Genomic DNA, 56,724 nt, shown 5'->3' with positions numbered 1-56,724 from the left:
CCGCGTTCGTCTCCGGCGCGGTCGCGCTCGTCCGTGCCGCCCACCCCGGCCTGCCGCCCGCCCAGATCAAGAAGCTCCTGATGGACACCGCGCGCAGCTCCCCTTCGGGCGGCCGGGACGATGCCCGGGGCTACGGCATCGTCGACCCGGCCGCGGCCATCAAGGCGGGCGGCGCGCTCCGCCCCGACGGGCTGCGCTCCGACTCCACGGACTCCAGCGCGGCCGGGTACCGCAAGCGGTACTTCGGACCCGGCCCCACCCCGCCCCGCAAGGACGACGGCCCCGCGGGCTGGCTCGCCCCGGCGGCGGGCGGCCTGGGCGCGGTCCTGCTCGCACTGGCCGTGGTGCTGTGGCGCGGCCGCAACGGCCGGCCGGTGTTCGCGCGCCGCTGACGGGCGCACCGCTCGGGCGGGCTCCCCGCCGCGGCAACAGGACACTCAGTCCGCGGCCCTCAGCACCCCGACCGCCGCCCTCGCCGCCGACTCGACGAGCGCGATCCCCGACTCCTTGGTCCGCTGGCCGCCGGAGAGCACCGCCACCAGATACGTGTGCCCGCCGGCCGTCACCCGTCCGATGCTGTTGATGTTCCACAGCCCGGTGGCGGTACGCGGCATCCAGCCGTTCTTGAGCGCCCAGCCGCTGCCCGCGGCCGACACCCCCCACTGCTGGTCGGCCTCGACCCGTTCCATCAGCCCTCGCAGATACGTACGGGAATCCGCGCTCAGCGCCGTGCCCGTATCCGTACCGAACACGGCCTCCAGCAGCGTCAGCTGATCGGCCGCGGTCGTCCGGGTCAGCCCCCAGGCGTGCGCGGCGGTCGTCGAGGTGAGCCCGAGCCGCTCATTGGCGGAGTCGAGTCCCGCCGCACCACCGACCGCCGCCAGCAGCGCGGTGGCGGCGTCGTTGTCGCTGTTCTCGATCATCGTCACCGCGTGGCCGCGTTCACCGGCGGTCAGTTCACGCTTCTCGTCCTGGGCCCGGAGCAGCAGCGCCGCCAGAATGTCGACTTTGACGATGCTCGCGGTGTCGTACGTCGCGTCCGCACCCCCGTACACCGCACGCGTCCCGCTCCCGCTGTCCACCACGGCCACCGACACGGCGGCCCCGTCCGCACCCGCCAGCAGCGGCTCGACGGCCCCGGCCAGTTCCGCGTCGAGATCCACCACAGGCTCCTCGCTCGTCCGCTCCGTGGCCGGCGCGGTCACGGCCGGGGACACGGACGATACGGAAGCCACGGCGGCGGGTGCGTGATCCGGTGACCGGCCGGCCAGATACGCGCCGCCGGCGGCCGAGCCGGCCAGCAGGACCGCGGCCGTCACGGACGCGGACAGGGCGGAGCGGCGGATTCTGTGTCGGGGCATGGTCCGCACGCTAGGAACCCGGGCTGGGAACCAGCTGAGACAGACCTGTCGGCCGGATGAGAATGACCAGGTACTACCCTCGCCCTGTGGCGCAGAAGAACATTCCGGACCCCGGATACTCCGACGACGACGGCACGGCCGACCCCGCCCTGACCGCGGCCCTGGCCGCCTGGGCCGAGAACCGCGAGGCCGTCGGCCCGGTGCTCGCGGCGCTCAGGGGGGCCCGGCTGCTGGTCCCCGTGGTGGCCGTCCTCGGCGAGGTGGAGGAGGACGTCGAGGTGAGCCGCCCGGCGTCCGGCAAGGGCGGTGGCGGGAGCCCGGTGGGCGGGCTGCGCCGGGAGAAGACGAGCGACATGGCCGTCCCCACCCTCCAGGCCGGCGACCGCCGCGCCCTGCCCGCCTTCACCTCCACCGCCTCGCTGGCCCGCTGGGACCCGCAGGCCCGCCCCGTCGCCGTACCCCTGCACCAGGCACTTCAGGCCGCCGTGCACGAGAAGGCGGACACGGTGGTCCTCGACCTCGCGGGTCCGGTGGCCTTCGAGGTGACCGGCTCCGCCCTGCTGGCCCTCGCGGAGGGCCGTACCAGCGCCGACCCGCTGGACGATCCCGCCGTCACCTCTGCGGTACGGGACGCCGTCGCCGCGGAACCCGCGGTGCTCCGCGCCCACCTCGGTCCGGGCCGCGCCGACGGCACCCTCGCCCTGGTACTGGCGGCGGACGCCGACCCGGCCCAGGCGGCGGGAAGGGTCGCGCGGTCGCTGGCGGCCAGCGAGGTGCTGCGGGCCCGGCTGGTACGCGGGCTCGACCTCGCGCTGCTCCCCGCCGACGCGAACGCACCGGGTGACGCCCTGTTCACCCGCTGATCACCAGACCGGCCCGACGCGCGCGACAGTGCGCGGCGTCGGAGAATTGCGGAGAAACCGGATGATCTTCGCGAGGTGGTCGTATGCAGACACGCATGGCAGCGTCGGAGTTCCTGGGCACGCTTCTGCTGGTCTTCTTCGCCGTCGGGTCGGCGGTGCTCGGTGTCCAGTACATCGGGACGGTCGGCATCGCGCTGGCCTTCGGATTCGTGCTCCTCGCCCTCGCCTACGCGCTCGGCCCGATCTCCGGCTGCCACCTCAATCCGGCGGTCACCCTGGGAATGCTGACGGCCCGGCGGATCGACGTGCGCACCGCGGTGACGTACTGGATCGCGCAGCTCCTGGGCGGCATCGCCGGCGCCGCGCTGCTGTTCCTGCTGGCCAAGCAGGTGCCCGGACTGAAGACGAGCGGCAAGTTCGGCAGTAATGGCTACGGGGACCGCTCCGAGGTGCACATCAACCTCGGCGGCGCCTTCCTCGCCGAGGTGGTGCTCACCTTCCTCCTGGTCTTCGTCGTGCTCGCGGTGACCCACAAGGTCGCCGTCATCGGTTTCGACGGGCTCCCCATCGGGCTCGCGCTCACGGTGATCCACCTGGTCGGCATCCCGCTCACCGGCACCTCGGTCAACCCGGCGCGGAGCCTGGGCCCGGCGCTGTTCGCGGGCGGTGCGGCGCTCTCCCAGCTCTGGCTGTTCCTGGTGGCGCCGCTCATCGGCGGAGTGATCGCGGCGCTCGCCCACCGGGTGACCCACCCCGTCCCCGGGCGGGGCGAGCAGCTCGCGGAGGTCTGAGCCGCGGTCCCGGACGCGGTGAGCCCCCGCCGTCAGGGCGGGGGCTCACCGTTGTGGAAGGGGTGCGGCTCAGCCGAAGACCGGGCCGGTGTACTTCTCGCCGGGGCCCTGGCCGGGCTCGTCCGGTACGAGGGAGGCCTCGCGGAACGCCAGCTGGAGCGACTTCAGGCCGTCGCGCAGCGGAGCCGCGTGGAAGGAGCTGATCTCGGTGGTGCTCGCGTCGAGCAGGCCGGCGAGCGCGTGGACCAGCTTGCGGGCCTCGTCGAGGTCCTTGTGCTCGTCGCCGTCCTCGGTCAGCCCGAGTTTGACGGCGGCGGCGCTCATCAGGTTGACCGCGACCGTCACGATCACCTCGACCGCCGGCACCTCCGCGATGTCGCGGGCCATTTCGTCGAAGCCGGGGGAATCAGTGGTGGGGGTCGTGTCGCTCATGCCCCATACGATAGGCCCACGCCCCGGTGCCCTCCTCCCCGGGAGCCGCACCCCTGACCTCAGGAGTCACGGCCTCGCACGCGAGGTCGCACCACCCCGGGGGAGCTGCTAACCTTGTGTAACGACCGGCTGGGCATCTATGTGCCCGGCCCACAAGTGGAGGCTCCGATCTCCCACCTGACCGTCCCCTGGACGGCGGGTCACCGGTCAGGTGGCGCCCATCGTTCCGTACGGACGATGGAGCCGCCCGATGCGCCCCGCGGTTGAACGCGGCGGTGTTCCGGTTTTTCCAGGAGCCCCGCCTGTGTCCCGTCCGGGGCATTTTTTCTGGCCTCTGCACGGTTGGTCTGTCGAAACAGACGTTACGTGGCTGTCCGCCAGGCGGCCGCGTGGTGCTACCGAGGAGGATCCATCAGCGCCGAGCCCCGCATCAACGACCGGATTCGCGTACCCGAGGTGCGACTTGTCGGTCCCAGTGGCGAGCAGGTCGGGATTGTCCCGCTTGCCAAGGCCCTGGAACTTGCACAGGAGTACGACCTCGACCTGGTCGAGGTGGCGGCTACCGCCCGTCCGCCCGTGTGCAAGCTCATGGACTACGGGAAGTTCAAGTACGAGTCGGCCATGAAGGCCCGTGAGGCGCGCAAGAACCAGGCGCACACGGTCATCAAGGAGATGAAGCTCCGGCCGAAGATCGACCCGCACGACTATGACACCAAGAAGGGTCACGTCGTCCGGTTCCTCAAGCAGGGCGACAAGGTCAAGATCACGATCATGTTCCGTGGTCGTGAGCAGTCCCGCCCGGAGCTGGGCTTCCGACTGCTCCAGCGTCTCGCTTCGGACGTGGAGGAACTCGGCTTCATCGAGTCCAACCCGAAGCAGGACGGCCGGAACATGATCATGGTTCTTGGCCCGCACAAGAAGAAGACCGAAGCCATGGCCGAGGCCCGCGAGGCCCAGGCCGCCCGCAAGGCGGAGCGTCAGGGGTACACCCCGGACGCCGAGGCTGCGGACGAGGACGAGGTTGCAGAGGCTCCGGCCGAAGCGTCCTCCGAGGCTCCGGCCGAGACACCCTCCGAGGCGTGACCTCCTGGGGCCGCCATCCAGGCGCCCCCGGGTCCCCCCGGAATCCCACCAAGATCTGACGCCCCTGTGGCCCGGTGCCCGCACCGGGAGGGGCGCCACTGACGAGGAGAGAACGGCGCGATGCCGAAGAACAAGACGCACAGCGGTGCCAGCAAGCGCTTCAAGATCACCGGCTCCGGCAAGGTGCTCCGCGAGAGGGCCGGCAAGCGCCACCTTCTCGAGCACAAGTCGTCCAAGAAGACCCGCTCGCTGTCCGGCACGGTCGTCGTGGCTCCGGCCGACGCCAAGAAGATCAAGAAGCTTCTCGGCAAGTGAGGCCGTCGCCCCCGGCGAAAGCCGGGAGCGCGCCCTCGATCCGACCGGGACCAATTCGTTTCCGGGCCGTGTGAGTACGACCACGGCCCCGCTACAAGGAGTTAACAAGTGGCACGCGTCAAGCGGGCAGTAAACGCCCACAAGAAGCGCCGGGCGACCCTCGAGGCCGCCAAGGGCTACCGCGGTCAGCGCTCGCGCCTGTACCGCAAGGCCAAGGAGCAGGTCACCCACTCCCTGGTCTACAACTACAACGACCGCAAGAAGCGCAAGGGCGACTTCCGTCGGCTGTGGATCCAGCGCATCAACGCCGCTGCCCGCCAGAACGGCATGACGTACAACCGCCTCATCCAGGGTCTGAACGCCGCCAACATCGAGGTGGACCGCAAGATCCTGGCCGAGCTGGCGGTCAACGACGCCAACGCGTTCGCCGCTCTCGTCGAGGTTGCCCAGAAGGCCCTCCCGAGCGACGTCAACGCCCCGAAGGCCGCCTGACCCAGGGCCGCACTTCCTGGTATTGAGCCGGACCCGCAGGCGCTCGCCGTCTGCGGGTCCGGTGCGTTGCACCACCCGCACCCTCGTCAGGTGCGCCGCACGACCGGACCTTCGTACCGCAGAGAGGCTCGCCGCCGACCATGGGCACCCCCGAACTGATCTCCCCGCGATCGCCACGGGTCGCCGCCGCCCGACGGCTGGCCAGGCGCAACTTCCGCGGCAAGGAGCGCAGGTTCATCGCCGAGGGGCCACAGGCCGTGCGCGAGGCCGCGGAGCACCGCGGCAGCGACGGCGAGGCGACCCTCGTCGAGCTCTTCGCCACCGTCGAGGCCGCCGAGCGGTACGAGTCCATCATCGACGCCGCCCTCGCGGCGGGCGCCCGGGTCCACCTCGCCGACAGCGAGGTGCTCGCCGACGTGTCGCAGACCGTGACCCCGCAGGGGCTGATCGGCGTCTGCCGCTTCCTCGACTCGCCCTTCGAGTCGATCCTCGCCGCGCGCCCCGCCCTGGTCGCCGTCCTGGCGAACGTCCGCGACCCCGGTAACGCCGGTACGGTGCTGCGCTGCGCCGACGCGGCGGGCGCCGACGCCGTCGTCCTCACCGACGCCTCCGTGGACCTCTACAACCCCAAGTCCGTGCGCGCGTCCGTCGGTTCGCTCTTCCACCTGCCGGTCGCCGTCGGGGTGCCGGTCGAACAGGCCGTGCGGGGGCTGCGGGACGCGGGGGTACGGATCCTCGCCGCTGACGGCGCGGGCGAGGACGACCTCGACGACGAACTCGACGCGGGCACCATGGGCGGCCCCACCGCCTGGGTCTTCGGCAACGAGGCCTGGGGCCTGCCGGAGGAGACCCGGGCCCTGGCCGACGCCGTCGTGCGGGTGCCGATCCACGGCAAGGCGGAGAGCCTCAACCTCGCCACCGCCGCCGCCGTCTGCCTGTACGCCTCCGCGCGCGCCCAGCGCCCGCGCCGCAGCGCCGGCTGACCCGCCCCGGACGGCCGCTCCCCGGCGGAGCGTCCCGCAGGGTGTCGCTCCGTCACCGACGCCTAGTAGGGTGACGAACTCGGGGGCCCACTGCACCGGTTCGAGAGGTGGGGTACGGGAATATGGCTGTCGGCATGAGCGGACCGCAGGCGACACACGCGGCCGGTGTGCGCGCCGCCGCGGACCCGGACGGGGTGTCCGTCCCGGACATCGGACCCGGTGACCGGCCGCTGGACCCCGACGACCTTCCCGACGGTCTCGTCGTCGCGGACGAGACCGGCCGGGTCATCTGCTTCAACGCCGCCGCCGCACGGATCACCGCCATGCCCAGGGCCGCCGCACTCGGCCGCCCGCTGGAGCACGCGCTGCCGCTGGAGGACCTCAAGGGCCGCCGCTGGTGGGAGCTGACCGACCCCTACGGCGGCCTGGCCACCCGGGTCGGCCAGCCCGAACGGAATCTCCTGCTGCCCGGCGGCCGCGAGGTCCTCGTCTCCGCACGCTACGTACGGGAGAGCCCGACCGGGCCCGTCCGCCGGCTGGTGATCAGCCTGCGCGGCACCGAGGCCCGCCGCCGCACCGAGCGCAGCCACGCCGAACTCATCGCCACCGTCGCCCACGAGCTGCGCTCGCCGCTGACCTCCGTCAAGGGCTTCACCGCCACGCTGCTCGCCAAGTGGGAGCGGTTCACGGACGACCAGAAGCGGCTGATGCTGGAGACCGTCTACGCCGACGCCAACCGGGTCACCCGGCTCATCACCGAACTGCTCGACATCTCCCGGATCGACTCGGGGCGCCTGGAGCTGCGCCGCCAGCCCGTCGACCTCTCGGCCGCGGTGGAGCGCCACATCCAGGCACTCACCGCGAACGGCCAGGAGCCGGACCGCTTCCTCGTCCGCACCTGCCAGCCACTGCCCGCCGTCTGGGCCGACCCGGACAAGGTCGACCAGGTACTCGGCAACCTGCTGGAAAACGCGGTGCGCCACGGCGAGGGAACCGTCACCATCGAGGTGGCACCCGCACCGGCCAAGAGCGACGAGAAGGGAACGGCGGTCACCGTGAGCGACGAAGGCACCGGCATTCCCGAGGAGTCGATGGGCCGCGTCTTCACCCGCTTCTGGCGGGGGAGCAAACGCGGTGGCACGGGCCTGGGCCTCTACATCGTGAAGGGCATCGTCGAGGCGCACGGCGGCACGATCACGGTCGGCCGCGGCCCCGGCGGCGGCGCCGAGTTCCGATTTATCCTGCCCGTGAGCACGCCGGCCTACATGAAGTAGAGGGGCCGGGGCGGACCACGGGCGGCCCACACATCCCGCGACCCTTAGACTCGACCCTTGGCACCTTTGTGTCCTCCGGGCGTCGAGCGGGGCCACGGAGGTCCGGGGTATACCCCGGTAACGGCCTGATCCGCTCTCCATCGCGCACCAGGTCGTCAGCGCAGTACCCGCCAATCGGAAGTACGGGAAGAGATGTCGGCACCGAACAAGTCGTACGACCCAGTCGAGGTCGAGGCACTGAAACCGGAAGAGATCGAGCGCATCCGGGACGAGGCGTTCGCCGCCTTCGCTGCCGCGGGCGACCTCGACGCGCTCGCCCAGGCGAAGACCGCGCACACCGGTGGTACCTCGCCCCTGTCGCTCGCCAACCGCGAGATCGGCGCACTGCCGCCGCAGGCCAAGGCCGAGGCGGGCAAGCGCGTGGGCCAGGCCCGCGCCGCCGTGGGCAGGGCGCTCGCCGCCCGCCAGGCGGAGCTGGAGGCCGAGCGGGACGCCCGGGTCCTGGTCGAGGAGGCGGTGGACGTCACACTGCCCTACGACCGCACCCCGGCCGGCGCCCGCCACCCGCTGACGACGATCATGGAGCGCGTCGCCGACGTCTTCGTGGCCATGGGCTACGAGGTCGCCGAGGGCCCCGAGGCCGAGGCCGAGTGGTTCAACTTCGACGCCCTGAACTTCGTGCCCGACCACCCGGCCCGGCAGATGCAGGACACCTTCTTCGTCGAGGGCGCCGACGGCGCGAAGAACGACGAGTCCGGTGTCGTCCTGCGCACCCACACCTCACCGGTCCAGGCCCGCACGCTGCTCGACCGCGAGCCCCCCGTCTACGTCGTCTGCCCCGGCCGGGTCTACCGGACCGACGAGCTGGACGCGACGCACACCCCGGTCTTCCACCAGATCGAGCTGCTCGCCGTCGACGAGGGCCTCACCATGGCCGATCTGAAGGGCACCCTCGACCACATGGTCCAGGCGCTCTTCGGCCCGGACATGAAGACCCGGCTGCGGCCGAACTTCTTCCCGTTCACCGAGCCGTCCGCCGAGATGGACATGGTCTGCTACGTCTGCCGCGGTGAGTCCGTCGGCAACCCCGACCGCCCCTGCCGCACCTGCGGCAGCGAGGGCTGGATCGAGCTCGGCGGCTGCGGCATGGTCAACCCCAAGGTGCTCATCGCCTGCGGCGTCGACCCCCAGAAGTACAGCGGATTCGCCTTCGGGTTCGGCATCGAGCGGATGCTCATGTTCCGCCACAACGTAGAAGACATGCGAGACATGGTCGAGGGTGACGTCCGGTTCACCCGGCCCTTCGGGATGGAGATCTGATGCGCGTCCCGCTTTCCTGGCTGCGGGAGTACGTCGACCTGCCTGCCACCGAGACCGGCCGTGAAGTACAGGCCAAGCTCGTCGCCGTCGGCCTGGAGGTCGAGACGGTCGAGCAGATCGGCGCCGGCCTCAAGGGCCCGCTGGTCGTCGGAAAGGTGCTGACCATCGAGGAGCTGGAGGGCTTCAAGAAGCCCATCCGCTTCTGCACGGTGGACGTCGGCACCGCCAACGGCACCGGCGAGCCGCAGGAGATCGTCTGCGGAGCCCGTAACTTCGCCGTCGGCGACAAGGTCGTCGTGGTCCTGCCCGGCGCCGTGCTGCCCGGTGACTTCGCGATCGCCGCGCGCAAGACGTACGGCAAGACCTCGCACGGCATGATCTGCTCCACCGACGAGCTCGGCATGGGCGACGACGGCACCCACGGCATCATCGTGCTGCCGCCGGAGCACGAGGTCGGCACCGACGCGATCGAGCTGCTCCAGCTCGTCGACGAGGTCCTCGACATCGCCGTCACGCCCGACCGCGGCTACTGCCTCTCGATGCGCGGCGTCGCCCGTGAGACCGCCATCGCCTACGGCCTGCCGCTGCGCGACCCGGCCCTCCTCGACGTGCCCGCGCCCAACGCGTACGGCTACCCGGTCGAGGTCGCGGACCCGGTCGGCTGCTCCCGCTTCACCGCGCGCACCGTGGTCGGCCTGCAGCCCGAGACCCGCTCCCCGATCTGGATGCAGCGCCGGCTCCAGAAGGCCGGGATGCGGCCGATCTCGCTCGCGGTCGACGTCACCAACTACGTGATGCTCGAACTCGGCCAGCCGCTGCACGCCTACGACCGGACCCGCGTCGACGGTCCGATCGGGGTGCGCCGCGCCCACCAGGGCGAGAAGCTCACCACCCTCGACGGCACCGTCCGCGTCCTGGACACGGCCGACCTCGTCATCACCGACAACCGCGGGCCGATCGGCCTGGCGGGCGTCATGGGCGGGGCCAACACGGAGATCGCGGACGCCGCGGAAGGCACCCGCACCACCGAGGTCGTCATCGAGGCCGCGCACTTCGACGCGATCTCGATCGCCCGCACCGCGCGCCGCCACAAGCTGTCCTCCGAGGCGTCCAAGCGCTTCGAGCGCGGCGTCGACCCCGAGGCCGCGGCCGCTGCCGCGCAGCGCACCGTCGACCTGCTGGTGCTGCTCGCCGGTGGCACCGCGGAGGCGGGCGTCACCGAGGTGACCGCCCCGTCCGGACCGCGCACCATCACGATGGCGGCCGACCACCCCGACAAGGTGGCCGGTGTCGCCTACGGCCGCGAGACCGTCGTACGCCGCCTCCAGGAGGTCGGCTGCGACGTCTACGGACAGGACGAGCTGCTCGTCACGGCACCGTCCTGGCGGCCCGACCTGGGCGAGCCGAACGACCTGGCGGAAGAGGTCATCCGGCTGGAGGGTTACGAGAACCTCCCGTCCACGCTCCCGACGCCGCCGTCCGGCCGCGGCCTCACCGACCGCCAGCGGCTGCACCGCAGGATCGGCCGGGCGCTCGCCGCCGCCGGCTACGTCGAGGCGCTGAACTACCCGTTCACCGGCGAGGCGGTCCTGGACCAGCTGGGCCTGGACGCCGACGACGACCGCCGCCGTACGGTCCGCCTCGTCAACCCGCTCTCCGACGAGGAGCCGTCGCTGCGCACCACGCTGCTGCCGGGCCTCCTCGGCGCACTGCGGCGCAACGACGGCCGCGGCAGCCACGACCTCGCGCTCTTCGAGACCGGTCTCGTCTTCCGGCCCACAGGGGAGGAGACCAAGCCCGTCCGGCTGCCCGTCGACCGGCGTCCCTCCGACGAGGAGATCGCCGCGCTCGACGCCGCGCTGCCGCGCCAGCCGCGCCACGCCGCCGTCGTCCTCGCGGGCGCCCGCGAGCAGGCCGGCTGGTGGGGCAAGGGCCGCCCGGCCGACTGGGCGGACTCCGTCGAGGCCGCCCGCACCATCGCCCGGGAGGCCGGTGTCGAGCTCACGGTCCGCGCCGGCCGGTACGCCCCGTGGCACCCCGGCCGCTGCGCCGCGCTGTACGTCACGGTCGACGGCGAGGAGACCCTGTTCGGGCACGCCGGTGAGCTGCACCCGCGGGTCATCAAGGAGCTCCACCTGCCCGAGCGCACCTGCGCCATGGAGGTCGAACTCGACGTCCTGGAGCAGGCCGTCGACGGCGCCCTCCAGGCACCCCGGATCTCCACCTTCCCGGTGGCGACCCAGGACGTCGCGCTGGTCGTCGGGCAGGACGTGCCGGCCGCGGAGGTGGAGCAGGCGCTCCGCGAGGGCGCGGGCGAACTCCTCGAATCGCTGCGGCTGTTCGACGTCTTCACGGGTGAGCAGATCGGCGGGGACCACAAGTCCCTGGCGTACGCGCTGCGGTTCCGTGCCACGGACCGCACGCTGACCGTCGAGGAGGCCACCGCCGCCCGGGACGCCGCGGTGGCACTGGCCGCCGAGCGCACGGGTGCGGCGCTGCGCGGCGCGTAACGCCGCACGCGGTCGCACGCGGTTCCACGCACGGTGAGGAGGGGCGTATCCGGCCACCGGATACGCCCCTCCTGTGTGCTCGCCCGGAGGCGGAGACCGCACGCGGGCCCGCACCGGGTCCGGGGGAACCCGGTGCCCGGCCGACCCCGCAGCCACCCTCCGATCCGTGGGCAGTGGGTCGTGCGATCCGGCGCCGTCCGCGCTGCCGCGGAGCGTCGGGCAGGTCGGCAGAGCGGACGGCGCGCGTGCGGGTCGTCGTGCTGTACGAGGGGGAGCAGACGACCCGGCCGCCTCTTGCGAGGGACTCAGTCAAGCGAGTCGCCGACCGGCGCAACAGAGTGCGCAGCGGGACGGTTCGGGCATTCCGTTCACACCCCGTGTGAATCGTGCTCCACTGGGGCCACACGTCCTGGCGTGCCGACCCACCGGAGGGGGCAATGGGGGCAATGGAGCCCAACACTCTGCTAGAGGCTCTGATCGACGAGGCGGGTGTCTCCCGGGCCGGGCTCGCCGCGCACGTCAACCAGGCCGGCCGCGGCCGGGGGCTGTGCCTGCGCTACGAGCACACCGCCGTCGCCCGCTGGCTGAAGGGCCAGCGGCCGCGCGGCCAGGTACCCGACCTGATCTGCGAAGTGCTCGGCAACCGCCTGCGCAGGGCCGTCTCGCTCGACGACATCGGCATGGCGGGCCACGGCGGCCGCCCGCCCGCGCAGGGCTGCTCGCTCACCGGGTTCGTGGAACGGGCCACCGCGTTGTGGCGCTCCGACGAACAGCAGCGCCCGCACGTCGTCGCCGCCCCGGCCGTCACCGGGACCACCGCGGTGATGCCCGTGTGGGAGTGGGAGAACCCGCCGGAGGACGCGGACGTGTCCCGCGCCGGTCCGACCCGGGTCAGCACGGCCGACATAGCGACACTGCGCGCCGCCCGCGCCCACTACGAACTGATGTACCGCAAGGCGGGCGGGATCGCGACGCGTTCGCGCATCGTCGGCTTCCTCAACGCCGAGACCGCTCCGCTGCTGCGCGGCGGCTACAGCTACGCGATGGGGCGCCAACTGCACCGTGCGACGGGCGGGCTGGTCGCCGTGGCGGGCATCTGCGCCTACGACTCCGACGCGCACGGGCTCGCCCAGCGCTACTTCCACCAGGCGCTGCGCCTGGCCAAGGCGAGCGGGGACCGGGGGCTCGGCGGCTATGTGATCGCGCTGCTGGTCAACCAGTCGCTGTTCCTGGCCGACTACCGGCAGTCCGTCGCGTTCGCAGAGGCGGCGCTGCGGGCCGCCGGACGCGACATCACCCCCGCGCTCGCGGCGGATCTGCACGCGATGCAGGCCAAGGCGTATGCCCATCTCGGCGACGGGAGCAGCGCCCTGAAGTCCATCCGGCGCGCCGAGTCGGAGGCCGAGCGCATCCGGCCGGGCCAGGAGCCGGACGAGACGGGGTACGTCCAGCCGGGCCTGGTCAACGTCCAGGTGGCGGAGGCGCTGCTCGGACTCGGGGACCTCCCCTCGGCCAGGGAGCACGCGGCGGCCGCGGTGCGCACGCCCGCGCACGACCGGGGCCGGGTCCACCGCCTGGCCATGCTGACCACGATCGAGCTGCGGCAGGGCGAGGCCGACCGGGCGGCGGTCACGGCCGCCGAGATGGCCGAACGGGCCAGGGGGATGGAGTCGCAGCGGCTGCGCGACCGGCTGAGGTCGGTGCGGGAGCGGCTGGTCGCGAGCGGCAGCGCCGACGCGGAACGGGCCGCGGAGCTCATCGACGGATCACTGCGCGTACCGCTGTGAGCGCAGGTCTGCTGCGATATGGCCACCTACTAGTCAGAAGGTGGCAGAACTGTGCAGTGGACGAACTTGAACGAACAAACTGTGTACGAGAATCGCTGGTTCCGGGTCAATCTGGCGGATGTCGTCCTTCCCGACGGTGACCACCTCGACCACTACGTCATCCGGCTCCGCCCGGTCGCCGCGGCCACCGTCGTCAACGAGGCGAACGAGGTCCTGCTGCTCTGGCGGCACCGGTTCATCACCGACAGCTGGGGCTGGGAACTCGCCGCGGGCGTGGTCGAGGACGGCGAGAGCATCGCCGAGGCGGCAGCCCGGGAGATGGAGGAGGAGACCGGCTGGCGCCCCGGAGCACTGCGCCCGCTGCTGACGGTGGAACCGTCGAACGGACTCACCGACGCCCGGCACCACTTCTACTGGGGCGAGCGGGCCGACTGGACCGGTGACCCCTGCGACGCCTTCGAGTCCTCGCGCCGCGAGTGGATACCGCTCAAGCTGGTGCCCGACATGATCGCCCGCGGCGAGGTGCCGGCCGCGGGCATGGCGGCCGGGCTCATGATGCTGCACCACTTACGGCTGGGCTGAACCGGCCCGTAAGGGTGCGAGGGGCCGTGGCCGGCCCCTCGCACCCGTGGACACGGATGGACTCGCCGGCCTGGCACAGTGCCCCTGCGGCTACGAGCGCGGGCTTCCAGCTGCGCTCGTTCCGCGTCCGGGGGTTGATCCGAAGCCCGTGTGAGGTGCTCAGCGCAAGCCGCACGGTGACCGGCTTGCGTGGGCGCTCCTCCAGCTCGGTCGTCGGCTTCTCGGGGTTCCGCCACGGCAGGGTGCACTCGACCGGTGGAAGGCGCTGGAAGTGGAGCCGAACGCGGCGGGCAAGGTCCGGCGTAAGGGGAACATCACGGGTCTTGCGGCCCTTGGCTACTGGCGAAGGGCGCTTGTTCTGCAGCTGTCGTATTCCCTGATGCCGAACAGCGAGTCGATCTGTCGCAGCCCGGCGTCCGGCCCCAATCCCGCCAGTACTGCTGCGGGATGACTCGTGACTGCGGCCCACGGATATCCAGTTGGGCACGTGACCGAGAAATGACAAGGTGAGGCTCATGCTGTCGCCCACCGTCGAAGAACTCCTCCGGGAACTGCACGCCTCGCTCACACTGCGCAGGCGTCCGGAGGATGTGGCCCGGCTCATCCAGGATCTCCATGCGGCACAGGGCACCGAACTCGACGAGGTCACCGAGGCGGCACTCGGCAAAGCCGCCGAACACTCGCTGCGCAACCTTTGGCACGGCTACACCTCCATGCGAGAGGACTTCGCCCGCCCGGTTGGCGCACAGCGCCAGCTCGCCCGTGCGGCAGGCCTGTTCACGGATGTGCCGGAGCTTCCGGACAGCGCCGGGGACGATCCGGACCGGATTGAGGCAGTGATCCGGTGTGCAGGCGAGTCCATAGGCCGCGTGTACGGCCAGAACGACTTCGGCGCGGACCGTCTCAACCGGGGTGAGCGAACGGCTGCCGGCCTCGGCGAGATCTCCAAGCGCCAGTACAACAAGCGCTTCCGTCTCCTGCGCCGCATGGAGGCCAAACTGGCGCGGCTGATGCACGAGCAACGCCGCCGCGAGGTGACGATGACGGGCAAGGGCGCACTCGCGCACGTTCTGCCGTACGGTCTCTTCGCCGGGGACCCGGACACGGCGGCCTTCATCGCGTACGTCACGGCGCGGGCCTACATGCGTAGCGTCTTCACGAACGGCCGCCAGCGCCAGGTCTACGACGAGGTCGCCGAGGCGCTGTTCCAGCGCTTGCGTGCGCGGCCCGAGCAGACCTGCTGGTCCGCGGTCGCGCATGTGCACCCCACATCGGAGGTGCTGGTCGCCGTGTCCGACGAGAACCTCACCCAACTGCTGGTCCGATGGAACGGTTTCCTGCGCCAGGTCGCGGACCTGTTGGAGGACGCCTGGGATCGGCACCCGCTGGAGCGCGAAACGATGATCGTGCGCCGCGGCGACGACTCATCGACGTGGAACCAGGCCGCGCAGGCGTGGAATACCGCCCGAGCGCACTGGTTCGCGATGCTGTCCGCACTGGGCCAGGAGGAGATCCTGGACCGGGTATGCCCGGGTAAGGTTCCCCGCCTGATGGCTGCCGATGTGGCGTATTGGCACCGCATGAGCGGCGGCGGGCTGCACCCTGACACCTACATCTGGGCAGAGCTGCCGTTGCCCTGGGAAGTGCTCCGGGGTGAGAAGGAATGCCCACGTTCGTTGGTCGACGCAGTCTGCGCCCGACATGGGAGGGATCCCGTCGCCGGTGCCTGGACCGCCCCCCGACCGCCGGTTGAGGCTGTCGCCTTCCACCGGACGCCGGAACTTGTACACGGTGTCGCCGTTGCGGACCCTCTCATGGCCAGTGCCCTGCGGTCGGCAGGAGTGTTCTCCGGCAACGGCAAGCGTGCGGCGGCGGGGGAGTGGCTGTGACCGCTTGTCGAGGGGCTTGGGGAAAACGGTTGCCCAAAACGGCAGCCCCAGCAATGATCGACGTGGCGACGAGGAAGCTCTGCGGAGGAGCGCCCGGCTCTGATCCCGGGTGGACGTAGGTTCGAATCCTGCCCTCGTCGCCACTTCACTTGCCATGGCTTTCGTCAGGCCGTTCTCGTTTCGCTTGGCCGGTGCGGCGGAAGGCATGACTGACGTGTGAAATCCGCTGGTCCGGTGCGAGGCCGTGCGCGATGCTGCACACGTGATCGATCGAGAAACCGCAGTCCAGATCGTTGAAGAACAGCTCGAACGCGGCTACGAGACGGACCGCTCGGTGTGCCCGGACCCGATGCGCATGGCCGTCGCGGAAGTGGAAGAGCACGCGCTGGTGTGGATCGTCTCCTGGACGTCCGAGGAGCACCTGCGCACCCGGAATCCGGACTTCGCGCTTGTCGGAAACGGGCCGTACCTGGTAGATCGACTCGACGGAAGCCTGCACCAGATCGGCGTCGTCTCGGCGGTAACCGATGGGTGGCAGGATGACTACAGGGCCCGCATCCGAGGCCAGGTCGTGCGGACAGCGGTGGATGATCTACACGATGAGGTTCGTGGTGTGGCAGCTGCTCGTGGGCGGATCCATGCCATGCACACCCTGCGTCAGCGACTGCCGGTGCTGTCTCTTGCCGAGGTCATCGAGTACGTGGGCGCCTTGAAGGACGGCACCGTTCCGGATCGCCTTGCGAGGGTCGCCACGAAGGAGCTGGTGCCTCCTGTCGATCCGGTGCTGACTGCTACGACCATCCGTGGGGCCACGCGGAGCGCCGACTGATCTGGGCCCGGGTGATGAAGGCTCGCGACGCCCGCCAGTTGACGGCGACCCGAGCGGTGACTTCGGTGCCACGACGGCGCTGCCGGTGCGCCGCTCGGCGTTACTCCGTCCGGGGGGAAAGTCCGTGACGGGTCGCAAGGCTTACTCCGGCGAGCTTCCGTCTGCCTACGTTTCGAGTAGGGGTGGGGGGTCATTTTCATCCACCAAGGAGAGCCGATGGCTGAACTGGTTGTGCGTCGACGCGGTTACCGGGAGGGCCTGGGCGGTGAAATGCTCGCCGAGTTCCTCGGCACTTTTGTGCTGATCATGTTCGGCCTCGGATCGGTGGCTGTCGCCGTCGTAGGGCTGTCGGGTTCGGGTCGTCAGGTTGTTCCCTTCGGGGCTCCGAACTGGCTCATCATCTCGTGGGGCTGGGGTCTGGCCGTCGTGTTCGGTGTGTACGTCGCCGGAGGCATCAGCGGCGCCCATCTCAATCCGGCGGTGACGCTCGGCTTCGCCGCCCGGCGGTCCTTCCCCTGGCGGAAGGTCATCCCCTACTGGTTCGCGCAGGTCCTCGGCGCCTTCACCGCGGCCGCGCTGGTCTACGCCACCTACCGCTGGGCGATCGACGCGTTCATCAAGAAGGCGGGTGGCGGGCGGAGCCAGTCGCTCGACACCTACTCCATTTTCGCCACCTTCCCCGCCAAGTACTTCGGGGATTCGTGGTGGGGGCCGCTGCTCGACCAGATCGTCGGGACCGGGCTCCTGCTGTTGCTGATCTGCGCGCTCGTCGACAAGCGCAACACGGCGCCGATCTCCAACCTAGGGCCGTTCCTCATCGGGCTCGTGGTCGTCGCGATCGGCTTGTGCTTCGGGACGAACGCCGGGTACGCGATCAACCCGGCCCGCGATCTGGGACCCCGCCTGCTCACCTTCTTCGAAGGGTGGGGGAGCATCGCCTTTCCCGGGAAGTTCCAGTGGTTCAGCAACTATTGGTGGATCCCCATCGTCGGGCCGCTCATCGGCGGACTCGTCGGTACCGGGATCTACGAGCTGCTGATCACTCCGGTGCTCAAGGCCCGCGGCGCCGAACCGGTCGAGGAGGGCCAGGCGCCGGAGGATCCTCACCCGCAGGTGTGAGCGGGGTCCCGCGACCGACGCTCCTTGCCCCGGATGGCCGTACACCGCAGGCGGCCGTACCATCCTTCGCCCGAAGGTAGGGTGCGGCGGCAGCATCGCCCGACCCGGACCGCGTCGCCTCGGGAACATCACGAACGCGTCGGCAGGCGCGCAAATCCCACGACCAGGAGAAGAGGCGGCAGCGATGCCCGAGTTCGTCGGCGCGGTGGACCAGGGGACCACCAGCACACGCTTCATGATCTTCGACCACGCAGGCAACGAGGTGGCCCGGCACCAGCTCGAACACGCTCAGGTCCTGCCGCGGCCGGGGTGGGTCGAGCACGACCCGGTGGAGATCTGGGAGCGCACCAACACGGTGATCCAGAACGCCCTCAGGGACGGCGGTCTCTCCGCATCGGACCTCAGGGCGATCGGCATCACGAACCAGCGTGAGACGACGGTGGTCTGGGATCCGCGCACCGGCCGCCCGTACTACAACGCCATCGTCTGGCAGGACACCCGGACCGACACCATCGCCTCGGCCCTGGAACGCGACGGACACGGCGAGGTCATCCGGCGCAAGGCCGGGCTGCCGCCGGCCACCTATTTCTCCGGCGGCAAGATCAAGTGGCTGCTGGAGAACGTCGACGGACTGCGTCAGGCCGCCGAGGCGGGTCACGCACTGTTCGGCAACACGGACGCCTGGGTGCTGTGGAACCTCACCGGCGGGCCCAACGGCGGCGTACACGCCACCGACGTCACCAACGCCAGCCGCACCATGCTGATGAACCTGGAGACGTTGGACTGGGACGACGAGCTGCTGGGCATCTTCGACATCCCGCGCGCCATGCTGCCGAGCATTCACCCCTCGTCCGACCCGGAGGCCTACGGCCGGACGCGCAGCTCACGGCCGCTGGGCGCCGCCGTCCCCATCACCGGTGTGCTCGGCGACCAGCAGGCGGCGACCGTCGGGCAGGTCTGCTTCGCCCCCGGTGAGGCCAAGAACACCTACGGCACCGGCAACTTCCTGGTACTCAACACCGGTACGGAGCTGGTGCGTTCACAGCACGGGCTGCTCACCACGGTGGCGTACCAGTTCGCCGGCAGCCCGGCGGTCTACGCGCTGGAGGGGTCCATCGCGGTCACCGGCGCGGCCGTGCAGTGGCTGCGTGACCAGCTGAAGATCATCACCAATGCCGCGGAGAGCGAGCAGCTGGCGCGTTCGGTCGACGACAACGGCGGGATGTACTTCGTTCCGGCCTTCTCCGGGCTGTTCGCACCGTACTGGCGCTCCGACGCCCGCGGCGCGATCGTGGGCCTGGCCCGTTACAACACGAACGCCCACGTGGCGCGGGCCACGCTGGAGGCCATCTGCTACCAGAGCCGCGACGTGGTCGACGCGATGGAGAAGGACTCCGGCGTGCACCTGGAGGTACTCAAGGTCGACGGCGGGGTGACCGCCAACGACCTGTGCATGCAGATCCAGGCGGATGTGCTGGGCGTGCCGGTCAGCCGACCGGTGGTCGCGGAGACCACCGCGCTGGGCGCCGCCTACGCGGCGGGACTCGCCACCGGCTTCTGGCGTGACACCGACGAACTGCGTTCCCACTGGCAGGAGTCGAAGCGGTGGAGCCCGCGGTGGAGTGAGGAACAGCGCGAGGAGGGATACGACGGGTGGAAGCGGGCCGTGGAGCGCACCCTCGACTGGGTGAAGGTGACGTGAACGTCCGGGCAGAACGAGCTCTCCGGTCAGGACGTGTCTGTTGACTCTGGCGTCTTGGTCAGCGGTCCATCCAGTCCGGCACCCACACGTCGTCCGGGGTGCGCGGCCCTGAGGTGCGCAGACGGTCGCGTAGCGCGGTCAGCACGGGGTGCTGGTCCCCGGTCCGGGACAACAGCACGTGCGTGTACACCGGGGTCGGTTCGCGCAACGGGATGCTGCAGGTCGTGGGTCCGGGGCCACAGGTACCGGTCCCCGCCGCCGACCAGGGTGGCGCGAGGGCGGCGACGCTCGTGTGATCGAGCGGTCCCGGGACGAGCAGACCTCGGGCGACGGCAAGAACCTGAAGAGGTACACCCACCCCTCGATTGACATGGACAGGTCTTGACCACTGACCGTACGGCTCCCTAATGTGAGCGGGCATCAGACGTCTGCTGTCCGTTTTCGAAAAGTGGAGTTGTTCCATGACCGGAAGACGAACCCTGCTTCTCTCAGCCCTGTCGCTACCACTGGCATCCCTTCTGGCCGCAGCCTCCACCCCCGCGGCACTGGCCGCCTCGCCGGCCGCCTCGCAGTCCTTCTACGTCGACTGCGGAGCCACCGCCGCGGGTAACGGAACCCAGACCGCGCCCTGGAACACCCTGGCCCCGGTGAACTCCCACACCTTCCAGCCGGGTGACTCGATCCTCCTCAAGCGTGGCTCGACCTGTACCGGTCAGACGCTCTTCCCCAAGGGCTCGGGCGCCGCCGAAGCGCCGATCGTGGTCGACGCGTACGGCACGGGCGCCAAGCCCGCGCTCGTCGGCGCCGGGCAGGTCACCGACGTCGTCCGGCTCGCGGACCAGCAGTACTGGGAGATCCGTAACCTGGACATCTCCAACAAGGGTGCGGCCGCGGCGACCCGGCGCGGTGTCCACGTCACCAGGACCGACTCGGGCACCGGCACCTACTACCGGCTCACGGGTCTCGACGTCCACGACGTCAACGGGAACCAGACCAAGAAGGACGACGACGCCAGCGCCGGAATCTTCTTCGAGGTCCTGGGGTACACGACGCCCACGAAGTTCGACGACGTCGTCCTGTCCGGCAACACGGTGCGGGCCGTGGACCGTTACGGAATCCACTTCTGGACCCGGTGGATGCAGCGCCCCGAGCTCGCCAACGCCAACTGCGGTACGACGTGCGGAGCGTGGACCCCGCAGACACGCGTCGTCATCCGAGGGAACACCGTCACCGACATCGGCGGCGACGCGATCGTCCCGCACCACACCGAGGGCGCGCTCGTCGAGTACAACAAGGTCGACGGCTTCCGTGAGCGCGAGCCCGCGCACTGCGCGGCCGGCCTCTGGGGGTGGAACACCGAGGACACGCTGTACCAGTTCAACGAGGTGAGCGGCGGCAAGAGTACCTGCGACGGGCAGGGACTCGACCTCGACGAGGGCAACATCCGCACCATCTACCAGTACAACTACAGCCATGACAACGAGGGTGGCTTCATCCTCCTGTGCAACGGCTCCGGGTCGACGACCGCCGACAACATCGTCCGGTACAACATCAGCCAGAACGACGGCGGCCAGCTCTTCGACATGGTCTGCGCCAAGACGACCAACACGCAGATCTACAACAACACCTTCTACCTGTCCAAGCCGGTCGAGGTCATCAGCAACTCGAACGGCTCGGCAGCCGAGAACGCCACGTTCACCAACAACATCTTCCACGTGGCGACGGACGGGGCGAGCTACGTCAACGCCGCGAGTCTCGGTTACAACGCGAACGTCTTCTACGGCACCCACCCGGCCGGCGAGCCGGCCGACCCCAACAAGGTGACGACCGACCCGAAGCTGACGGCCCCCGGCACGGCCACCTCACGCACGGACGCCGACGGCTACCGGCTCCAGGCGGGTTCCTCCGCCCTGGCCAACGGCGCGGTCGTGGCGAACGCGGGCGTACGTGACTACTTCGGCGGCGCGGTCGCCGCCGGCTGCGTACCCGATCGCGGCGCCCACCAGTCGTCCACCACCTGCGTGAAGCCGACGGTACCGACAGCCGGGATCAACCGGATCTCAGCCGGTGACCAGGCGATCGACGTACCGGCGCACTCCACGACCCAGGGCACCCAACTGGTCGGCTGGGCCTGGAACGGCGGCGACAACCAGAAGTGGAACGTCACGGCCAACGCCGACGGGACGTACACCCTGAAGAGCGTGAAGAGCGGCCTGTGCGCCGAGGTGTACCAGAACTCGAAGGCGGCCGGGGCCGCCATCGACCAGTGGGCGTGCAGCGGCGACGCGAACCAGCGTTGGACCGCCACTTCCACTACCGGAGGCTACAAGCTGACGAGCAAGTCCAGCGGACTGCTCCTCACCGCGGCCTCCACCACGAACGGGGCGCTGCTCACCCAGCAGGCGCCCTCCACCACCGCGGTCCAGACCTGGGCCTTCACCAAGCTGTCCTGACCGGACCGCGGTACACAGGGGCGGGGCCGGGTGCCGAAAGGGCGCCCGGCCCCGTTCATGTCGCTGCCGCCCGGCCCAGTCCCTCGGCCAGGGCCGCCCGTCAAGGCGCTCGATGTCGCGGTTGAGGCGGGCGAGGCCGTCTGCACAGCCCTCCTCGTCGATGGGCCAGCAGCCATCGTGGTCGCAGGAGGAGTCCGAGACCGCATCCCAGGCATCGGACGCCGGCTTGATGCCCGCCGCGGCCCAGGCAGGCGCTGGGATGTGCCGCCCGGTGCTCCGCTCATGACCCAGGTAGACAGTCTTCCTGGCCAGCATCTGAAAATCTGTGCTGACTGAGGTAGACATTGAGGTGCAGGGTGGTTATGGTTTCTCTCGTAACCAAGAAAGACAGCGGGGCCCGGCAGAGATGAACTGCCAGGCAGCAGTAGTCAGCAGTTGCAGTCCGCAGGTCGGTGCGGTGGCGGAGTTCCGAAGCCAGGGTTCTTGCAGGATGGCGACGGGGCTGGCGACCGGACCGGGTGGCCCGCAGTTGTCAGGGGCTGCCGTGAGCAGAAACGCAGGAAGCGAGCAGTCCGCAGTACCAGTGGTCCCTCGGTAAATGGCGTCAGGCTGCGGCGCGCGTACCGGGAAGTTCGGCAGTGGGGTTCCAAGCCAGAGCAGATGCAGGACGGGTGACGGGGCTGGCTGCCGAAGTGGCGCTGTGAGAGGCGGCCACGAGTACGGAAGCAGTTTGTCCAGAGGGAAAGAACGGAGGAGTTGAGCGCCATCAGGATCGCCCGGGCGGAAGTGTTGGGCCCGGGTACCGCAGGACATCGATAGTGAGGTGGTCTCCGGTCAAGCAACCGCGATCCCCGCAACCACCGGACCTCTTCCCGGCAGGTATGCGGAAACACAGAGCCGGCGTAGCCGATCAAGGCCGGCTGATGGTGTAGCAGTTCCTTCGGGGCCCTGGTGCCAATGGCACCAGGGCCCCTCCAGCGCGTGTTCCACAGGAAGGTACAGATGACAGCAGACGACTCGTTCGGCCGTCTCGACGACGACGACTACCCCGCCTGCACCATGGGCCGGGCAGCCGAGATGCTCAACACCACACAAGGGTTCCTCCGCGCCATCGGTGAAGCCCGCCTCATCACGCCCCTGCGCTCCGCGGGCGGCCACCGCCGCTACTCCCGCTACCAGCTCCGCGTCGCCGCCCGCGCCCGCGAGCTCGTCGACGGCGGTACCCCGATCGAGGCCGCCTGCCGCATCGTCATCCTTGAGGACCAGCTCGAGGAAGCCCAGCGCATCAACGCCGAACACCACCGGGACACCGAGCCGCCCAGCACGCCGGCCTCGGCCTGAACCCTGCGCGTCCTGGGGGAAACCGGCAGGTGCCGAACGCGCCTGCCGGAAGTGCGCTCAAGGACCGTTTCCCCTGCGGTTGTCATGGGACGCGCTGGTGGGCCGACCTGTATCCGAGCGGTCGGCATCCCCGCGCTGTGAAGGGTGAGCATCCTTACTGCAACGCTGTGCTCGGGGCGGACCGATATCTATTGCCACGGCGTGAGGGTTCAATGCGCCGCGCCGGGAGTGTTTTTACCGCAGTGAAGAGGGTGGAATTGTTCACCGTACGCGGCCCATTACGGCATGCTACTGTCGTTCTCGGTTGCAGTTGTGGTTCCCAAGACTTCAGGCTTCTGTATGGGTGTTTTCGACCAAGTGGAAGTTTCATTGTATTTCCGGTTTCTCTCCGGGCGGGGCATCATCGCGGCGACGCGGTATCCGTACATTGCGGATCCCGACGTACCTGCCCCCCCAAGGAGATATGACATGGCATCAGGCACTGTGAAGTGGTTCAACGCGGCCAAGGGTTTTGGCTTCATCGAGCAGGACGGTGGCGGTGCTGACGTGTTCGCCCACTTCTCGAACATCGCCGCCCAGGGTTTCCGCGAGCTGGCCGAAGGCCAGAAAGTCACCTTCGACATCGCACCGGGCCAGAAGGGCCCGACGGCCGAGAACATCGTTCCCGCCTGACGCTGACGCGCACTTCTTTGCTGGGGCCCGCATCCTTCGGGGTGCGGGCCCCAGCAACGGGCATTCCCCCGGAGTGGTGCCACCTGTGGCGGAACCTCACCCACAGGGTCTTCGCTGCCCACTCCCTCCGAGTTCCACCTGGCGGTGGAACTGGATTTCTCGCCCCTATGGCGTCGCTTATTCCATGGTCTGCATCCCGCTCCGGGATCATTAGCAGGTCACATTTGATTTCTCATTCCGCTCGGCCCGTTCTTGTGATTCCCTGCGCTGTTCTTCCGCTGCGAGAATTCCTTGATACGTGCCGTATCAAGGAAGGTTCTGAATGAACCCCACACGTACGAACAATCGCTCTTCCCGCAGCCGTGCCGCCGACTCCGGCCGGGGCGGTAGCCGCTTCAGCTCGACCGCCTCGGCCCGGTCCGCTGCCCCTGCCCGCTCCGGCGGTTCGGGCCGCTCGGCTGGGAATGGGCGGCGGCCCGCCGCGGTTCAGGGCGAGTTCGCTCTGCCGGTCACGGTCACTCCCGCGCTGCCTGCCGTCGAGGCGTTCGCCGACCTTGACATGCCGGGGCAGCTGCTGGCGGCGCTGACCGCCCAGGGGGTGAGCGTTCCCTTCCCGATTCAGGGGGCGACCCTGCCCAACACCCTCGCGGGCCGCGACGCCCTGGGACGTGGGCGCACCGGCTCCGGCAAGACCCTCGCCTTCGGCCTGGCTCTGCTGGCCCGCACCGCCGGTCAGCGTGCCGAGCCCCGACAGCCGCTGGCCCTGGTCCTCGTGCCGACGCGTGAGCTGGCCCAGCAGGTGACCGACGCGCTGGCCCCCTACGCCCGCTCGGTGAGGCTGCGCATGGCCACCGTCGTCGGCGGGATGTCGATCGGGAGGCAGGCCAACGCGCTGCGCGGTGGTGCCGAGGTCGTCGTGGCGACGCCGGGCAGGCTCAAGGACCTCATCGACCGCGGTGACTGCCGACTTGGCCAGGTCGCGATCACTGTGCTGGACGAGGCCGACCAGATGGCTGACATGGGCTTCATGCCCCAGGTCACCGAGCTTCTGGACCAGGTCCGCCCCGAGGGCCAGCGAATGCTGTTCTCCGCCACCCTGGACCGGAACGTCGACCGCTTGGTCCGCCGCTACCTCACCGACCCGGTCGTCCACTCGGTCGACCCCTCCGCAGGTGCGGTCACCACGATGGAGCACCACGTGCTCCATGTGCACGGTGCGGACAAGAACCGTACGACCACCGAGATCGCAGCCCGCGACGGCCGGGTGATCATGTTTCTGGACACCAAGCGGGCCGTGGACAAGCTCACCGACCACCTGCTGGCCAGTGGTGTAAGGGCCGCCGCTCTGCACGGAGGGAAGGCGCAGTCCCAGCGCACCCGGACCCTGACCCAGTTCAAGACCGGGCACGTCACCGTGCTCGTGGCCACGAACGTCGCCGCCCGCGGCATCCACGTCGACAACCTCGACCTCGTCGTCAACGTCGACCCGCCGACCGACCACAAGGACTACCTCCACCGCGGCGGCCGAACCGCCAGGGCAGGGGAGTCCGGCAGCGTCGTCACCCTCGTCACCCCCAACCAGCGCCGTGACATGACCCGCCTCATGACCGCCGCCGGCATCGTGCCCCAGACCACCCAGGTCCGCTCGGGTGAAGAGGCACTCGGCCGCATCACCGGCGCCCAGACCCCCTCCGGCATTCCCGTGACGATCACCGCGCCGGTGGCCGCGCGGCGTGAGCGCAGCCGTAGCGCGTCTCGCGGCCGGCGCAGTCCCGCCTCCGCGGCCCGGCGCGTGAGCGCGCACCAGTCCTCCTTCGACGCCGCTGCCTGAGCACGTCGTGATCCGGAAGTTCACCCACCTCTGCAGGAGACACCTTTTGACGCTGGTCCAGATGCAGCCGGGCTCGACGGACGCCACGCCCGCCGACAGGACGGTGGCCGACGCCATGGACCCCGCCGGGCCGCAGGTCTGCGGCGACATGACTGTCGAGGTGGCCCTGGCAGTCATGACCAGTGCCCGCACCGGGCATCTGCTCGTCTGTGACGACAACGGTCTGTGCATCGGACTGGTCGCACGGGCTCAGCTCGCAGCAGTTCGTGACGGCTCCGCGTACTCGGACAGGATCCAGCTGCGGGACATCCTCGGCGACCGAGGGCCGTTCACCTCACCGGTGACCACCATGGACGAAGCCCGGCACCTGATGCGTTGCAGCGACGTCGATGCCCTGCCCGTGGTCGACGAACACGGCAGTGCCCGGGGCGTCCTCGCCCTCGCCCGCTGAGCCGTCCCGTCCGCGGCAGAACCACTCCCTCTTCGTTCCTCTCACTGTGAGGCATCATGCGCTGTGTCATCGCCCGCTTCCCGTTCGACCTCACCAGGAGCGGCGTCCTGGAATCGATGAAGGGCATCAAGCCCGAGCAGGCGTCCGGCGAGTCCGTGATCATCGGCCGACGCACCTACCCCGTCAAACAGGTCGGACAGGTCATCACACGCCAGGACCGCCGCGACTTCAGCGCAGGAGAAGTCCTGCGTGCCATGACCCAGCTCGGCTTCACCTGCCGCGACCTGGCCCCGGCCCCCGCGCCCATGCGGGATCTCAACCCGTTGCAGCGGGCTTCCGCGCTGCTCGGCGCCCCTGTGGCCGCCTGACCGACGGGCAGGCGCGAGCCGTCAGGCGAGCAGCGGTAAGGGTCCGACCGGAGCATCCGGTCGGACCCTCACCGCGTGTCGAGGTGTTCCGGAGTGGCAGTGGGTCAGTGGTCGGAGTAGCTGAAGTCGCCCATCGTCCAGGCACTGACGTCCTCGATCGCGACCCGGTACATCCCACCTGTCTCCGGGATCCCCACCGTGCCCTGCAGAATCCGGGCCACGTGGAAGTGCAGATGCGTGGGCGGCCCTTCCTCGGGTGGGGCTGTGGTGAACATGGCGGAAAAGTCGCTCAGGCGGGCCGAGTCGGCAAGGACCTCCGACACCCGCTGCCGCCAGACGGCTTCGGGAGCCAGCCGGCCCGTGATAACTGCACCACCGGCGACCACGGTCAGCGGCATCTGATTGCTGCGCCCGGACTCCACCAGGGCGGCAACGTCAACAAGCAGCGCGTCATGCTTCGACATGAGGCCGATTATATTCGTTGGCCATCGCCCTGCTTACCCGCGGCGCCCCTCCGGGCAGGACGGCGCTGAAGCCCTGTCGTTGAAGGCGCGGAACTGCCCTGTGAGCGGCACGGCAGCCAAAGACTCTCCACCCTGCGGCCGCATGGTCGGAGGGAGACGAAGGGGCTTACCTCTGTGCCGAGTCGGCCCTTGTGCTCGGTGCGCACTCCGCTACGGGGGATGGGCCCGGCCGGGCGACTTCAGCTTCGAGGCCCAGCGGGCCCTGGGGAGAGGTGTGCTGTCCGGCCATCGGGGATGCTTCGGAGACGTCGGCGCCGTGGTCGGCGTCGCGGCGGGTGAAGCCGGTGCCGTACCAGTCCAGACACATCACGGTGGCGTCGTCGTCCAGGCGCCCGTCATGGGTACGAACGACGTGCTCGATCAGGACCCGGGCGGCCTCCCGCGGGTGCAGGTCCTGGGTGCTCTCGACGAGGGCCGGCAGATCGAGGTCCGCAGCACTGCGCTCCAGCATTCCGTCGGTGAGCATGACCAGCCGATCACCGGCCCGCAAGTCCAGCTCCTGGACCGAGTAGGTGTGCGGTGCTATGAAGCCGAAGGGCATGTCGACGGCCGGTGTGATCTCCTCGACCTTCCCGCCGCGCAGGCGCAGGGGCCAGGGGTGGCCGGCGTTGATGAACTCGGTTCGACCGTCGTGCAGGCTGATCCGCAGCAGCTGTCCGGTGACGTAGCGGCCGCCGCTGTGCTCGGCCACGGCCCGGTCGGCGCTCTGCGCTTGTTCGGCGAGGCCGGCTCCCTGCCTGCGGGCGCGGCGCAGCGCGCTGACGAGGAGGGTGGCCAGAAGCGCGGCGTCCACGTCGTGCCCCATGGCATCGGTGACGGAAAGCTGGACGTAGTCGCGGTCTATGACGTAGTCGAAGGTGTCGCCGCCGACATGCTCGGCCGGCTCCAAGGCCCCGGCGACCGCGAACTGGGCCGCCTCGCAAGCCAACGACGTGGGCAGCAGCCGGTGCTGGATCTCGGCGGCCAGGCTCAGCGGGGAGGTGCGCCGGCCCCACTGGTACAGGTCGGTGAAGGGCCGGTTCGCGATGATGATGTAGGCCAGGGCGTGGGCGCTCCGGCTGATTCTCAGCAGGGTGTCCTCCCCGGGGTGCTGGGGCAGATGGAGCTCCAGCAGGCCGAGCGCGTCCCCGCGATTGGTGACCGGTGCGACCACCCGCGTCGACGCACCGCCCTCCACGGCCTCCACGTGCGGCCGTTGGGTCCGCATCACCTCCTCGTAGACGGTGCCGGAGACGGCGATCGGATCCGCGGAACGATCCAGGTCGATGTCATCCGCGGTGCCCAGGCGGACGACGGAGGCCCCCGTGAAGTCGGTGATCAGGAACGACACCGACCGGGCCCCGAGCTGTCTTCGCAACGAAGCGGCTATGACGTCGACGGACTCCACCGGCGGCGCAGCCTCCGCCGCGGCCAGCGCCTCACCCAGCCCGTCCCTTTCACTGTCCCGCATGGAAAGCGACCTTCCCGCCAGCGTGCCCGCGTGTACGTGTCTGGCGACATGACTTCCGGCCGAGCACGACAGGCAAGCTACCCCATCGCAGGGCACGGCTTGCCTACTCGGTCGAGCGACGCGCTCCCGGCGGGGACACCAGCGGGTACCGGCCTCGGCCGAGGGGATGAGGTGGCAGGAGTGCCGGTGAGGACCTGGCTGGGGGCGACCGTTCGGCGCAGTCGCGAGACATGAGCTGGTGTCCATCCATGGACAGCGGGGAAGGGCCTGAGGTTCCCCCAAGGTGCGGGAGGTCCGAAAGAGCCCTGGGGCACCGGCGAGGCGCGGGCCGCCTCGGGACCTTGAGCCAAAACCGACCCCGTCGGGCCTGCCAAGGGGCTTCTGCTCCCCGATGGAGTCGGTGCTACGTGCTCTCCTGTCTCACGCCTGAAGTGCTCGTAGGACACCAGACGATGCCACAGCGGATGAGGACGGCAGGGGACGGTGGCACCGTTGGCTGACCATTCTTCGGCGAGCCGACCGTACAGAGGTGTACTCCCGTTCACCGCTTCGTCGGGGGCCTGCCCTCGGGCGTGAGCCGGGCTGCGGGAGTGTTCGCACGCGCTTGCTCCGGAAGACGAGAGCCGACTCTGGCCCGCCTTCGCGCAACGGCCCCCTCCGCCAACGGCCTTGACGTTCATGGAAGCCGTCACCCAGTCCGCTTCGCCGGCAGCCGACTTGGCTTGCCCACACACCGACCGTCGCTTTGAACGCCTGATTGCTCGGCACGTGACAGGGAAGGAAGAGATCGTCGTAGGAGCAGGCCACCGTCTGCGGTTGGCCGGGATGAAGGGCTGGATCTGTGAGCACTATGTGGATGTACGCGCAGGACAGCGGTCACACGTACGGCCAGTCCCTGGTGGGCTTCACTGTTGAGGCCGCGGACGGGGGCATCGGCCACGTAGACCGTCAGCAGGATCAGCTCGGCATGCAGCACCTGGTCGTCGACACCGGTGTGTGGAAGTTCGGCAGAAGCGTGCTCATCCCGGCCGGTGCCGTCCTTGCCGTCGACGTCAGGACGCAGACGGTGAAGGTCGCACCGTCCCGGGAGGAAATCAAAGCCGCTCCCCGATTCACCACCGACAGCGAGACAGGTGATCCCGACTACCTGGCCGCGGTCGGCGACTACTACCTTTCTCTCCGCTCCGCGCCCCTTCGCTGAACCTGGACGCACCCGGCGGGGCCCATCGGCCCTGGCACGGCTGCCTCGGCAACTTTGGCTCCGGCGTACCGGCGGACAGCAGTTCCCGCCCTGCCTCGGGGCGGAGTTGCAGGGAGTGCGTCGGCCGTGCGTCGCAGTTGGATCAGATGGTCCGGGCCGCGTCGAGGGTCGGGTGGATGTCCAGGACCGCGTCGATGCCGCGGATGCTGAACAGGCGTGTGAGCACGGGAGCCCGGCACTCCGGTTCCGACCCCCGGAACCGGAGTGCCGGGGGCCGGAAGACGTCATGGCGGTGTCAGCGAGGGAGAAAGGCCGTGACGGTTTTACCTCCGGCTGCCCGGCGCGTGACCGCGGTCGTGCGGGCGAGGCGGTTGACCATGGGCCAGCCGAAGCCGCCGCCGGAACCGGTCAAGTCGGGTGTCCGCATGCGCGGCCATCGCGGGCTGGTGTCGTCGACAGCGACCTCGATGGCGTCGGGGTGAGTGTTCAGGCGGAGGGTGAAGGTGCCGTCGCCGTGGCGCAGGGCGTTGGTGACGAGCTCGGAGACCACCAGGACGAGGGTGTCCGCCACGTCCGGACAGGGCGCTGGGACGAGGCGGCCGGTGAAAGCCTGGGCAACCTGGCGGGCCCGGCTGATGCTTGCTGCGCTGTCGCCCCGGACGGTGGTCGCTACGGGGGTCGCCTGAGAGACGGTGATCTTCGTGCTGTTCATGCGCGTACACCCCACCTGTAATCGGTTGTGGCGCTTGTGCCGTGCTGGCCCGTCTGCCCGTTTTCGGCAGCGCTCACACCCCGAGGCCTCGCTCTGATGCACCACACCGACGATGCGCACCGCAGAATTTCACTGGCACCTTTCACAGGAAACCTGTTGTGGCGAAGGTAGACGCGTGGGTGTCGCTGGGGTTGGTGTCATGTCCGTAGTCAAGACTCTGGTGCCATTGGCGCTTCGCAGGTTGGGACTTGCGGCAGTGCTGGGCGGCCGCTCGTTCCGGGGAAGGGGCAACCGTCGTCGTGCCCCGCCCGGCGGACCCGGTCCCCGTTGAGAGTCACGCGGCCTGACGGGGACGCTCGGCCGAGCGTTCTTGCCGGTGGACAAGCGGTGGACAGACGCCTTTGGACGGCGCATCACGGTGGGGAACGGGTGAGCCCGTTGTACCCGCTCTGAGCAGCACGAACGTCTGGCAACGCGTCCCCGGCGGGCCCGGCGGAGTCAAGCGCCGGGCCCGCGGACGGGCGGTCAGGCGTACGGGTAGAAACCCGACCCCGTCTTGCGGCCGAGCCGGCCCGCGTCGACCATCCGCTGGAGCGGCGTCTCAGGATTACGCCACGGCAGGGTGCGCTCGACCGGCGGGGAGAGCTGAAAGTGGAGCCGAACGCGGCGGGCGAGGCGGCCTCGGCGGCGATCAGCGCGGCCGTCGGGGGCCGGTAGATGAAGCCCGCGCGCTCAGCCGCGGGAATCGCTCCGTATGCCTGCTCGCCCAGGTAGCCGACGATCCCGACGCGAAGCGACTCCCCGTGCAGCACCATCCCGCTCGTCCACCGGCCGGCGAAGGCAGGAGGGGGCGAGGCGTTGGCGCAGACAACGGGCGGGAACACCCCGGGACGACGCAGCCGTATCAGGTCGGGAAGGTCGTGGTTTCCGGGGACCACCGCGTCGTAAAGCTCAGCCAGGAGCCGTTCCTCTACACGGCCGCTGGAGTAGGTGTGGAAGGCGCTGCCGGAGAAGAAGTCACCGGCGTCGACGACCAGAGCCCCGGCCTTCCGCGCAGAGCGCAGCGCCGACAGGGCATGGTGTCCGTCGGGCAGCGCGGAGTGGAAGCAGCCCGTGGCGATCAGCTCCTGCACGTCGACCTCCACCACGGCCAGGTCCGTGCAGCGGGAGAGCAATTCGGCGCTGGCGCTGGGAACGACCACGAGCCCGTACTCCACGCGGGAACAGTTGAACACGTGGCGGATCAGGTCGGCTGCCAGGCGGGGGTCGAACGGCATGATGGACACCAGCGCGCTGCCGGGGTCCAGGCCGCCGTCCAGGTCGACGCGGCGTACGTCGTCGAAGGTAACGCGGGCCCTGTCCCCGAACGGGGCAAGCCGCTCCGCCAGGTGGTCCCGCAGCCGTTCGTCCTTCTCCACCGCCCAGATGCGGTGCCCGGCGGCCGCGATCGTGGACGAGAGCGTGCCCAGTCCCGCTCCGACCTCAAGCACGGGTGCTCCCACCGGGATGCCGGCCCGCTCCAGGAGGGCGTACGCGGCGTCCGGGGTTCGCAGGAAGTGCTGCCCGAGGTCTCCACGGATCTGGAAACCGAGAGCGGCATAGCGGTCGGCCACGCCGCCGACGACTTCGTCAACCGTCAAGGGTTGCTTGATCACTGAGGAAGTCCTTTCACAAGGCACCTGCTCGGCGTCGAGGGACGCAGCCGGGTGCGCACAGGGGCACCGCGCAGACGGTGCCGGGGTGATGCGTCACAGCGGCTGAGAGATCGCTGAAATGATCGAGTGTCGGTCAAATGTGGTTCCTGTCACGGGGTTTGACGGGGGTCCCGCAGGGGTCCCGCCGCTTGCGGCAGTACGCTCAGGCCGTGCCTGCCTGATTGCATTTCGTCGTGGACGAGGAAGAGCGCACACCCCACCCGCTGGCCGCCCTGCGCATCGCGCTCGGCTTGAGCCGCGTGGAGTTCGCCGAGGCCGTGCACGACGCTGCCCGTCGTCGCGGACTTCGCTCCGGCATTGACAAGCACCGGGTGCGGAAGTGGGAGGTCAACGGGGTGCGGCCCGACGCCGTCTCCCAGACCTACATCGCGGAGGTCCTGGGCATCCCAGCCGGTGACGTCGACCCCGCCGCCTGGCCGGCCTGGCTTCCTCCTGTCGACAGAGGTGTCGTGCCGCTCGGCCACGCCAGCAACGTGCCCGCACTGCGAGAGGCCCTGCACACCATGGACCGCCGAACCCTCCTCAGCGCCATCCCCGGATCCGCACTCGTCGTCCTGGCCGGAAGCTGGGCGGGCACCGAACCCACGGCTCTCGCCGCTGGCCCCCCGCGCCCCGGTGCCGCAGTCGGCGAGGACATCGTGAGTCTGCTGGAGGAGACCAGTGCCCGCCTCAACGGGCTTGCTACCGAACAACGCCAGCACATCGCGCCCCTCTACGACGCCCATCTCGCCCGCGTCACCGACCTGATCGACGAGCAGCGCTACACCCGCCCCCTGGGAGTGCGCCTGCACAAGCTCGCCGCCAGCCTCTCCCAGACGGTCGCGTGGATCCGCTTCGACCACGGCCAACACGGCGCCGCAAGCCGGTACTGGATCGCCGGGCTGCACAATGCTCACGCCGGAGACGACCGGAACATGGGGGCAGCCCTCCTCAGCGACCTCGCCTACCAGGCCTCCTGGCGCGACGACCCCACCACCGCCGCCGGAATCCTCACCAAGGCCCTGAGCCGCGCCACACACCCCGCCGCCAGCTCGCTGCTGCACCTGCGACTGGCCCGCGCCCAAGCCGCCCTCGGCGAACGCCGCGCCACCCAGCGCTCGTTGAACGCGGCCGAACGCCTGCTCGGCGCCGGGTACAACGGCGACATCCCCGCCTGGTGTTCGTGGATGTCGCCCGCGGACCTCGCCGTCGACTCCGGCCGCACTTCCCCCCTGACCTACTCCGTGACCAGACCGCCTGGTGCAGCACCTACCGGCAGCTCGCGGACGGTGCCCCGGCCGCCAGCCCGACCGAAGGCCGCCGCCGTCTGCTGAAGCTGTCGGCCCGAATCGCCGGCCACCCGTTCTGGAGAGGACCAGCCGGAACCCCGGCTGCCCGGATGGAACTGAAGGAGCTGGCTCAGCGCAGCGTCCGCGGCGCGATCCCGGTCGTCCGGCGGGCGGGGTGATCGATGGCCAGCGCGAACGATGGCCGGTCAGGAGCACGGACTTCAGGGCGGAGTGCGTGCGTAGCGCGCCGATCGTCGTCCATCGCCCCTCGGCGGCGGGCGGCCGACGAGTCACGGTTCACCGCCGAGGCCGTGACGAGATCCTGGGCACCGCCTACTCCGACCACGACTTGGTCGTTTTCCTCGAGGCGTTCGGCATTCCTGACCCCGACGGAATCCTGAACGATCCGAAGTGGCTGGAGTGGCGCGACGGCCCAGACCGCCTGTGGGCCACCCCGCCCGACGAGCGCTGAATCGGTTCCGTGCGAGGGCACCGTCTGCGTGGGGCTCGCGCGCCGCACCACCCGCACCGGCTGGGGCGCGTCATCGGACGAGGCGGTCGCCGAGAGCGCATGCAGCAGTTGTGAGACCCTGACAAGCGCGGCGGACGGAGGGCCCACATCGGTTCGGGTCGTCCCACGCGGGCGGGTGAATGGTCAATGCGAACCGGCCGGAGGGGCGCTCCGGTGGACAGCCGGTGGCCAGACGCCTTTGGACGAGCCAGTACGAGGCCGCACGGGGAAGACCGGCACATGTGGTCTGATCTGGGAAAACGTCGTCAGGAAGCATGGTGCGGCACCACCCGGCACGATCGCTCTCGGTCTCGTAATGCGTAGGTCTCGGGTTCGAATCCCGAAGGCGGCTCAACGATGAACCCCAGGTCAGGCTCCTGACCTGGGGTTTTTTGTTTGGGATCACCTTGGAATCCTGTCAAATTGGGCACTGCTCGTCTGTGCATGTAATGCGCAGGTCTCAGGTTTGTTCTCGCTGGCGCCTGTGAGCTCCGGCAAGGTTCTGACCTGCTGTTCTGGTGCAGTTCAGCCCTGCGGTCGCCGCGTAGTCACTTGGTCCGGTGGACAGCCGGTGGACAGGGGTGTTTGACGCCACGCCAGAAAGGTGCTTCCGAGGGGGTGGGGGCTGCGGGTGCCTGCGGAGGGGCAGCTGGCCGAAGGTCTTCCTGCGCTGGTCCGACATCTGGAGGAAGCCCCTGAGTAACAGCTTCCTGTCGCTCCTCAGCCACCAGCCTGTGTCGCCTTCGGTCGTCACGTCGAAGCGCGCTTGTCAGACCGCAATGCCCGGAGGAAGGCACTCGCGACTGCGGGACAGCAGAAAGAGAAAGGGCGGACCCCTATGAAAGAGGTCCGCCCTCGCGGAGCGGCCGCGTGTACGTGCCTGGCGACACGACTTTCCCGGCGGGCACGACAGGCAGGCTGTCCCAGCGCAGGACACGACTTACCCGCTCGGACGAGCGACGCGCCCCTTGCGAACACGTTTGTTCTGCTCACGGCGGCTGTCGTGCTCCGGCCGTGCGCCGCGTGCAGCGCTGGAAGGGCATGCGGCCGCTGTGCGCCTGCCGACGCCCGGGGCCGGGCGCCAGCAGGCTTCGGCGTTGATCAGCAGGAGGCGGCGTGAGGAGTCGCTGTCGTTGACCAGGGCGGCGATCTCCTTCGCCTCACACGCGGGGTGATCCGGCGTCGGCGGTGGACGTGGGGAGTGGTGTGGCGGAGAAGACGTAGTCCGGGTCGAATGTGGACTTCACGGCGAGCAGGCGTTCGGTGTTCGGCCCGTAGGAGTTCGCTATCTGGTCGGGAGTTTCCGGCCCCAGGAAGTTCACGTAGCCGCCAGGCAGGGAAAGCGGTTCGAGGGCTGTGTGAGTCTTTTCCAGCCAGCGCAGGTGCGAGGACCTGCCGTCGCCACTGCCTGTGTGTTCCTTGTTCTCGCCGTTCTCCCACATGGAGATCAGCTCGACCATGAGGTGTGGTTCGCGTCGGCCGAAAGCCGTGGAACCGAGTGGTGGGCGGGTGGCTGCACCGTGGAACTGGTGCCACACGATCGCGGAGAACGGTGAGGTGAACTCCTGGGCGGCTCGGTCCAGGACGGTCGCGATGGAGCCCGTGACACTCTGGATGGTCCTTGTGCGGATCGCGCCCATGCGTCCGGGTGGGAACATGGCGTCCGTCGCGGCCAGCGTCGTGGAACGGGCGGCCGGTCCGATGTCGGCGAGCAAGGGTGTACTGAGCTTGGCCAGTGCACGCACCGGTCCGTTCTCGGCGTTGCCCGCGTCGAGGTTCCCTGACCAGGTCGGCGCGACGTACACCGTCGGCTTGCCATCCGGGCCGGGAAGGAACCCCACGTCTACCGTCAGCTCGTCGGGACTGTCCTGAAGGATCCCGCCGAGGTCGGCCAGTATGCCGGCGCTCTGGTCGATCGGGTACAGGATGGTTCCCGAGATGACGGTCGGTACGGGGTGCAGGCGGATCCGTGCCGAGGTCACGACGCCGAAGTTGCCGCCGCCGCCGCGCAACGCCCAGAAGAGGTCCGGGTGGTGTTCGGCGTCGGTGTTCACTCGTGAGCCGTCGGCCAGGACGACCTCGGCGCTGAGCAGGTTGTCGGCGGCGAGCCCGAATTGGCCCAGGAGGGGACCGTAGCCGCCGCCGAGCGTGAGGCCGACCATGCCGACGGAGCCCGCCGTTCCGGTGACGGCGGTCAGGCCCGCCCGCTCGGCGGCTGAGACGACGTCCGAAGAGAGAGCCCCGCCGCCGACTGTCGCGTAACCGTGGTTGACGTCGACCTGCACGTCTCTCATTTCGGTCAGATCGAGAACCAGCCCACCAGGACGGAACGCCCGGCCCCAGAAGTCGTGACCCCCGCCACGCACGGAGAGTGGCACTCCATGGTTGCGAGAAGCGCGTACTCCCGCCTGCACGTCAGCGGTGCTCGCGCACCGCACGACGACCGAAGGGCGGACATCGACCGCTGCGTTGAACAGCGCCACGGCTCGCGTGTACTCCGGTCCGCTGGTGAGCACACGGTCCGCAGGAATACGGGACCGCAGCTCGGCCAGGAAGGCGGTATCGACTGTTTCGTGGGCGTCGGTACGGGACTGCATGGTCACTCCTGTGTGTCGCTCATCGGGTGCGGCTGTCGAGGGCGTGGTGTGGATGTGGTGGCCGGGTCGGTTCGGTGGCGCTCTGCCCGTTCGGCGAGGGCGTCCCGGGCGTTTCGAACCGCCGGATGGCCGACGGTGTGTCTGGGACGGTGCTCGGTGCCCTGCACGCATCAGGAGGAGGGCGCGCCGGGTTCGGTGCACTGCTGGGCGAGGACGGCGACCATGTCGGGCAGCAGAACGGCCATGGGGTCGTGGGCCAGCTCCGTCATGCGTAGGCGCCCCCCGCAGGTGGCGACACCCAGGACGTGTTCACCGGCCAGTTGGGTGGTCTGCGCTGGTCCCCACAGAGCGGTGAGACGGGCGTGGCCGTGTGCAGGCGCCTCGACCACTCCGAGATTGGTGATCTGGATGTCGGCGGCGGTGACCACGGTCATCATCGCCTCGGCCTCCTCGGGGGTGGTGGGCGGCTGATGGGCCAGCGCCTGCGAACCGGCCTTGAGCAACCCGGGTGTCCGCTCGTGTTCCAGAGCCTGGTGATGATGCTGGGCCAGTTTCCAGAAATCTTCGGCCTGGGATGCCTCGCTGACTGTCCGCGCTCCGGCGAAGCGATTGGCGACGGCGTCGGGCAGACCCGCGGCACGGCGCAGGTCGACCGGGCTCAGCACCCTCACCCGGGTGCGGCCCGCGCGGTGGAAGACCGTGCCGGCGGCAGCGCACAGCGCGGCGTGCACGGACACGCCCTCCGCGCGGCAGCGGGCCACGAGGCGTGCGGTCAGACCGCGTTGCAGGGCCAAGGCGGAGACGTGCGGTGCCCGTCCCGAGAACTGAGTCAGCTCGCCGGGCGGGTTCATCAGTTCGTCCTGGGGCGGCCCTACGGGAGGCGTCGCCGCGTCGAGGGCCTGCAGGAGGGCCTCCTGGGAGGGCGGCGCATCCTGCCCCGGGGTCTGCCTACCGCTCTCCTCGTCGCCGTCGAGGGCGGCGACAAGGTCCGACACCACCCGCATGCCGCCGGTGCCGTCGGTGATCTGGTGAGCGAAGGTCAGCACAATGAAGCTGCCTGTTTCCGCGGGAATCAGTACGGTCCGCAGGAGCGGGCCGGGCTCCGGCGCGATGGGGCACGTCTGCTCACGGGCGACGACCGCCTGCCAGGGCGTTCCCTCGGCGGCGGATTCGATCCTGATCGGGCCCTCTGCCCAGCGGTACCGAGCCTGAGCGGACCGGCGGTCGACCGAGACGCGGAGCAGCGGGTGCTGTGTCTGCACCTGCTTCAGCGCCCGTGCCAGCGTCTGCTCACAGACCTTGCGGTCGATCTCGGCGACCAGGGAGAACTGGACAGGGTTTCGATGCATGTAGAGATCGATGGTCCGCTCGAAGGCTCCGAGTTCCCGCACCGTCTCTGTTTGCGTGTGGCTGATCGACATGAGGTTCCTTTCTCGCTGAGGTGATGTGACTGCTCGTTACCTGGACGCATCCTGACGAGGGGGGAGTTCGGCCTCGTGCTGAGCGATGGTCGGGACCGGTCGGCTGTCCACCAGACGTTTGGACGTTGCGCGGAAGGCCCAGGCGACGACCAGTGCGGCGACCACGGTGAGGGGGGTGCCCATGGCGATCTTCGCGAAGGCGAGCCAGCCGGTGGCGTCATGCGCGTAGAGCCACTGCTTCACTACGAACCGGGCGCCGAGGACGCTCGCCGCTGCGAGCGTGGCTATGTCGTGTGCCCGCAGAACCTGACGGTCCGCGCGCCAGGCGTGCGCGCCACCGTGCAGGAGGTTCCACGCCACACCGGTCAGGGGGCGGCGCAGGAGGACCGAACCGAAGGTGGCGACGAATCCTGCGAAGGCCACCCAGATGCCCAGCAGGAAGAAGTCCTTGGCGGATCCGGTGAGTGCGACGATGCCTGCCGCGACCAGAACACCGGTCAGGCTGCCCGAAGCGGCGAGAAGACGTTCCCCGCGCACCAGCCGGGCCACAGTGAGCACCGCACCGGTTGCTACCGCCGCGATCACGGCTGCCTTCGTCGACAGCAAGGCGAGTGCGATCACGAACACCACGACCGGGACGGTCGAGTAGACGAAGCCCGCGATGCCGCCCATGGACTCGAGAACGGGTGAAACCGGGGCGGGGGGCGGCGCGCTTGTGTTGCCCCGGTCGTGAGTTGGGGAGGGGGCGTGCTCGTCTTCGAGTTGGGTCATCGATCACTCCTGGTCACGGGCTGCGGTTGCAGCGTCTCTCGGGAATTTCTCGTTGCGGTCGTGGTGCGGTTCAGGCGCTCCAGCCGCCTCCCACGGCCCGGCTCGCGAGATAGGAGTCGCGCAGTGCCTTGCGCAGTCCGGGGACGAACGCGTCGAACCGCGCCGCTTGCGCCTTCAGGGCGGACTTGTGGGTGCGGCGGTCCTCTTTGCTCCACACCGAGGTGAGCTCCAGCTCGACCGCCAGGACGGCCATGGCCAGCTCGTCCGTCAGGTCATCGGCGGGAGCGCCGTCGAGCACGATCGCGCGCACCCGGTCCTGCAGGGCGTGCACCAGGTCCGGGTGCACCACGGTGACCCTGTTGGTGGACACGACCCCCAGCTTCTTCTGCCGTTCGATGGCGACATCCCCGGAGGCGAGCAACTGGTCGCGGACCGGGGTTTCGGCTGTGTGCGCCTTGTTGTGCAGGAACTTCAGCCAGCCCTTGGGCTTGTCCTCGGGCAGGTCGTACCAGACCGATGCCGTGAACGGATCCTCGGGCGGATTGCCGGAGAGCCGCCGAACCTTCCCCCCGGTCGCGTCCAGCAGACCGTTACGGGCCAGCTCAGTCATCGCCCCGGCCCGCAGCAGCTGGCCGCGCCCCTGAATGTTGTCGAGCTGGAACTTTTCCTTCTTGACGGTGTAGCAGAGCAGATACAGTTTCTGAGCGAGAGTCGTGGGCATCAGAACTCCCCTTTGTGCTAGCCGAAGTGGGCAAGAGTTTTCTATCGCCGATAAGAGAGTGAAATGTGTGCAGGGGAGAGGCTCATCGGTCGCACCCTCCCTTCCTCTAATCCCTGTCAGGGGGCAGGTGAGACGAATTGGGCGTTCGCCCACCCATCAGGGAGTAACCGCTACGCCCTCGCCCCTGGTTTGCTTTTCAGCGGTTCTCCTACCTCCGGTTCGAGCCGTGAAACTGGTGACGTTACGGCATAGTTCTGTACGACCTGGAGAATAGACATTTCGGGATCTATTGCATGGTGTGCGCCGAGTCCGCCGTCGTGACAGAGGCGTAACCGGCGTCCGCCTCGCGCCTGGGGGGCGTCCCGACAGGACGTGCGGGATGCACGGGACCCGCGCAGTTATGACCGTTCTCGTGCCGGGCTCCCGGCGGGCCCTGGCCGTGCCGCTGGGCCTGTCCCTCAAACCGGGGTGGGCCGGGCGATCGCGGTGTTGCGGAGACTGGAGTCGACGTCGGCGAAAGGTGTGCTGGACGTGCGGTAGCAGCAGTGGGAGAGACCGCTGGTGCAATCGGAGTCGCCGATGACGGGGCGGTCTCTCCTTGAACTGGCCAGGTGGTGTGCTGTGAGCGGGGTGGCAACGAGGGCAAGGCACGGGTTTTCCTTCTGCCTTGTTTGACCTGCGCCGTCAGCAACCGCGGATTACATCGCCGAGACCGCCTTGGTTGAGAACCCAGGACCTATTCTCTGTCCGCTTTTGCGGTGCGTCAGTTCACCAAGCCGGCGCAGAATCACGCACGGGCGGGGCCCTGAAGTGGGTTGCGTGAGGACTATCCCGCAATTCCCGGTGGATCAAGCGCGTGGCGTCCAGGCGCGGCGCATCGCAAAGCGAAGGAGCGTCCACATACTGGATGTATGGGGACGCTCCGACAACGTGACGAGGTGCCTTGACCATCGTCGGGCACCCGGCGGGAAATGCGGGCCAGCCCTTAGCTGTGGCCTTGAACATCAGTCAGCCCGTGCGTAGGTCCTTCCGCTGTTCTGAGGTCATGCCGTGCGTATGCGTGGGCGGGTGACGGCTGGCTGTGACTCAACGCTTCGCAGGGACAAGGGGGCGGGTGGTTGCGGGCGTGTCCGTCTTGCACACGGTGCCGTCGGCGGGGTGGGTGCCGTGGAGGAGCGCGGCGTCAACTGCCTTGTTGACACACGAGTTGATGCCGTAGGAGCCGTGTCCGACTCCTTCACGTGTGAGCAGGACCGCGGCGTCCAGAGTCCGGGTCATGTTCTCGGCCCAGTGATGGGGGGTGACGGGGTCCAGTCGGCCTGCGACCACCAGTGCCGGTGGCGCACCGGCGCCTGTGAGCGGCTTGGTGACGCGGTCCTTGTTCGGCGCGGGCCACCGTGCGCAGTTGAGAGCGGAGTAGGCGGCCCGGGTCCCGATCCGCTTCGCCTCAGTAGTGGCCTTTGTGGCTGCGGCCTTGTGCGCGGCGATGCCGGACGGGGTCTTCCAGTCGGCGCAGCGTACCGCAGTGTGCGTTTCGAACATCGCGGTGGGGACGGGGAAGGGGGATACCGTGACGCTGCTCCACAGGGTATAGAGGGGTGCGCCGTTGCCCTTCTGTGCGGCCAGGAGCGCCGAGGTCAGCAAGGGCCAGGTGTTCTGGTCACCGGCCAGGGCTCGAGTGGTCTCCAGGGCCATGGCACCGTCGAGCTCGCCGCCCGGGGTGGCGCCCCCCTGGGCGGGTGCGACCTTCAGTGGCTTCGCTTCCAACGTGTCGATGAGTGTGTCGAATGCCGCCTCCGGGTCACCTGCCCCGAACGGGCATACTGCGGCCCCTTCGGCGCGACAGGTCTTGAACCAGGCGTTGAGGGTTCGTTCGCTTGCCACAGCGACGTCGTTCTGGAAGGGGAGGGAGTTGCCGAACCACTGGTTGGTGTCGACGGGCGCGTCGAGCACTATCTGGCGGACTCGGTGAGGGAAGAGGGTGGCGTACATCGGGCCGACCACGGTGCCGTAGGACAAGCCGTAGTACGTGATCTTTTTCTCGCCGAGTGCGGCGCGGACTCGGTCGATGTCGCGAGCCACGTTGTCGGTGGAAAGGCTGGCCAGGAACTTCTTGCTCTGGTGCTTGGCGCAGCCGTCGGTGAACGCGGCGGCATCGGCCAGCAGTCGCGGCAGAGGCTTGCCCCCGGGGATCGCCGGGTCGAAGGAGGTGCCGGCGGCGTCGGCTCGCTGCTGGTCGGTCAGGCAGCGAACGGCCTGCGATTGGCCGACGCCGCGCGGGTCCATCGCGATGACGTCGAATCTGGCGAGCACAGCGGCCGAGAAAGCGCCCGGAGTGCCGGCTGTCTTGGGCAGATTGCGCAGTGTCTCGGTGGCGGCGACCCCGGGTCCGCCCGGGTTGAAGATGAGACTGCCGATGCGCTGGTCGGGATCAGTGGCCCGGTGCCGCATGACCGCGAGCGGGATCTGTGCGCCCTCGGGGTCGGTGTATTCCTGCGGCACCTTGATCGTGGCGCATTCCAGGTCCTTCCCGCACATGCTCCAAGTGAGCGGGTCAGGGGAGGGGGCCGGGGCCGACGCGCCTGTTGCGGACGTGCTGCGCAGCCCCGAGACGCCGGACGAGCACCCCGTCAGGACCATGAGGGCTGTGGCGAACGCCGCCCCGTACTTGGCGGCGGTCCGTGGCCTCAACTGGGTCATGATCATCTTCCTTTCGTCCTACGTGTGTCATTCCCTGTAGCCCGGCCGTGCCGGTCGCGCGAGAGGCCGGCCGAAGAGGGCTGGTGTGGTCGCGCTTTCCTCGCTTCGAGGAGTCAGTGACCGGCCGCGTCGAGCAGGGAGGAGTGCCGCAGGCGGAGTGCGCGCTCCATGCTCGCCAGAACTGCCCCGCCCCCCAGTGCGAGGTTCAGCCAGATCGGCAGGTGTATCGGGGAATCGAACGCTCCGACCCGTTGCGCGACGGGAGGGATCTCGGAGACGGGTTCAGCGAGCTGCAACAGGTTCAGGCCCACACCGATGACAAGCAGCAGCACCGATCCGACGGCGATCGCCCCGCTCAGTCCCGGGTGGCGGGTGCCGAAGCGCGCCCTCCGTCCCTCCGCGGAGGCAGGGTCGGGCGTGAGCTGAGACGGTTGTCCGTCCAAGGGGCGATAGTGGCAGCGCTTGATGCCGTAGCTGCTCATCGCCACCTCGATGACGCCCCCGTCGACAGGGAAGACCGCGGGCAACTTCGACTCGGCCACGTGCCTGCCGTCCGTGAACAGGTGTGCACGGATCCTGCTGTTGTCCAATCGCGCCCAGTGCCGTACGTCGACGGCGTGCAGGCGTTCCTGCCCGCCGTCACCGGGAAGCCGTAACCAGAACAGGGAGCGCACGGGGGGCTGCCACCAGCGGAACCGCTGCAGTTCCCTGCCGTCGCCCGGCTTGAGGCGCTTCGATGCCGCCCACTGCTTCCACGCCATGCTCCGCGGACTCCTTCGCGCCTCGGCCGCACCCTCACTGGTACAGCGTGTTAGAAAGACGCTAGCACACTGTACTAGTACGGCGTGCTAGTACAGTGAAGGGTGCTGGGAGAAGCGAAGGAGAGCGGGACATGGAAACACGCGAGAAGATCCTCAAGGCCGCCGCGGAGATGATCGCCGAGGACGTAGCGGCGAAGCTGAGCGTGCGCGCGGTCGCCGCGCGTGCGGGGGTGAGCACCGGCTCGCTGAGGTTCCACTTCCCCACCCAGCGCGCGCTGCAGGACAGCTTGCTCGAGCGGATCTACGAACACCTGCTGCCCGGCGACTCGATCCGGGACCGGACACTGTCGCCCCGCGAACGGCTGCTGAACTGCCTGCGGCAGGTTCTCGCACCGCTCGGCACCAATGAGGACGCGCGAACCGCATGGGGCACGGTCTATCGGAGCTTCATCGAGCCCGAGCCGACCGAACCGGTACGCACCGCCTACCTCGCCCACGAGCGGGAGGCGGAGCGCCGGGTCGAACACTGGCTGACCGTGCTCTCCGAGGAAGGCGCACTGCCCCCGGGAGACCACACCCGCAACGTCAGGTTCCTTCTCACCGTCCTCAACGGACTCTCGGTCGAACGCGCCCTGCCCACCGGCGAATCCGTCCTCATCGCCGAGACCGAGACCCTCAACGCCGCCGTCGACCAAGTCCTCTCCACCGGCCCCGCACCATCCGCCGGACCACCTCGGCCGTGAACCGGACCAGCCACCCCTTCGCGCCGGGGCGCGAGACCACGGTGCGACGGGCACCGGCGTGGACAGACCGGCATGGTCGGCGGCTATCCGCCCGCCGGACAGTTGCCGGACTCGAATTCTCGACGGCGACCGCAAAGAAACGCAAAGACACGGCACCAGACGGCGAGGGAGAATTCGATCATGGCGTGGAGCACTCGGGAGATGGCGGAGCTGGCCGGCGTCAGCCTCAGGGCCGTACGGCATTACCACGACATCGGATTGCTTGAAGAGCCGGAGCGTCGCTCCAACGGTTACAAGCAGTACGGCGTCAGCCACCTCGTCCGGCTCCTCCGGATCAAGCGCCTCACCGCTCTGGGCTTCTCCCTGTCCCAGATCGCGGGCATGGACGACGACCCGGATTCGGGCCCCGATCCGCGTGATCTGCGGGCTCTCGACACGGAGCTGGCCGCCACCATCGAACGCCTGCAACACGCCCGCGCGGAGGTGGGCGCCCTCCTGCGCGGACACGCTGCGAGCGATCTTCCCCTCCGCTTCGTCTCCGTGGACAAGACCGCCGAGCTTCCTGCCCCGGACCGCTCTTTCGTCACCGTCCTCGGTACGGTCCTCGGGCCCAGTGGGATGGACGCCTATGCCGACTTGCTCCATCAGGAGCCGCAGCCGGTGGCACTGGAACTCAACGAGCTTCCGGCCGATGCCGACGAGGTGACCCGCCAGAATCTCGCCGAGCGTCTCGTGCCATACGTTCGAGGCCTCCGGGTCCGCCATCCCGGGCTCAGCGATCTCGCTTCAGACGCCCCGCGCGGCCGACAGCACACCGCCCGCACCATCGGCAAAGCCATCAGCGATCTCTACAACCCAGCCCAGGTGGACGTCATGAAGCGGCTCGACGGGCTCCTGTCCGACGTGGATGCCCACGGTGACCGCTCTCAGAGCGCCGCTTCGTGACTCTGGGGGCGGATCCCAGTGTGCACCTGATGGTGTGACGAGTGGACGACGGAGTCGTTGCCACGACCGCTCCTGCTTGGACACCAGCGAACCGTAATCCGTGCGGTCCACTGCCGCAGGTGCCTCGTTTCTGTGGGCTGGTACGACGCTGCGCGGACGACATGAATGCGGCGTGTGACTCCCCGGCGCCGCCCTCACTGCTGGGCGCCGCGGCTCTCGCTCCCTGATGTGTCGTTCTCGACGAGGATGCTGTGGACGCGTCGCAGCACGTCGAGGTGCGCGCGGTTGTAGAACTCGACCAGTGCGTGCACGGCGACCGACTCCGCAACAGCCCTTTCGTTCCGGCTCGTCCAGCAGACCGATCTCGTGGTAGTGCCGGACGGCCTTGGCCGTCGTCCCCGCGAGTTCCGCCAGCCGACGGGTAGCCCACGAAGGACACGTCCTGCCCCGCGGATTGACCACCTGACCCGCGCCGCCCGCCCCCCGTCCGCCGCCGACACCTTCCGGCGTACCCGTCGACGGCGGTTACAAGTAGTACCGCAGTCCGCAGTCCGCAGTACCAGTCCTCCCTCGGTAAACGGCGTCGGTTGCGGCGCGCGCGCCGAGAGATTCGGCAGTGGGGTCCGTAAGCCGGAGCAGACACAGGACGGACCACCGGACTGCCGTAGTGGCGCTATGAGAGCTCGCCAGTGGTTCGCAGCGTCAGCAGTACGCCCTTCCGACTCGGGATCAGGGCCCGTGAATGGTGTAGCAGTGCAGCGGAGGCCCGGCGCCATTGGTGCAGGGCTCCGATGCGTTTCGAGGGGCGGGCCCTGCGGAGGCCGGGTGGCCGCGCGTTGCAGGAGAGACACAGTCGCCGTAGTGCCTCCGGCCCAATGTGCGTGGTCCTCGGGGAGAGCCGCGAGGTCTGACGGGGATGAGCGGCCGATCGGCCTCACCGGTGGACGGGCGGTGGACAGATGCCTTCGGACGGTGCGGCACGAGGTGGCACAGGCCAAGCTGCTGCAGATGCTCTGACCAGGAAGAATGCCACGAGACACTACGGCAGGGCATTCCCCGGCATGATCGCTCTCCGTCTCGTAACGCGTAGGTCCCGGGTCGCAGTTGCCAGGGACTTTTCAGGGACTTTCAGCTCTGTCGGAGGGACATCCGAGGGAGTTTTCGCAGTACAAGCACGGAAGGCTGCGACAGCGCTGAAAGGCCCAGGGCATCGGGCCCGCGCATCCGCGCCGTCGCTCCATAGCGCTCCGGCATGGCGTCGGGTCGGCAGTGGCAGACGAGGCTCTTCGGGGCCGCACCAATCCCTGACCTCGGGAAACGTGCACCGGCGGGCCCGGCGCCGTGAGCGCCGGGCCCGCGGACGGGCGGTCAGGCGTACGGGTAGAAGCCCGAGCCCGTCTTGCGGCCGAGACGGCCCGCGTCGACCATCCGCTGGAGCAGCGGGGGAGCGGCGTACAGCGGCTCCTTGTACTCGGCGTACATGGAGTCCGCGACCGAGGCCACGGTGTCCAGGCCGATCAGGTCGGCGAGCTTGAGCGGGCCCATCGGGTGGGCGCAGCCCATCTCCATGCCGTTGTCGATGTCCTCGCGGCTGGCGATGCCCGACTCGAACATCCGGATCGCGGAGAGCAGGTAGGGAATCAGCAGCGCGTTGACGACGAAGCCGGACCGGTCCTGGGCGCGGATCGGGTGCTTGCCGAGTATGTCCTGCACCACGGCCTCCGCACGCTTGACCGTCTCGTCCGAGGTGGTCAGCGCGGGGATCAGCTCGACGAGCTTCTGCACCGGGGCCGGGTTGAAGAAGTGGATGCCGATGACCTGGTCGGGGCGCGAGGTCGCGACGGCCAGCTTCACCAGCGGGATCGAGGAGGTGTTGGAGGCGAGGATCGCGTCCTGCCGGGTCACCACCTGGTCCAGCACCTGGAAGATCTCGGTCTTGACCTGCTCGTTCTCCACGACGGCCTCGATGACGAGATCGCGGTCGGCGAACTCACCGAGGTCGGTGGTGAAGCTGAGGCGGCCGAGGGTCTCGTCGCGCTCCTCCTCGGTGATCTTGCCGCGTTCCGCGGCTTTCGAGAGGGAGTTGTAGAGGCGGGTGCGGCCGATCTCCAGCGCCTCGCCGGTGGTCTCGGCCACTCTGACGTCGAGGCCGCTGCGGGCGCACACCTCTGCGATGCCTGCGCCCATCTGGCCGCAGCCGACCACTCCGACGCGTGCGATGTCCGCCATGGGGTCCGTCACCTCGTGCCTTTCACTGTTCTCCGTGCGGCGGCTTCCGTTCGGTTCCGGGCCCCGCCCCGACCCCACGACGTTACTCCGCGCCTTCCCCGGGATCACGGGCCGGGGCGTGCATGCTCGGCCCCGGCCCCTGATTCCGGGGATCCGGGCGCGGACAGAGAGACGGCAGGTGCGAAGAAATGCGGCAAATCGCCAGGAGGGGCTTTGTGGCCGGTACGGCCGGGACGGCGGTGGCGGCGGTGGCCTCGGCCGCCGTGCCCGGTGAGGCCGCCGGGTCCGGGCCGGACGCGGGGCGCGCGGACCGGGTGGGGAGACCCCGTGACGCGCTGCGGCGGGAGCTCAGAGGCATGTGGGTGGGGACGGTCGGCAACCTCGACTGGCCCTCGAAACCGGGACTGTCCGCCGCCGCGCAGCGGTCCGAGCTGATCGCGTACCTCGACGAGGCCGTCGACCGCCGGCTGAACGCGGTGATCCTCCAGGTCCGCCCGTCCGCCGACGCGCTGTGGCCTTCCCAGTACGAGCCGTGGGCCGCGTGCCTCACGGGCGTCCAGGGCAAGGACCCGGGCTGGGACCCGCTGGGCACGGCGGTGCGGGAGGCGCACAGCCGCGGCCTGGAGCTGCACGCCTGGTTCAACCCGTACCGGGTCGCGAACCACACCGACCGGTCCCGGCTGGCCGCCACCCACCCCGCGAGGCTGCACCCCGGCTGGGCCCTGCCGTACGGCGGGAAGCTGTACTACAACCCGGGCCTTCCCGAGGTCCGCGGCTTCGTCCAGGACGCGATGCTCGACGCGGTCCGCCGCTACGACATCGACGCGGTCCACTGGGACGACTACTTCTACCCGTACCCGGTGGCCGGGCAGTCCTTCGCGGACGGCGCCGCGTACGAGAAGTACGGTGCGGGCTTCGCGAGCAAGGCGGCCTGGCGGCGCGCCAACATCGACAAGCTGGTGCAGGAGACCGCCCAGCGGATCAAGGCGGTCAAGCCGGCGGTCCGGTTCGGCATCAGCCCGTTCGGGGTGTGGCGCAACGCCTCCACCGACCCGCTCGGCTCGAAGAGCGCGGCGGGGGTGGAGACCTACGACGATCTGTACGCCGACACCCGCGGCTGGATCAAGAAGGGCTGGATCGACTACATCTGCCCGCAGCTCTACTGGAACATCGGCTACGCCGCCGCCGACTACGCCGTCCTGCTGCCCTGGTGGAACGAGGTGGTACGGGGCACGGGCGTCGACCTCTTCATCGGTGAGGCGCTCTACAAGGCCGGTGATCCGGCCCAGCCAGCGGCCTGGCAGGACCCGGCGGAACTCTCCCGCCACATCGACCTCGCCGCCGGGTACGACCAGGCCCGCGGCCACGTCTACTTCTCCGGGAAGGTCGTGGTCGCGGACCGGATCGGCGCGATGGCGCGGGTGGTGGCCGACCACTACCGGTCGCGGGTGCGCCCGCCCGGCTGACCGGCCGCGGTCTGTACGGTCCCGGGGCCTCTACGGTCCTGGGACCGTACCGGGGGCGGCGTCGTGCCGGACGACGCTGTCGGGGCCGGGAGCCAGGAGATGTTCATGTCCGTCGTCGAAGCGGACGCGGTACGGGGGAGCGCCCCCGTCCCCGAGCACCTCGACGATCTCTGCGACCCGGTCCTGCTGCCCCACGGTCCTGCCGTGCGTCACCAGCCGGTCGCCCGTGTGTGCCTCCATCGGGTGTGACCTCCTCACGGGGTGGCGGTCCATGTCGACAAGTCTATGTCCGGACGGCGGCTTCGCCCGGTGCGGGAATTCCCGGACGGGCGGTCCGGAGGGGTGGTGCGGCCCGCCCGGTCACCGGCCGCGCCCGGCGCCGCCCGCGCGCTGGGTCGCCGCGATGCAGAGGAGCACCGCCACCGCCGCCACCGGTGCGGCCGCCGAGACCTTCTCGCCGAGCAGGAAGTACGACCAGACCAGCGTCAGCAGCGGCTGCGCGAGCTGGAGCTGGCTGGCCCGCGCCACCCCGATCTCCGCCATGCCCCGGTACCAGACGTAGAGCCCGAAGAAGGTCGAGCACGCCGCGACCCAGACCAGGCCGATCACTCCGTGCGCGGTCAGCCGCACCGGCTCGTACGGCAGCGCGAGCGCGGTGCCCGCCACGGCGAGCGGCAGGGTGAGGATCAGCGCCCAGCCGATCACCTGCCAGCCCGGCATCACCTTCGCCAGCCTGCCGCCCTCGGTGTACCCCGCCGCGCACACCAGCAGGGCGCCGAACAGGTAGAGATCCCCGGCGGAGAGCGCGCCGCCGCTCTGCAGCACGGTGAAGGCGATCACCACCCCCGCGCCGGTGACCGCCGCGATCCAGAACGTGCGGGACGGGCGCGATCCGGTGCGCACGGAGGCGAACACCGCCGTGGTCAGCGGCAGCAGCCCCACCACCACGGCCGCGTGCGAGGTCGTCGAGGTCCGCAGCGCCAGCGTGGTCAGCAGCGGGAACCCCACCACCACACCGCCCGCCACGACGGCCAGCCCGGCCCAGTGCCGGCGCTGGGGAACCCGTACCCGGGTCGCGAGGAGCACGCTGCCCGCGATCACGGCGGCCAGCAGGCTGCGCAGCGCCACCAGGGACCAGGGGCCGAAGCTCTCCAGGCCCCACGCGGTCGACGGGAAGGTCAGGGAGAAAGCGACCACGCCGAGCCCGGCGAGCAGCGTTCCGCTCCGGCCCGCCGACCGGGACCCGGGGTCACCGGCTGCCTCGTCCGGCGCCGGGGGGCGGGCAGGGCCGTCCGCTGTGGCGGTGACCGCTATCGTGCTGCGGAGAGTAGCGCTATCCTCTGCTTTCATGCATGAGCGTAGCAGTGTGGCCGATCTGGCGGGTTGTCTCCGGGACGAACTGAACCGCTACTCGCCGGGTGAGAAGCTGCCGTCCAGCCGCGCCCTGGTGGAGCGCTTCCGGGCGAGTCCCGTCACCGTCTCGCGGGCCGTCGCGCAGCTCGCCGCGGAAGGGCTCGTCACCACCCGCCCCGGCGCCGGCGCGTTCCGGGCGCAGCCGCGCGCCGACGCACCGCGGCCCGGTGACACCTCATGGCAGGAGGTGTCGCTCAGCGGCGACGGCGGCCTTGAGGTCGTGCCCCGTACGGTCGACGCCTCGGGCGTCCTGGCCACCCTGGCGGCCCCGGCCACGGGCGTCGTCGAGTTCAACGGCGGCTACCTGCACAGCTCGCTCCAGCCCGAACGCGCCCTCGCCGCCGCACTCGCGCGGGCCGGCCGCCGCCCCGGCGCCTGGGGCCGCCCGCCCACCGAGGGGCTGACCGAACTGCGCGCCTGGTTCGCCCGCGAGATCGGGCCCGCGCTCACCGCCGCCGATGTACTGATCACCGCCGGCGGCCAGAGCGCCCTGGCCACCGCGCTGCGGGCCCTCGCCCCGCCCGGCGCCCCGGTCCTCGTGGAATCGCCCACCTATCCGGGCATGCTGGCCGTGGCGCGGGCCACCGGGCTGCGGCCCGTGCCGGTCCCGGCCGACACCGACGGCGTACGGCCGGAACTGCTCGCCGCCGCCTTCCGGGCCACCGGCGCCCGTGTCCTGGTCTGCCAGCCGCTGTTCCAGAACCCGACCGGCGCGGTCCTGGCCCCGGCCCGGCGCTCCGAGGTCGTCCGGATCGCCAGGGAGGCGGGCGCGTTCGTCATCGAGGACGACTTCGCCCGGCGGCTCGTCCACGACGACGCCGGACCGCTGCCGCGACCGCTGGCCGCCGACGACCCCGACGGGGTCGTCGTCCATGTCTGCTCCCTCACCAAGGTCACCTCGCCCAGCCTCAGGGTGGGCGCCCTCGCCGCACGCGGCCCGGTGCTCGAACGGCTGCGCGCCATCCAGGTCGTCGACAGCTTCTTCGTCCCCCGGCCCCTCCAGGAGGCCGCGCTCGAACTCGTCGGCACACCGGCCTGGAGCCGCCATCTGCGCTCCCTGTCCGCCGAGCTGCGGGCCCGGCGCACCGCGATGACCGTGGCGCTGCGCCGCGATCTGCCCGCCCTCGCGCTCCCGCACGTCCCCGCGGGCGGAGGCAGCCTCTGGGTGGGCCTGCCCGGCACCGGACCCGGCGCCGACGAGTCCGCCATGGTCTCCGCCGCCCTGCGCGCCGGGGTCGCCATCGCGCCGGGACGCCCGTACTTCTGCGCCGAACCCCCGGCGCCCCACGTCCGGTTGAGCTACGCGGCCGTTGCCGGAACGGCCGAGATCGCCGAGGGCGTGCGACGCCTGCACACGGCCTGGGGGAGCGTCCTCGACTCGCCGGACCCCGCGAGTCCCAGGGCCTGTATCGGGTTGTCCCGCGGCGTCACGGGGCTGGGCACGCACGCTCGCGGCGTTGCCGAAACGCCCTGGTAGCTCCGCTGCAAGAGCGTTTCGGCGCCTTGCGATCGCACGCACCCAGCCCCGCTCCTCCTTCCGCGGGACAACCCCATACAGGCCCTAGACTCCGGGCATGACGGAAACTCCCCAGCAGCGTTACGAGATATCGTCCGACCCGGCCCGGCTGGATGCGGCCAGGATTCACAACTGGCTCTCCACCGACGCCTATTGGGCACTCGGCCGGACCAGGGAGCGCCAGGATCTGGCCATCGCGGGCTCGCTCAACTTCGGCGCCTACGACCTCGCGTCGGGCGAACAGGCCGCGTACGCGCGGGTGGTGACCGACCACGCCACCTTCGGCTGGCTCTGCGACGTGTACGTCGACCGCGCAGCCCGCGGCCACGGACTCGGCGCCAGGATCGTCGCCGCGGCGCGCGACCACCTCGCCGAGGCCGGTGTCCGCAGGGTCGTGCTCGCCACGGAGGACGCCCACGGCGTGTATGAGAAGGTCGGTTTCAAGCCGCTCGACAGCCCGGCCAAGTGGATGTCCCTCACGCTCGGCTGACCCGGAAGCGCTTCCGGCCGCGCTCTTGACCCGCGGGGCGATCGGCTCCACGATCGCGGCCATGAGTGTTCGAGTCTCACTCGTCGCCGCGGCGCGCAACTCCTCGCTGCTCGGTGAGCGCTTCGACGACGACCGGCCGCTCGACGAGGCCGGCTGGCACGAGGTGCAGTTCGCCGCCGCGGCCCTGATCCCCCTGGGGGCGGCCGAGCTGCGCTACTGCTCACCGACCGCCCGCAGCCGTGCCACCGGCCAGGCACTCGGCTTCGCCCCGATGGTCCAGCCCGCCCTGCGCGACTGCGACATGGGGCGCTGGCGCGGCTGCACCCTGGCGGATGTCACGGCGCGCGAACCGGCGGCCGTGGACGCCTGGCTCGCGGACCCGCGGTCCGCGCCGCACGGCGGCGAACCGCTGCTCGCGTTCATCTCCCGGATAGGCGGCTGGCTGGACACCCGCCCCGCCTGCGACGGGTCGATCGTCGCGGTCGCCGAACCGTCCGTCGTCCGGGCCGCCCTCGTGTACGCGCTGCGGGCCCCGCCCTCGACGTACTGGAACGTCGACGTCCGCCCGCTCTCCACCGTCACGCTGACCGGTCTGCCCCGCCGCTGGAGCCTCCGCCTCGAAACCGGGGCCCGCTGAGGGCGCGGTGCCCGGTCCGCCCGGGATCGGGGCGCACCACGTCTTCCTGACGGTCCGACCAGTCGGTATGTTGTCCTGGAGCCGAGTCCGACCAGGCATGTCCCAGGCGAGGGAGGCCACCGTGCCGCCGATCCACGGTCACTGCGACCCGCGCTTCGCCGCGGTGCGCGACGCGTTCGAGGCGAACTTCCGCGAGCGGGACGAACTGGGCGCGGCCGTCACCGTCCTGGTCGACGGACAGCCCGTGGCCGACCTCTGGGGAGGCTGGGCGGACGGGGCCCGTACCCGCGCCTGGGAGCAGGACACCCTGGTCAACGTCTGGTCCACGAGCAAGGGGCCGACCGCGCTCTGCGCCCACGTCCTCGCCGACCGCGGCCTGCTGGACCTCGACGCCCCGGTCGCCACGTACTGGCCCGAGTTCGCGGCGGCGGGCAAGGAGGCCGTTCTCGTGCGGCATCTGCTCTCCCACCGCGCGGGCCTGGCGGGGCTCCGTGAGCCGCACACCCTGGCCGAGCTCTACGACTGGGAGCTGACCTGCGCCCGGCTGGCCGCGACCGAACCGTGGTGGGAGCCCGGCACCCGGTCCGGCTATCACGCGATCACGTACGGCTTCCTGGTCGGCGAGGTGGTCCGGCGGGTCAGCGGGCTGCTGCCGGGGGAGTTCCTCCGGCGCGAGGTGACCGGCCCGCTCGGCATCGACTTCTCCGTGGGCCTCCCCGAGAAGGAGGCGGGGCGGGCCGCCGAACTCGTCGTCCCGAAGGCGGACCTGGCCCGGCAGGCGGCGCTCTTCGCGCGGATGGAGCCGGTCGCCGTCGCCTCGCTGCTCAATCCGCCCACCGGCGCGGCCGCCGCCAACACCGCCGAGTGGCGGGCGGCCGAGATCCCCGCGGCCAACGGCCACGGCACGGCCCGCGCGGTCGCCGCCCTGTACGGCGTCTTCGCGGGCCGAGGCAGCCTCGGCGGCCGGCGCGTCCTCTCGGAGGCGGCCGCCGAACGGGTCCGCGAGGGTCAGGGCGGCTGCCGCGACCTGGTGCTGGGCGCGGGGTTCGCCCAGGAGACGGAGATCGCGCTCGGCCTGTGGCTGAGCGGCCCCAACGGCTCGTACGGTCCCAACCCGCGCGCCTTCGGCCACGACGGCGCGGGCGGCTCCTGCGGCCTGGCCGACCCGGAGGCCGGGATCGCCCTCGGCTACGTCATGAACCGGATGGGCCCGCTCATCGCCGACGACCCGCGCAAGACGTCGCTGATCGACGCGGTGTACGCCTCGCTCTGACCGGCACGGAACCGGTCAGGGCGCGGGCGTCGGCGGGACCGGCTCGCCCTCGGTGTCGATGTGGGGGAGTACCCGGTCCAGCCACCGGGGGATCCACCAGGCGCTGCGGCCCAGCAGCGTCATCACGGCGGGTACCAGCAGCAGGCGGACGATCGTGGCGTCGACGAGCACACTGACCGCCAGCCCGAGGCCCAGCATCTTGACCACGATGGTGTCGCTGAGGATGAAGGCGGCGAACACGCTGACCATGATCAGCGCGGCGCAGGTGATCACCCGGGCGGTGATCTCCAGCCCGTGTGCGACGGCGCCCTTGCTGTCCCGGGTGCGCAGCCACGCCTCGTGCACGCGGGCGATCAGGAACACCTCGTAGTCCATGCTCAGGCCGAAGACGATCGCGAACATCATCATCGGCACGTAGCTCTCGATGGGCACCTTCCCGGAGACGCCCAGCGAGGGCCCGCCCCAGCCCCACTGGAAGACGGCCACCACCACCCCGTACGAGGCGGCGATCGACAGCAGGTTGAGGGCGGCGGCCTTCAGCGCCACCAGGACGCCGCGGAACACGACCAGGATGATGACGAAGGCCAGACCGACCACGACGGCGATGATGAGCGGGAGGCGGCTGACGATGATGTCGAGGAAATCCTCCTGGGCCGCGGTCGTTCCGGTCACATAGGTGGACGCGTCGGTGCCGGCCACCCCCTTCGGCAGGACGTCGTCCTTGAGGTGGTTGAACAGCGTGGTCGTGCCCGCGTCCTGCGGGGCCTGCTTCGAGACGGCGTTGCCGATGAGCAGCGCTCCGTCGTCCGTCGCCCGGAGCGGGCTCACACTGGCCGCGCCCGGGACATCGGTGAGCGCCTTCTGGAGACTGCTCGCCAGCGCCGAGCGGTCCGCGCCGGGCACCGCCCGCTGATCGACGACCAGGGTGAACGGGCCGTTGGCGCCCGGCCCGAAACCGGTGGAGATCAGGTCGAAGGCGCGCCGGTCGGTGAAGTCCGTCGGATCCGCTCCGTCGTCGATGTGCCCGAGGCGGATGGAGAACAGCGGGATCGCCAGGACCCCCACCACGACGAGCCCGGTGAGCAGGAACCACCAGGGCCGGCGTTCCACCCGCTGGGCGTAGCGGTGCCAGCCGCCCTGCGACGGGGTCCCCGGCACGGCCCCGCCCTCCGCGACCGGCGGCCGTACCCGGTAGCGGTCGACGCGCCTGCCGATGAGGCCGAGCAGGGCGGGGACCAGGGTGACCGCGCCGATGACCGCGGTGACGACGGTGACCGCGGCGGCGGCCCCCAGCTTGCCGATGAAGCTCACCCGGGAGACGTACAGCCCGGCCAGCGCGACGATGACGGTGCAGCCGGAGACGAGCACGGCACGTCCGCTGGTGGCCACGGCCCGGCCGGCGGCCCGGACCGGATCGCCGCCGTCCATGACGGTCTGCCGGTGGCGGGTGATCAGGAACAGGGCGTAGTCGATCCCGACGCCCAGTCCGATCATGGTCGCGAGCGTGGGGGACACACTCGCGAACGTGGTGGCCGCGGCCACCAGCGACAGGATGCTCAGTCCGACGATCACGCTGATGAGCGCGGTCAGCAGCGGGACACCGGCGGCGATGACGCTGCCGAATCCGATGAGCAGGACGACCACCGCGACGGCGAAACCGATGGCCTCGCTGGTCAGGTCCTTGGTCTCGGGCCTGGCGAGCTCCCCCAGCGGTCCGCCGTACTCGACGTCCACCCCGGCGCTGCGCAGTGGTTTCACCGCCGTGTCGACCTGGTGGAGATAGGCGTCGTCCAACGAGGTCGGGTTCACGTCGAACCGCACGGTGATGTAACCGGTCGCGCCGTCCTTGGACAGTGCGGTGGACGTCGACGAGGACGAGGACGGCAGCGGGTTCTGGGCGGACAGTACGTGCGGCAGCTTCTGGAGGTTGCCCACCACCTGATCGACCTGGCTCCGTACATCCGGCAGGGGCTTCTGGGCGTCGTGCAGGACCACCTGCGCACCGGTGCCGCCCGCGGCGGGGTCGTGCGCCTTCAGCAACTCGGCGCCCGTGTTCGACTGGGTGCCGGGCAGGTTGAAGTCGTCGGAGTACGTCCCCCCGAACGCGCTCTGGAGGGCGTGCAGCCCACCGAGGGCGACCACCCAGGCGATGATCACGACGACGAAGTGGCGGGCGCACCACTCGCCCAGCCGCCGCAGCCGCCCCCCGCGCGACTTCTCCGGTGCCGCGTACGTGCTGCTGCTGGGCGGTGCCATGCGTTCTCCCGGAGCAGGGGACGGGCCGTTCCGGCCGGGGCGCGCCGCGTCCCTCGTGTCCAATTCGAGAACGTAGATGCGGGTACGGGACCCGGGGCCGCGACACGTGCGGCGGAGCGGCCCGTTCCGCCGCACGGCCGGTACGCGGCCGCCGCACCGGCCGGGGGCCGGTCAGTCCTTCTCGTGTGCGGCGACGATGAGCGTGAGCGCCTCGGCGATGGCCGTCTCCGCGGTCGCCTTGTCGAGGCCGAGGCCGGTCAGCAGCCCCGCGCCGTCCTCGTGCTCCAGCAGGGCCAGCAGGATGTGCTCGGTCCCGATGTAGTTGTGCCCCATCCGCAGCGCCTCGCGGAAGGTGAGCTCCAGCGCCTTGCGGGCACCGGCGTTGTACGGGATGAGCTCGGGCAGCTCCTCCTCCGAGGGTGCCGGGAGCGCGGCGGTGGCCTCCTGGCGGACGGTGTCCAGCACCACCCCCTGCGCCTTGATGAACGCCGCCGCGAGCGCTTCCGGCTCGCTGAGCAGCCCGAGCACGAGGTGCTCCGTCCCGATCTCGCTGTTGCCCGCTGCGCGCGCCTCGTTCTGCGCCGCCATCACGACGTTCTTCGCGCGGGGGGTGAAGCGGCTGAAGCCCTGGCTGGGGTCGAGGGTGGTCGGCTCGCCGGGGTCCTTGGCGACGAACCGCTTCTGCGCCGCCTGCCGGGTCACCCCCATGCTCTTCCCGATCTCGGTCCAGGAGGCGCCGGAGCGCCGCGCCTGGTCCACGAAGTGGCCGATCAGGTGGTCGGCCACGTCGCCGAGGTGGTCGGCGGCGATGACGGCGTCCTGGAGCTGGTCGAGGGCGTCGGGGTGGACTTTCTTGATGGCGTCGATGAGGTCGTCGAGACGGACCGGATGCGTGGGACTCACTGGCTTCGTCATGTGTCAACCGTAAGTTGACAGTGAGGCACTGTCAACCTCCC

The 56,724-nt window shown here is 70.0% G+C and carries 49 protein-coding genes, 1 tRNA gene and 3 pseudogenes (1 of these 53 running past the window's edge); 33 read left to right on the top strand and 20 right to left on the bottom strand.

Translation table 11 applies throughout. The features are described 5' to 3' along the window. A protein-coding gene (gene mycP / locus ACIQM0_RS12665; protein ID WP_401286126.1) for a type VII secretion-associated serine protease mycosin crosses the window boundary here: on the top strand, positions 1-392 show its end. Its footprint begins 823 nt before the window's first position; the window shows 392 of its 1,215 coding nt (coding positions 824-1,215); the start codon falls outside the window, past its left edge; the stop codon is at positions 390-392. A gap of 45 nt (positions 393-437) precedes the next feature. On the opposite strand, the gene ACIQM0_RS12660 is transcribed toward mycP, so the two are convergent. After that, a complete protein-coding gene (locus ACIQM0_RS12660; RefSeq protein WP_401285961.1) occupies positions 438-1,361 on the bottom strand; it encodes a serine hydrolase in 924 nt (307 codons plus the stop codon). Positions 1,362-1,447: 86 nt separating this feature from the next. On the opposite strand from ACIQM0_RS12660, the gene ACIQM0_RS12655 reads away from it, so the two are divergent. Further along, the gene (locus ACIQM0_RS12655; protein ID WP_401285960.1) at positions 1,448-2,224 is read left to right on the top strand and encodes an SseB family protein; all 777 of its coding nucleotides are present in this window, start codon (positions 1,448-1,450) and stop codon (positions 2,222-2,224) included. Between the two features lie 83 nt (positions 2,225-2,307). Then, on the top strand, positions 2,308-3,015 hold the full coding sequence (locus ACIQM0_RS12650; protein ID WP_401285959.1) for an MIP family channel protein: 708 nt from the start codon (positions 2,308-2,310) through the stop codon (positions 3,013-3,015). A 69-nt stretch (positions 3,016-3,084) separates the two neighbouring features. Here ACIQM0_RS12650 and ACIQM0_RS12645 read toward each other — a convergent pair whose 3' ends face one another. After that, positions 3,085-3,447, bottom strand: coding sequence for a DUF1844 domain-containing protein (locus tag ACIQM0_RS12645; protein ID WP_145762510.1), 363 nt, complete (start codon positions 3,445-3,447; stop codon positions 3,085-3,087). A 366-nt stretch (positions 3,448-3,813) separates the two neighbouring features. Between ACIQM0_RS12645 and infC the strand changes: the two genes are divergently transcribed. From infC to glpK, 14 genes are all read left to right on the top strand, one after another. Next, a complete protein-coding gene (infC, locus tag ACIQM0_RS12640) occupies positions 3,814-4,530 on the top strand; it encodes a translation initiation factor IF-3 (RefSeq protein ID WP_401285958.1) in 717 nt (238 codons plus the stop codon). A gap of 120 nt (positions 4,531-4,650) precedes the next feature. Further along, a complete protein-coding gene (gene rpmI, locus ACIQM0_RS12635; protein WP_362966116.1) occupies positions 4,651-4,845 on the top strand; it encodes a 50S ribosomal protein L35 in 195 nt (64 codons plus the stop codon). Positions 4,846-4,953: 108 nt separating this feature from the next. Then, the gene (gene rplT, locus ACIQM0_RS12630) at positions 4,954-5,337 is read left to right on the top strand and encodes a 50S ribosomal protein L20 (RefSeq protein WP_362966114.1); all 384 of its coding nucleotides are present in this window, start codon (positions 4,954-4,956) and stop codon (positions 5,335-5,337) included. Positions 5,338-5,477: 140 nt separating this feature from the next. Next, positions 5,478-6,320 (top strand): TrmH family RNA methyltransferase, encoded by an 843-nt coding sequence (locus tag ACIQM0_RS12625; RefSeq protein ID WP_385345288.1) that lies wholly within the window; start codon positions 5,478-5,480, stop codon positions 6,318-6,320. Positions 6,321-6,442: 122 nt separating this feature from the next. Then, on the top strand, positions 6,443-7,594 hold the full coding sequence (locus tag ACIQM0_RS12620; RefSeq protein WP_401285957.1) for an ATP-binding protein: 1,152 nt from the start codon (positions 6,443-6,445) through the stop codon (positions 7,592-7,594). A 192-nt stretch (positions 7,595-7,786) separates the two neighbouring features. Further along, entirely contained in the window at positions 7,787-8,914 is a 1,128-nt protein-coding gene (gene pheS, locus ACIQM0_RS12615) for a phenylalanine--tRNA ligase subunit alpha (protein ID WP_329617269.1), read from the top strand. Beyond that, positions 8,914-11,424 carry a phenylalanine--tRNA ligase subunit beta gene (gene pheT / locus ACIQM0_RS12610; RefSeq protein WP_401285956.1) on the top strand — a complete coding sequence of 837 codons (2,511 nt, stop codon included), beginning with the start codon at positions 8,914-8,916 and terminating at the stop codon, positions 11,422-11,424. The genes pheS and pheT overlap by 1 nt, the downstream gene beginning before the upstream one ends. 446 nt (positions 11,425-11,870) lie before the next feature. Further along, complete coding sequence (locus ACIQM0_RS12605; RefSeq protein WP_401285955.1) at positions 11,871-13,211, top strand: transcriptional regulator; 1,341 nt, start codon at positions 11,871-11,873, stop codon at positions 13,209-13,211. A 51-nt stretch (positions 13,212-13,262) separates the two neighbouring features. Then, a complete protein-coding gene (locus tag ACIQM0_RS12600) occupies positions 13,263-13,793 on the top strand; it encodes an NUDIX domain-containing protein (protein WP_363030555.1) in 531 nt (176 codons plus the stop codon). A gap of 515 nt (positions 13,794-14,308) precedes the next feature. Then, entirely contained in the window at positions 14,309-15,682 is a 1,374-nt protein-coding gene (locus ACIQM0_RS12595) for a hypothetical protein (protein ID WP_401285954.1), read from the top strand. 67 nt (positions 15,683-15,749) lie between these two features. Then, a tRNA-Gln gene (locus ACIQM0_RS12590) sits at positions 15,750-15,825 on the top strand. Positions 15,826-15,944: 119 nt separating this feature from the next. Continuing rightward, a complete protein-coding gene (locus tag ACIQM0_RS12585; RefSeq protein WP_401285953.1) occupies positions 15,945-16,511 on the top strand; it encodes a YrhB domain-containing protein in 567 nt (188 codons plus the stop codon). A gap of 216 nt (positions 16,512-16,727) precedes the next feature. After that, positions 16,728-17,630 (top strand): MIP/aquaporin family protein, encoded by a 903-nt coding sequence (locus tag ACIQM0_RS12580; RefSeq protein ID WP_401285952.1) that lies wholly within the window; start codon positions 16,728-16,730, stop codon positions 17,628-17,630. A 184-nt stretch (positions 17,631-17,814) separates the two neighbouring features. Continuing rightward, complete coding sequence (gene glpK, locus ACIQM0_RS12575; protein ID WP_401285951.1) at positions 17,815-19,332, top strand: glycerol kinase GlpK; 1,518 nt, start codon at positions 17,815-17,817, stop codon at positions 19,330-19,332. 58 nt (positions 19,333-19,390) lie between these two features. On the opposite strand, the gene ACIQM0_RS12570 is transcribed toward glpK, so the two are convergent. Next, positions 19,391-19,690, bottom strand: a complete 300-nt coding sequence (locus ACIQM0_RS12570; RefSeq protein ID WP_401285950.1) for a hypothetical protein — start codon at positions 19,688-19,690, stop codon at positions 19,391-19,393. 103 nt (positions 19,691-19,793) lie between these two features. Here ACIQM0_RS12570 and ACIQM0_RS12565 point away from each other — a divergent pair, with 103 nt between their 5' ends. From ACIQM0_RS12565 to ACIQM0_RS12540, 6 genes are all read left to right on the top strand, one after another. Next, positions 19,794-21,785, top strand: coding sequence for an RICIN domain-containing protein (locus ACIQM0_RS12565; protein WP_401285949.1), 1,992 nt, complete (start codon positions 19,794-19,796; stop codon positions 21,783-21,785). Between the two features lie 1,002 nt (positions 21,786-22,787). After that, positions 22,788-23,126 carry a MerR family transcriptional regulator gene (locus ACIQM0_RS12560; protein ID WP_401285948.1) on the top strand — a complete coding sequence of 113 codons (339 nt, stop codon included), beginning with the start codon at positions 22,788-22,790 and terminating at the stop codon, positions 23,124-23,126. A 468-nt stretch (positions 23,127-23,594) separates the two neighbouring features. Continuing rightward, positions 23,595-23,798 carry a cold-shock protein gene (locus ACIQM0_RS12555; protein ID WP_363030564.1) on the top strand — a complete coding sequence of 68 codons (204 nt, stop codon included), beginning with the start codon at positions 23,595-23,597 and terminating at the stop codon, positions 23,796-23,798. A 322-nt stretch (positions 23,799-24,120) separates the two neighbouring features. Continuing rightward, positions 24,121-25,629 carry a DEAD/DEAH box helicase gene (locus ACIQM0_RS12550; protein ID WP_401285947.1) on the top strand — a complete coding sequence of 503 codons (1,509 nt, stop codon included), beginning with the start codon at positions 24,121-24,123 and terminating at the stop codon, positions 25,627-25,629. Positions 25,630-25,675: 46 nt separating this feature from the next. After that, complete coding sequence (locus ACIQM0_RS12545; protein WP_401285946.1) at positions 25,676-26,080, top strand: CBS domain-containing protein; 405 nt, start codon at positions 25,676-25,678, stop codon at positions 26,078-26,080. Between the two features lie 56 nt (positions 26,081-26,136). Then, on the top strand, positions 26,137-26,448 hold the full coding sequence (locus tag ACIQM0_RS12540; protein WP_401285945.1) for an SCO5918 family protein: 312 nt from the start codon (positions 26,137-26,139) through the stop codon (positions 26,446-26,448). A gap of 104 nt (positions 26,449-26,552) precedes the next feature. Here the strand turns inward: ACIQM0_RS12540 and ACIQM0_RS12535 are convergent, their stop codons facing one another. Together ACIQM0_RS12535 and ACIQM0_RS12530 are read right to left on the bottom strand one after the other, a co-directional pair. After that, positions 26,553-26,912 (bottom strand): hypothetical protein, encoded by a 360-nt coding sequence (locus ACIQM0_RS12535; RefSeq protein ID WP_401285944.1) that lies wholly within the window; start codon positions 26,910-26,912, stop codon positions 26,553-26,555. A 166-nt stretch (positions 26,913-27,078) separates the two neighbouring features. Further along, positions 27,079-28,422 carry a PP2C family protein-serine/threonine phosphatase gene (locus ACIQM0_RS12530; RefSeq protein WP_401285943.1) on the bottom strand — a complete coding sequence of 448 codons (1,344 nt, stop codon included), beginning with the start codon at positions 28,420-28,422 and terminating at the stop codon, positions 27,079-27,081. A gap of 850 nt (positions 28,423-29,272) precedes the next feature. Here ACIQM0_RS12530 and ACIQM0_RS12525 point away from each other — a divergent pair. Further along, positions 29,273-29,623: a PRC-barrel domain containing protein gene (locus tag ACIQM0_RS12525; RefSeq protein ID WP_401286125.1), complete on the top strand. Its 351-nt coding sequence runs from the start codon at positions 29,273-29,275 to the stop codon at positions 29,621-29,623. Between the two features lie 295 nt (positions 29,624-29,918). On the opposite strand, the gene ACIQM0_RS12520 is transcribed toward ACIQM0_RS12525, so the two are convergent. The 3 genes and pseudogenes from ACIQM0_RS12520 to ACIQM0_RS12510 form a co-directional block, all read right to left on the bottom strand. Continuing rightward, on the bottom strand, positions 29,919-30,335 hold the full coding sequence (locus tag ACIQM0_RS12520; RefSeq protein ID WP_401285942.1) for an ATP-binding protein: 417 nt from the start codon (positions 30,333-30,335) through the stop codon (positions 29,919-29,921). Between the two features lie 525 nt (positions 30,336-30,860). Beyond that, a pseudogene (locus tag ACIQM0_RS12515) lies at positions 30,861-30,929 on the bottom strand (3-hydroxyacyl-CoA dehydrogenase family protein); the annotation flags it as partial. 737 nt (positions 30,930-31,666) lie between these two features. Next, positions 31,667-31,948, bottom strand: a pseudogene (locus ACIQM0_RS12510) (rRNA adenine N-6-methyltransferase family protein); the annotation flags it as partial. A 275-nt stretch (positions 31,949-32,223) separates the two neighbouring features. Between ACIQM0_RS12510 and ACIQM0_RS12505 the strand changes: the two are divergent. Further along, entirely contained in the window at positions 32,224-33,363 is a 1,140-nt protein-coding gene (locus ACIQM0_RS12505) for an XRE family transcriptional regulator (protein ID WP_401285941.1), read from the top strand. Between the two features lie 190 nt (positions 33,364-33,553). Continuing rightward, a complete protein-coding gene (locus tag ACIQM0_RS12500) occupies positions 33,554-33,790 on the top strand; it encodes a hypothetical protein (protein ID WP_401285940.1) in 237 nt (78 codons plus the stop codon). 1,199 nt (positions 33,791-34,989) lie between these two features. On the opposite strand, the gene ACIQM0_RS12495 is transcribed toward ACIQM0_RS12500, so the two are convergent. The 6 genes from ACIQM0_RS12495 to ACIQM0_RS12470 all read right to left on the bottom strand — a co-directional run bounded on the left by ACIQM0_RS12495 (position 34,990) and on the right by ACIQM0_RS12470 (position 42,800). Further along, entirely contained in the window at positions 34,990-36,426 is a 1,437-nt protein-coding gene (locus ACIQM0_RS12495) for an FAD-binding protein (protein ID WP_401285939.1), read from the bottom strand. A 170-nt stretch (positions 36,427-36,596) separates the two neighbouring features. Next, on the bottom strand, positions 36,597-37,847 hold the full coding sequence (locus ACIQM0_RS12490; RefSeq protein ID WP_401285938.1) for a peptide synthetase: 1,251 nt from the start codon (positions 37,845-37,847) through the stop codon (positions 36,597-36,599). A 36-nt stretch (positions 37,848-37,883) separates the two neighbouring features. Continuing rightward, complete coding sequence (locus ACIQM0_RS12485) at positions 37,884-38,618, bottom strand: DUF3159 domain-containing protein (protein WP_401285937.1); 735 nt, start codon at positions 38,616-38,618, stop codon at positions 37,884-37,886. Positions 38,619-38,688: 70 nt separating this feature from the next. Continuing rightward, positions 38,689-39,339 (bottom strand): GPP34 family phosphoprotein, encoded by a 651-nt coding sequence (locus ACIQM0_RS12480; protein ID WP_401285936.1) that lies wholly within the window; start codon positions 39,337-39,339, stop codon positions 38,689-38,691. Positions 39,340-40,425: 1,086 nt separating this feature from the next. After that, entirely contained in the window at positions 40,426-42,039 is a 1,614-nt protein-coding gene (locus ACIQM0_RS12475; protein WP_401285935.1) for an alpha/beta hydrolase, read from the bottom strand. Positions 42,040-42,152: 113 nt separating this feature from the next. Then, positions 42,153-42,800 (bottom strand): hypothetical protein, encoded by a 648-nt coding sequence (locus ACIQM0_RS12470; protein WP_401285934.1) that lies wholly within the window; start codon positions 42,798-42,800, stop codon positions 42,153-42,155. Positions 42,801-42,931: 131 nt separating this feature from the next. Here ACIQM0_RS12470 and ACIQM0_RS12465 point away from each other — a divergent pair, with 131 nt between their 5' ends. Further along, complete coding sequence (locus ACIQM0_RS12465; RefSeq protein ID WP_401285933.1) at positions 42,932-43,543, top strand: TetR/AcrR family transcriptional regulator; 612 nt, start codon at positions 42,932-42,934, stop codon at positions 43,541-43,543. A gap of 180 nt (positions 43,544-43,723) precedes the next feature. Further along, on the top strand, positions 43,724-44,488 hold the full coding sequence (locus ACIQM0_RS12460; protein WP_401285932.1) for a MerR family transcriptional regulator: 765 nt from the start codon (positions 43,724-43,726) through the stop codon (positions 44,486-44,488). Between the two features lie 369 nt (positions 44,489-44,857). On the opposite strand, the pseudogene ACIQM0_RS12455 reads toward ACIQM0_RS12460, so the two are convergent. Then, positions 44,858-44,950, bottom strand: a pseudogene (locus tag ACIQM0_RS12455) (hypothetical protein); the annotation flags it as partial. Positions 44,951-45,856: 906 nt separating this feature from the next. Further along, positions 45,857-46,717, bottom strand: a complete 861-nt coding sequence (locus ACIQM0_RS12450; RefSeq protein WP_385345272.1) for a 3-hydroxybutyryl-CoA dehydrogenase — start codon at positions 46,715-46,717, stop codon at positions 45,857-45,859. Positions 46,718-46,905: 188 nt separating this feature from the next. Between ACIQM0_RS12450 and ACIQM0_RS12445 the strand changes: the two genes are divergently transcribed. Then, positions 46,906-48,183: a glycoside hydrolase family 10 protein gene (locus tag ACIQM0_RS12445; protein ID WP_401285931.1), complete on the top strand. Its 1,278-nt coding sequence runs from the start codon at positions 46,906-46,908 to the stop codon at positions 48,181-48,183. 30 nt (positions 48,184-48,213) lie between these two features. On the opposite strand, the gene ACIQM0_RS12440 is transcribed toward ACIQM0_RS12445, so the two are convergent. Both ACIQM0_RS12440 and ACIQM0_RS12435 read right to left on the bottom strand, forming a co-directional pair. Continuing rightward, entirely contained in the window at positions 48,214-48,423 is a 210-nt protein-coding gene (locus ACIQM0_RS12440; RefSeq protein ID WP_363030574.1) for a DUF1918 domain-containing protein, read from the bottom strand. A gap of 120 nt (positions 48,424-48,543) precedes the next feature. Beyond that, on the bottom strand, positions 48,544-49,533 hold the full coding sequence (locus ACIQM0_RS12435; protein WP_401285930.1) for a DMT family transporter: 990 nt from the start codon (positions 49,531-49,533) through the stop codon (positions 48,544-48,546). Between ACIQM0_RS12435 and ACIQM0_RS12430 the strand changes: the two genes are divergently transcribed. The 4 genes from ACIQM0_RS12430 to ACIQM0_RS12415 all read left to right on the top strand — a co-directional run bounded on the left by ACIQM0_RS12430 (position 49,532) and on the right by ACIQM0_RS12415 (position 53,512). Next, the gene (locus tag ACIQM0_RS12430) at positions 49,532-51,073 is read left to right on the top strand and encodes a PLP-dependent aminotransferase family protein (protein ID WP_401285929.1); all 1,542 of its coding nucleotides are present in this window, start codon (positions 49,532-49,534) and stop codon (positions 51,071-51,073) included. The two genes, ACIQM0_RS12435 and ACIQM0_RS12430, sit on opposite strands and share 2 nt — an antisense overlap. A gap of 97 nt (positions 51,074-51,170) precedes the next feature. Continuing rightward, on the top strand, positions 51,171-51,602 hold the full coding sequence (locus tag ACIQM0_RS12425) for a GNAT family N-acetyltransferase (RefSeq protein WP_401285928.1): 432 nt from the start codon (positions 51,171-51,173) through the stop codon (positions 51,600-51,602). 61 nt (positions 51,603-51,663) lie between these two features. Further along, positions 51,664-52,239: a histidine phosphatase family protein gene (locus ACIQM0_RS12420; protein WP_401285927.1), complete on the top strand. Its 576-nt coding sequence runs from the start codon at positions 51,664-51,666 to the stop codon at positions 52,237-52,239. A gap of 97 nt (positions 52,240-52,336) precedes the next feature. Further along, positions 52,337-53,512, top strand: coding sequence for a serine hydrolase domain-containing protein (locus tag ACIQM0_RS12415; RefSeq protein ID WP_401285926.1), 1,176 nt, complete (start codon positions 52,337-52,339; stop codon positions 53,510-53,512). Positions 53,513-53,527: 15 nt separating this feature from the next. Here ACIQM0_RS12415 and ACIQM0_RS12410 read toward each other — a convergent pair whose 3' ends face one another. Then, positions 53,528-55,768, bottom strand: a complete 2,241-nt coding sequence (locus tag ACIQM0_RS12410) for an MMPL family transporter (RefSeq protein ID WP_401285925.1) — start codon at positions 55,766-55,768, stop codon at positions 53,528-53,530. Between the two features lie 171 nt (positions 55,769-55,939). Continuing rightward, entirely contained in the window at positions 55,940-56,683 is a 744-nt protein-coding gene (locus tag ACIQM0_RS12405) for a Clp protease N-terminal domain-containing protein (RefSeq protein WP_363030581.1), read from the bottom strand. Positions 56,684-56,724 lie beyond the last annotated feature (41 nt).

It is taken from the genome of Streptomyces sp. NPDC091387, from assembly GCF_044756945.1.
Taxonomy (GTDB): domain Bacteria; phylum Actinomycetota; class Actinomycetes; order Streptomycetales; family Streptomycetaceae; genus Streptomyces.
This window is presented reverse-complemented; position numbering and strand designations above follow the sequence as displayed.

Excerpts from the sequence above, each read along its gene's own strand:
- ACIQM0_RS12565 (WP_401285949.1), top strand. The coding sequence starts at position 19,794 with ATGACCGGAAGACGAACCCTGCTTCTCTCAGCCCTGTCGCTACCACTG.
- ACIQM0_RS12445 (WP_401285931.1), top strand. The coding sequence starts at position 46,906 with ATGCGGCAAATCGCCAGGAGGGGCTTTGTGGCCGGTACGGCCGGGACG.
- ACIQM0_RS12410 (WP_401285925.1), bottom strand. The coding sequence starts at position 55,768 with ATGGCACCGCCCAGCAGCAGCACGTACGCGGCACCGGAGAAGTCGCGC.
- ACIQM0_RS12420 (WP_401285927.1), top strand. The coding sequence starts at position 51,664 with ATGAGTGTTCGAGTCTCACTCGTCGCCGCGGCGCGCAACTCCTCGCTG.
- ACIQM0_RS12530 (WP_401285943.1), bottom strand. The coding sequence starts at position 28,422 with ATGCGGGACAGTGAAAGGGACGGGCTGGGTGAGGCGCTGGCCGCGGCG.
- ACIQM0_RS12595 (WP_401285954.1), top strand. The coding sequence starts at position 14,309 with ATGCTGTCGCCCACCGTCGAAGAACTCCTCCGGGAACTGCACGCCTCG.
- ACIQM0_RS12485 (WP_401285937.1), bottom strand. The coding sequence starts at position 38,618 with ATGACCCAACTCGAAGACGAGCACGCCCCCTCCCCAACTCACGACCGG.
- rpmI (WP_362966116.1), top strand. The coding sequence starts at position 4,651 with ATGCCGAAGAACAAGACGCACAGCGGTGCCAGCAAGCGCTTCAAGATC.
- ACIQM0_RS12555 (WP_363030564.1), top strand. The coding sequence starts at position 23,595 with ATGGCATCAGGCACTGTGAAGTGGTTCAACGCGGCCAAGGGTTTTGGC.
- pheS (WP_329617269.1), top strand. The coding sequence starts at position 7,787 with ATGTCGGCACCGAACAAGTCGTACGACCCAGTCGAGGTCGAGGCACTG.
- pheT (WP_401285956.1), top strand. The coding sequence starts at position 8,914 with ATGCGCGTCCCGCTTTCCTGGCTGCGGGAGTACGTCGACCTGCCTGCC.
- ACIQM0_RS12540 (WP_401285945.1), top strand. The coding sequence starts at position 26,137 with ATGCGCTGTGTCATCGCCCGCTTCCCGTTCGACCTCACCAGGAGCGGC.
- ACIQM0_RS12470 (WP_401285934.1), bottom strand. The coding sequence starts at position 42,800 with ATGGCGTGGAAGCAGTGGGCGGCATCGAAGCGCCTCAAGCCGGGCGAC.
- ACIQM0_RS12645 (WP_145762510.1), bottom strand. The coding sequence starts at position 3,447 with ATGAGCGACACGACCCCCACCACTGATTCCCCCGGCTTCGACGAAATG.
- ACIQM0_RS12620 (WP_401285957.1), top strand. The coding sequence starts at position 6,443 with ATGGCTGTCGGCATGAGCGGACCGCAGGCGACACACGCGGCCGGTGTG.
- ACIQM0_RS12405 (WP_363030581.1), bottom strand. The coding sequence starts at position 56,683 with ATGACGAAGCCAGTGAGTCCCACGCATCCGGTCCGTCTCGACGACCTC.
- ACIQM0_RS12490 (WP_401285938.1), bottom strand. The coding sequence starts at position 37,847 with ATGTCGATCAGCCACACGCAAACAGAGACGGTGCGGGAACTCGGAGCC.
- ACIQM0_RS12495 (WP_401285939.1), bottom strand. The coding sequence starts at position 36,426 with ATGCAGTCCCGTACCGACGCCCACGAAACAGTCGATACCGCCTTCCTG.
- ACIQM0_RS12425 (WP_401285928.1), top strand. The coding sequence starts at position 51,171 with ATGACGGAAACTCCCCAGCAGCGTTACGAGATATCGTCCGACCCGGCC.
- ACIQM0_RS12475 (WP_401285935.1), bottom strand. The coding sequence starts at position 42,039 with ATGACCCAGTTGAGGCCACGGACCGCCGCCAAGTACGGGGCGGCGTTC.
- ACIQM0_RS12525 (WP_401286125.1), top strand. The coding sequence starts at position 29,273 with ATGTGGATGTACGCGCAGGACAGCGGTCACACGTACGGCCAGTCCCTG.
- ACIQM0_RS12660 (WP_401285961.1), bottom strand. The coding sequence starts at position 1,361 with ATGCCCCGACACAGAATCCGCCGCTCCGCCCTGTCCGCGTCCGTGACG.
- ACIQM0_RS12450 (WP_385345272.1), bottom strand. The coding sequence starts at position 46,717 with ATGGCGGACATCGCACGCGTCGGAGTGGTCGGCTGCGGCCAGATGGGC.
- ACIQM0_RS12480 (WP_401285936.1), bottom strand. The coding sequence starts at position 39,339 with ATGCCCACGACTCTCGCTCAGAAACTGTATCTGCTCTGCTACACCGTC.
- ACIQM0_RS12605 (WP_401285955.1), top strand. The coding sequence starts at position 11,871 with ATGGAGCCCAACACTCTGCTAGAGGCTCTGATCGACGAGGCGGGTGTC.
- ACIQM0_RS12560 (WP_401285948.1), top strand. The coding sequence starts at position 22,788 with ATGACAGCAGACGACTCGTTCGGCCGTCTCGACGACGACGACTACCCC.
- ACIQM0_RS12440 (WP_363030574.1), bottom strand. The coding sequence starts at position 48,423 with ATGGAGGCACACACGGGCGACCGGCTGGTGACGCACGGCAGGACCGTG.
- ACIQM0_RS12415 (WP_401285926.1), top strand. The coding sequence starts at position 52,337 with ATGTCCCAGGCGAGGGAGGCCACCGTGCCGCCGATCCACGGTCACTGC.
- ACIQM0_RS12460 (WP_401285932.1), top strand. The coding sequence starts at position 43,724 with ATGGCGTGGAGCACTCGGGAGATGGCGGAGCTGGCCGGCGTCAGCCTC.
- ACIQM0_RS12625 (WP_385345288.1), top strand. The coding sequence starts at position 5,478 with ATGGGCACCCCCGAACTGATCTCCCCGCGATCGCCACGGGTCGCCGCC.
- ACIQM0_RS12465 (WP_401285933.1), top strand. The coding sequence starts at position 42,932 with ATGGAAACACGCGAGAAGATCCTCAAGGCCGCCGCGGAGATGATCGCC.
- ACIQM0_RS12650 (WP_401285959.1), top strand. The coding sequence starts at position 2,308 with ATGCAGACACGCATGGCAGCGTCGGAGTTCCTGGGCACGCTTCTGCTG.
- ACIQM0_RS12580 (WP_401285952.1), top strand. The coding sequence starts at position 16,728 with ATGGCTGAACTGGTTGTGCGTCGACGCGGTTACCGGGAGGGCCTGGGC.
- ACIQM0_RS12535 (WP_401285944.1), bottom strand. The coding sequence starts at position 26,912 with ATGTCGAAGCATGACGCGCTGCTTGTTGACGTTGCCGCCCTGGTGGAG.
- ACIQM0_RS12435 (WP_401285930.1), bottom strand. The coding sequence starts at position 49,533 with ATGAAAGCAGAGGATAGCGCTACTCTCCGCAGCACGATAGCGGTCACC.
- ACIQM0_RS12550 (WP_401285947.1), top strand. The coding sequence starts at position 24,121 with ATGAACCCCACACGTACGAACAATCGCTCTTCCCGCAGCCGTGCCGCC.
- glpK (WP_401285951.1), top strand. The coding sequence starts at position 17,815 with ATGCCCGAGTTCGTCGGCGCGGTGGACCAGGGGACCACCAGCACACGC.
- ACIQM0_RS12520 (WP_401285942.1), bottom strand. The coding sequence starts at position 30,335 with ATGAACAGCACGAAGATCACCGTCTCTCAGGCGACCCCCGTAGCGACC.
- ACIQM0_RS12430 (WP_401285929.1), top strand. The coding sequence starts at position 49,532 with ATGCATGAGCGTAGCAGTGTGGCCGATCTGGCGGGTTGTCTCCGGGAC.